Origin of the sequence: Deinococcus betulae (assembly GCF_020166395.1) — a bacterium.
Classification (GTDB): domain Bacteria; phylum Deinococcota; class Deinococci; order Deinococcales; family Deinococcaceae; genus Deinococcus; species Deinococcus betulae.
This window is the reverse complement of the sequence record NZ_JAIQXU010000034.1, coordinates 1-46,548: the sequence shown is the minus strand read 5'-3', so window position 1 is coordinate 46,548 and position 46,548 is coordinate 1. Positions and strand designations below refer to the sequence as shown.

Sequence of the window (46,548 nt, the reverse complement as noted above, 5' to 3'; positions counted from 1 at the left end):
TAAACCGTCGCCGCGCTTTACAGGCCGCCTCAATCCGTGTATAGATTGACCGCCGCTGCATACCGTGCTATAATTCTTGACATCACCGCCTAGAGAGGCGGCTTTTTTATTGCCTGACCAGCTAACAGGACCAACGGGGAGATTGAATGTCTCCCCGCCGGTTCTCCCCAACCTCTTAGACGGATTCCGTTTGTTTCGTTGACAAATCGGGAAAACGCCGATTTGCCAACTCCATGTCCGGAACCTGTTGTTCTCCTTCTCGCTCTCCTGAGGAGCTTTTCAAGTCTGCTGCGCCGCTTTGCAAGTCCGCTCGGATGTCATCGTTGTTGCAAACGATTCAACTGGATTCCGTCTTAGTTCTTCTCGTTCACTCGCCAGTATCCGGTTACCCGCACATCGGCGTCCGGGTACTCGGTGCGCAGATGCTTGCGCAGGGCTTTGGCGGCGCTGACTTCCATGGCGCCCCACACCGCTGCGGGTGGGGTTTCCAGTGCGTCCAGCACTTCACGCAAGGCGGTGCCACTCCCGCCCATGCGGGGCAGCCAGCTCACATGCGCGCCAGACGGCAGGTGCACGTCGTCCAGGTAGCGCTGGTCGGCAGCGTCGCCGACCTCCAGCAGCACGCGCACAGGGTGTTCATCGGCCCAGCCTTCCAGCAGCGCGGCGATGGTTGGCAGCGCCGTCTCGTCGCCCAGCAGCAGCGCGGGACCGGCACTGAAGTCAGGAGTAACCTCCTGATAATCGCCGCGTGCCGTGACGGTCTCGCCGGGCTGGAGGCCCTCGGCCCACTGGCTGCCCAGGGTGTTGTCGTGGCAGTACACGTCGACTTCAGCGGTAGTGCCACTGACGCGGCGCAGTGTGTAGGGGCGGCCATGTTCATGCCCCGGCACGTCAAAGCGGCAGGCATAGCCGGGGCGCCAATCGGCGCGCTCGTCCTCACCCAGATTCACAGTCAGGCGGCGAAAATGCGCCGTCAGGGCGCGGTTCTCGGTCAGGCGCCAGTGGGCCACACGGCTGTCTGGCTTGACCCCCAGCTTCTTCATCGCCTCGCTCACCGTGCCGCGAATGGCTTCGTGGGCCGGGCCCGGCACGGCGTAGGCCACGAAATGACGGCTCAGGCCGGCAGGAGCAGTGACTTCCAGCTCCATCCCGTCCTCGTAGACGGCGGTCATCTGGACGTGGGTGGCGTCCTGAACAGGAGTGTAGGCCTTGACGCAGTGCAGCAGTTCGGGCACGTGGCCCTCGTTGACGTGCGTGATGATGTCGTGCATGTCGTCATTGACGATGGGCTGGCGGGCAGCAGTGGTCATGCGGGCTCTCCTTGCGGCCGGGTGTCACTGTTCAGAAACACTTCGTGGATTTCCAGTTCGCTGGGGCCGTCAAAGGCTTCCTTGGGCAGGCTGCCGCTGCGGGCGTGGCCCTGCTTGAAAGCGTCGGACGTGGTCCAGGCTTCAAAGGCCTCGCGGCTCTCCCAGTACGTCAGCACGATGTAGGGTTTGCCCGGCTGGGCGGGGCGCAGCACCTCGTTGCGAATAAAGCCGGGCATGGTGTCCACCAGCCCCGCGCGGGTGCGGAACCGCTCCTCGAAAGCGTCGGCGTAGTCGGGGTGCACCCGGATTCGGTTCATCACAGTCAGCATGGGGGCTCCTGGGTCTAATTTAATGTGTGTAAAAGGTCGGCTGGGCGCGCTGTTAGCCCCACCTTGGGCAGTTTGTTCACGGCGTCGGGAGAGTACGAGGAGGAATCGGCGGCAATCACCCGGCTGCCGGCCCCCAGCGCGTACACGATTTCGGTGACGGGGCCACCCAGGGTCAGGACGCGGGCGGTGTCGGCTGGAGTCAGGGCGACGGTGCGGCCCTCGGCGTCCGTGACATTCACGTTCTGGGCCGAGGCCACCGAGGCGGCTAGCAGGGCAGAAAGCAGGAAGCGGGTCATGGGCAGAGCACTCCTTGGGACAGAGGCGGGTAACGAACTAATCCGACAGAATTACTCAAGTTTAACGCGAAAAAAGGAGGTCGGGCCTCCTTCTACTGGGCGCTGACAATCAGGGGGCAGTCCAGGCAGGGGTGACGGGTGACCAGCACCTCGTGGCCGTAAGCGGCGTGAATATGGTCACGGGTAAGGGCGGCACTGGGGGTATCGCAGGTCAGCACGGCGCCGTCCGAGAGCAGCAGCACCCGGTCGGCGTACTGCGCGGCCAGATTTAGGTCGTGCAGCACGGCCAGCACCCCCACGCCCTGCGCGCAGAGGTCGCGTGCCAGGCGCAGGGTGGCGTGCTGGTGCGCGAGATCGAGGCTGGCGGTGGGTTCGTCCAGCAGCAGCACCCGGTCGCCCGGCGTGCCCTCCAGCTGCGCCAGCGTGCGCGCCAGATGGACCCGCTGCTGCTCGCCGCCCGAGAGAGTCTGAATATTGCGGCCCTCGTAGCCGGCCAGGCCCACCCGCGCCAGGCAGGCGGCGGCAATGGCGCGGTCAGCCGGAGTTTCATTTCGTCCGTGGGGAATGCGGCCCAGCAGCACCACGTCCAGCACTTCATAGGCAAAAGACACGGGCGTCTGCTGCGGCAGCACGGCGCGGCGCCTGGCCAGCTCGGCGCCGCGCCATTCGGGCAGCGCCTGGCCAAACAGCTCCACCCCGCGCCGGCCCAGTTCGCCGGTCAGGTGCTTCAGGAGTGTGCTTTTGCCAGCGCCGTTGCGCCCCAGCACCACCAGCAGTTCGCCAGCCTGAAGCGACAGCGACACCTGCCGCAGCAGCGTGCGGCCCGCCACCTCATATTCCAGTTCGGTGACGCGAACCAGGGTGGCCGCCGGAGTCTGGACAGGAACCGGCGTGGTCTGGGGATCCAGCACAGCGGCCTCCCTCATAGGCCCGTCTCCCGCCGGCCCTGGCGCAGCAGGTACAGGAAGAACGGCGCGCCCAGCAGGGCCGTCACGATGCCGATGGGCACCTCAGCCGGCACGGCCACGGTGCGTGACACCAGATCGGCCAAGACCAGCAGCGTGGCCCCCAGCAGCGCCGAGGCTGGCAGCAGCGTGCGGTGGTTGGGGCCGGTGACCAGCCGCAGCAGGTGCGGCACGACCAGGCCCACAAAGCCGATGGTGCCCGCCACCGCCACACCCGCGCCCACGCTGAGGGCCACCAGGGTCACAATCAGCCACTTGACGCCCTGCACCGGAATCCCCAGGTGCGCCGCGCCGCTCTCGCCCAGCATGAAGGCGTTGAGGGCGCGGGCCGTCAGGGGCAGCACCAAGACGCCCAGCATAATCAGAGGTAGGGCGCTGAGCACGGTGGGCCAGGTGGCCCCGCCCAGCGACCCCAGGTTCCAGAAGGTGATGGTGCGCAGCTGTTCGTCGGTGGCCAGAAAGGTCATCAGGCCGGTGCCGGCGCCGCACAGCGCGTTGATCGCAATACCGGCCAGCAGCATGGTGGTCACGTTGACCCGGCCCCGGTCCTGCGACAGCAGGTAGATCAGGGCTGTGGACAGCAGGGACCCCACAAAGGCCGCAGCGGGCAGCGAATACATGCCAAAGGCGTGAAAGCCCAGCACCACGCTCATGGCAGCCGCCAGGCTGGCCCCACTGGAGATGCCCAGCAGGCCAGGGTCGGCCAGAGGGTTGCGGAACAGGCCCTGCATGGCGGCCCCCGCTATCGCCAGGCCCGCGCCCACCAGAATGCCCAGGGCCACGCGCGGCAGGCGAATGGCCCACAGCACGGCGGCCTGCTGCTCATCGTAGCCTTGCAGGGGGGATACGCCCAGCGGCGCCAGCAGGATGCTGAGCACCTGCCCTGGCGTAATCGGCACCGCGCCCGTGCCCACCGCCAGCACCACCGCGCCGACCAGCAGCAGCGGCAGCGCCAGCAGCACCAGGGCCGCCCGCGTGCGCTGACGGCTCAGGACCGGGGCGGCGGCAGCGGTCAACGGAAGTCGGCCTTCCACTCGCGGGCGAGCTTCAGCGCGAACTCGGGCAGACGCGGCCCAATCCAGCGAACCGAGTCGTCCACGGTGTAGACGCGGCGGTTGCGCCCCGCGTTGGTCTGGGCCACGCCGGGCATCTTCAGCACGGCGTCCAGGTTGCCCACCGCTTCCATGCCGCGGGTCAGCATGATGATGGCGTCGGGGTTCATGGCCACCAGAGCTTCGGCGGTCAGCTCCTTGGTGTCTTTGAAGGTCGCGGCGTTCTTGCCGCCGGCCAGGGTAATCAGCTCGTTGGCGCCGCCGTCGGTGCCGTACAGCATGCCGCTGGCGGGGCCGTGGGCGTACAGAAAGACCACCTTGGGCGCCGTCTTGGGCTGGTTGGCCTTCACGGCCTGCATGGTAGTGTCAAAGCTCTTGCTCAGGCTGGTGGCCGCGCTCTGCACGTTATAGACCTGGCCCAGCATGTTCAGGCGGGCCTTGACGCCGTCCAGGCCGCCACGGTCGCTGGCGGGCAGCACCAGCACCTTGACGCCGGCCGCGCGCAGCTGCTCAACCGTCTTGACGTTGCTGGGCATGGCGAAGTTATCGGCGGTGCCAATCACCACGTCCGGCTTCAGGGCAATGATGCCTTCGGCGGGCAGCTGCGCCCAGTGGCCCACGCTGGGAATCTTGTTGGGCGGGTAGGTGCCGGTGATGTCGGTGCCGACAATCGTGGCCTGCTTGCCGAGGCGGTAAATCAGTTCCACGGTGGTGGCGTTCAGCGCGACCACGCGCTTGGGGTTGGTCACTTCCACCGTCACGCCGTCGGCGCCCTTAATGGACGCCGCAGAAGCGGCAGAGAGCAGAGCGAGAGCCGTCAGAGCCAGAAGTTTCCCTTTCACGGCCCCAACGTATGTAAACCGAGTGGTTTAGTCAAGTATAAGTGTGGTTTGACCCACGAAGAGGTTGGACGGGCGTTCAGTTGGCTGCGTAACTCTGTCTAAAAAAGTAGGCCGAAGTATTCTGTCTCTGGCAAAAGGATGGTTTGGACTGTCCACAGCAGCTCATGACTTCGCCTTCAGGTTGATTGTCTCAAAAAAAAGCCTATGGATCGCAGAATTAAGCCGATAGATTTTCCGCATACCTGGTCTTCAGCTGCGCCTAAAGATTATGTTTTAAGCAGAAAATGTGGTATACTCTTTCTATGAAGAACGCTCCGCTGACCCTCGATTTTGGCACCGTCCGGTTGCCCGTCAGTGCGGACGGCCTCCTACACGCCGCCTCGGCCCTGAATCAACTGGGAGTAACTGAAGACCGCCATACCGCCACCTGCGCCGCGCTGGAACTGGACCTTGAAACGCGCGATTACGGTGCAGGGGCCGAAGCGGCCCTGAGCATTCCCGACTTCACCCGCCTGGCCTTTACGCTGGAGACCCCGCAGGCGCGGCGCTGGCGCAAGCGGGCGCAGGATCTGCTGACGCGCGCCTTGCAAGGCGACGTGCGCCTGTCGGCCCAGATTGCCGAGCGCAACCCTGACCCCGAAGCGCGGCGCTGGCTGGCCTCCCGCCTGGAAAGCACCCACGCCCGCCGCGAACTGATAAGCACCGTGGCTCGCCACGGCGGCGCCGGACCGGTGTACGGCCAGCTGGGCAGCATCAGCAACCGCAGCGTGCTGGGCACCAACAGCGCCGCCATTCGCCGCGAGCGGGGCGTCAAACAGACCCGCGACGGCCTGAGCAGCACCGAACTGCTGCGCCTGGCTTATCTGGACACGGCCACCACCCGCGCCATTCAGGAGCGAGGCGCCCACGGCAACGCGGCCATCTTGAAGCTGCACGAATATGTCGCCCGCCGGGAGCGGCTGGGCTGGGAAACCCCACTGCCCACGCAAGCGAGCTAAAGCAGAGGAGGGAAGACGGGCAGGCCACATTTCCAGTGGCCTGCCCGTCCCCTTTGACGCCAGTTGCCGCTCTGTTCCTCATGCAGGCCCGCTAGAATCCGGCTCGTGCCGCCCATCCTCATTCGCCTCGTTCTGGCCGAGGTCACCCGCTGGTATGCGGCCGGCGTGGCGCTGTTTCTGTCGCTGCAACTGGTAGACGCGCTGAGCAGCACCGTCGCCAAGCTGCTGATGTACCGCCCGCCTATCGAAAAAGCCGCCGCCGCCTTTTTCAGCATTGCCCCCAGCATCCTCAACAAAAGTCTGGTGCTGGCCGTTCCCTTCGCCATCCTGCTGGCGTTTTCGCGGATGCAGCGCGACAGCGAGCTCAAGGCCATCAGTGCCGGGGGCGTGCCGCCGCTGCGGCTGGTGTGGCCGCTGGCCCTGCCCTTTTTATTAGTGGCGGCGCTGGCGTACGTGAACGGGGACCGGCTGGTGCCGGCTGGACTGGCGCGCTGGGACACCGCCTGGTTCAACATCTACAGCATTCCGGTGCCGCCCACCACGCAGAAACGCTACACCTACGCGCCGCCCGGCGCCCTGTACTACGCGGGCAGCGTGGTCAGCGACGGCAATGGGCAAACGGCCCAGCTGCAAGGGGTCATGGTGCAGATTGGCCAGAAAACGCTGACGGCCAGCATCGGGACCTGGGACAGCGGCAAGCGCACCTGGACCCTCCTGAGCCCCTGGATCAGCCTGCCGGGCCAGAATCCCCGGCAGGCCACCGCGCCGGTGACGGTGCCGCAGGCCGACACCCTGCGCCGCCCCCCCGCCGCCGCCGAGCAGACGCCCACGGCCGAACTGCGGGCCCGCACCACTGACGCGCGCCTATTGCCCGCTGACCGGCGTGACGCGGCCTTTCAGCTGACCCGCCGCGTGGCCGACCCCCTGACGGCTGTGGTCTTTGCCCTGGCTGCGGGCGCCCTGGGCCTGCTGCTGCGCAACCGCGCCGCCGCCTTTGCCGCCGTGCTGGTGTTTCTGGTAGGGTTTTACGCCCTGTGGGCCACCGTGCCGGGTCTGGCGCGGGCCGGCGCTCTGGACCCGGCGCTGGCCGCGTGGCTGCCCAATCTGGCCTTTTTGCTGCTGGCCGCTGCACTGACCTGGAGGCTGCGGTGAAGACCTTTGAACGCTACGTGCTGGGTGAGATTCTGCCGTTTCTGGCGGGTGGTGTGGCGGCGGTGATTACGCTGCTGCTGCTGGTTGGGCTGGAAAAAATCATTGCGCCGCTGCTGGCCAAAGGGGCCGACCCCCTGCTGGTGGCCCGCGTGCTGGCCCTTAGCGTGCCGGAGGCTACCGCGACCGCCCTGCCTATCGCCCTGATGTTCGCGGTGCTGCTGGGGCTGTCGCGCCTGGCGGCTGACAGCGAAATTAAAAGCGCGGTGGCGGCGGGCATTCCGGCGGCCCGGCTGTTCCGGCCCGTGCTGCTGCTGGGCGGCGTGGTGGCGCTGCTGGCCTTTGGGCTGGGCGAAGGCTTCGTGCCGCGCGCCCGTACAGAAGCGCGGGCCGTGCAGCGTCAGATTGTGCTGGACAACCCGCGTGTGCTGGGCTTGGGCGAACAGAACGTGGTGCTGCGCGACACCCTGGGCCGCGCCATCAGCGTGGGCGAGGTGCGCCCCGGCGGCGAACTGCGTGACCTGCGGATTGTGACCATGCAGGACAGCCTCCCCCCCCGCGAGGTGATTACGGCCCAGTCCGGGCGCCTGGACCCCGGCAGCAACGTCCTTGAATTGCGTGACGGCCAGCGCGTCACCTATCAGGACGCCCGCCCGGTGACGGTGCTGAGTTTCGAGCGCGGCCAGTTGCCCCTGCAAGACACCGGCACTGACCTGAGCGGCGAGGGCGGCAACGTGGCCCAGCCCCTATATGACCCGCTGCCGGACCTGTGGCGCCGCACCCAGACCTACCGCCAGCAGCACATCAGTGCACCGGCCGATTTCACGGCGCTGCACCAGAAGTTTGCTGGCCCGCTGGCCGCCCTGGCCCTGGCTTTTTTTGCAGTCAGCCTGGCTGTCTACGCCTTTCGCAGTGGCCGCGACCTGGGGTTGGTGTGGGCCCTGCTGCTGACCTTTGCGTACTACGCGACGTTCAGCGTCTTCCGCGTGATGGGCGAGAACGGCGCCCTGCCCGGCGCCCTAGCCGCCTACGGTCCCAATCTGATTGCGCTGGCGGCGGGCGCGGCGCTGCTGTGGCTCACGGCGCGGCGCTGAAAGGGCCGTCTACGACTGGTGTCTGAAGCGGCCCTGTGTTCTGTTCAGGTGGAAGCTCAAATCAGAACAGCACAGGACCGCTGGCTTTCAGCGCGTAATGGACCCGCCGCAGCGCGACAGCCTGGGCGCGTGACAGCGCTTCGCTGCGGGCCAACCGGTCCAGTGCACGGGCGTGCAGCGCCATTCGGTGCGGCGCATCAGTGTCCAGTGTCGGCACATAGGCAAAGGTCACGGCTGGCCCCAGACTGTCGACCAGGGCGTCCAGCCGCTCCAGCGACGGCGATTGCCGCCGGCCCCGGTGAATCAGCCTCTCGTCATAGCGGCGCACATGAAACTTGTGGTCACTCTGAACGTGGTAAGCCGCGTAGCCCAGCAGGCGCGCGTGAGTCAGGCCTAGATAGATGGCTGCTCGCTCGGCCAGCCCTTCGTGACCCTGGGCGCCCCGCAGGAGGGTGCCGTAAGGGCGGTTATTCAGCAGGTAGCCCAGGCTAAGCGAGCCGTCTCCCTTGTCTGCGCTGCCATCGGTGCGGAGACACGCAGCAGAGGTGGTGAGAGGGTGGTCCTGCTTTAAGGTTTGCAGGGTCTGCGCGTCTGGGGGCTGGCCGTCCACCAGCCAGGTCAGGGCGCCTGCTAGTGCGGCGGCCTGTCGTGCCTGCGCCTCTCCGCTTGGATCAGGGGTCAGCTGCTGAACCTCTATGGCTGCGGCGTGCCGTTCGGCCACGGCAGCGGCGGTTACGCCAGCCAACGGGAGCAGGCCGTAGGAAACGCCGTCCAGCACATAGCCCAGACCTTCGGGCGCAGTCACCGCCCAGAATGTGGCCTGCTGGTGGCGGGGAATAACTACCATGGCTGAACCCGGTAGTCTTTGAGAAAGACCCCTGCCAGGGGCCGGCCCGGCTCATTCAGCCCGGCAAAGATGGGGTCGCACAGCCGCGCCGCCGCGTCGTCTAGGTCCAGTGGCAGGCGAAAGCCCTGCGCGGCCATGCGTTCCTGCTGGGGGTGCGGCTCCTGCTGCGACACCCAGCCGGGGTCCACGCTGGTCATGTAAATGCTTTCTCGGGCCAGGCGCGGGCCGCTGGTGCGCGTCAGCATGTTCAGGGCGGCCTTGGCCATGTTCGTGTGCGGGTGGCGGTCGTTCTTGGCAGCGCGCGCAAACTGCCCTTCCACGGCGCTCACATTCACGATGAAGCGCCGCTGAAACGGCGAGCGCCGCAGCAGGGGCAGCAGGCCACTGCACAGCAGATAGGGCGCCGTGGTGTTCACCAGCTGCACTTCCAGCAGTTCGCGCGCCTCCACGTCGTCCAGTCGGGCGGTCCAGCTGTTGTGGGGGCGCTGGTCCAGGGCGTGCCCGTGCCGGTCCAGTTGCTCTGGTGGGAAGAAGGGTGACGGCTCCTCCCCGTTCAGCAGGGCAGCGGGGGCGGGCTGCGCCACATTCAGGTCCAGCGCCGTGCCGGGCAGAGCCTGCCGCTCGCCGTCCAGGAGCGGAGCGTAGTAGGCGGCGGGCCGCGCGATGGTCTGCGCGGCGTTGTTGATCAGGATGTCCAGGTGGGGCAGGGTGCGGCCCAGTTCATCGGTGAACGCCTGCACGGCGCGAATGTCACGGAGGTCCAGGCCGTAGAGGGTCAGGCGGCTGCGCCACTCGTGGGCGTCGGGTTCGCTGGCGTAGCGCCGCGCGGCGTCCATAGGAAAGCGGGTGGTCACAGTCACCTGCGCGCCACTCCGCAGCAGTCGCAGGGCCGTGGCATACCCTATGTTCACCCGGCCTCCGGTGAGCAGGGCTGCGCGGCCCGTCAGATCGGCGCGGGCGCGGCGCTTGTGGCGGTTGAGCTGACCACAGGCCGCGCAGCAGGCGGGATTGCCCGCATCAGCCAGACCAAAGGGTTGCCGGCACATGTAGCAGCGCCGCTGCGTCTGAGGGTCCGGGGCCGGACGCTGCGCAGTCTGCGCCTGCCGGGCATGCTTGCGCCCCAGGCGGTTGACGCCGGCCACCAGCGTGCGGAATTCAGGCTGGTCATCGGCCAGGGCCGGGTTGCGTAACACCGCCTTCATCACGCGCTGCGCGGCTTGCCAGTCCAGGGGGGTCAGGTCAGGGTCCATAGAGAACAAAAGGTGGAGGGAGCGTCGTCGGTGAAGTGACGGACCCCCTCCGGTATCCGGGACGGACTCGAACCGCCGGCCTCCCGATCTGAAGTCGGGCGCTCTTCCGCTGAGCTACCGAACAGCTCCAGTGTAATAGGCCCCAATCTCTTTTGCCGCGCATATGCCCAAAAGGTAGGGGCCGCGTCACCTTGGCAAGGTGGGCGACCCCCGGTGTCTGGGGCGGAACTGAACCGCCGACCTCTCGCTTGTAAGGCGAGCGCTCTTCCACTGAGCTACCAGACTCCCTCAGTCTAGCTCTGGCTCTCTGCCTGCGCTGCCTGAATGGCCGTCAGGGCAATCGTGTACACGATGTCGTCCACCAGCGCGCCGCGCGACAGGTCGTTGACTGGCTTGCGCAGGCCCTGAAGCATCGGCCCCACCGCCACCACACCCGCCGCGCGCTGCACCGCCTTGTAGGTGGTGTTGCCCGTGTTTAGGTCGGGAAAGATGAACACTGTGGCGCGGCCAGCCACCAGGCTGCCCGGCGCCTTTTGCTGCCCCACGGACAGCACGCTGGCGGCGTCGTACTGGAGGGGCCCGTCTACCACAAGGTCGGGTCGGCGCTCCCGGACAAGCGCCGTGGCGGCCTTCACCTTTTCCACGTCCTCGCCGCTGCCCGATTCGCCAGTGGAATACGACAGCATCGCCACGCGCGGCGTGATGCCAAAGGCGCGGGCGCTGTCCGCACTCTGAATGGCGATGTCGGCCAGTTCCTTGGCGCCGGGGTTGGGGTTGATGGCCGCGTCGCCGTAGACCAGCACCTGCTCGGGCATCAGCATGAAAAACACCGAACTGACCAGGCCCGCGCCCGGCGCCGTTTTAATCAGTTGCAGGGCCGGCCGCACCGTGTTGGCCGTGGTATGAATGGCGCCCGACACCAGGCCGTCGACCTCGCCCAGCGCCAGCATCATGGTGCCCAGCACCACCGTGTCTTCCAGCTGTGCCTCGGCCTGGGGGGCGGTCAGGCCCTTGCTTTTTCGCAACTCGACCATCGGGGCGACATAGTGCTGGCGCACCGAATCGGGGTCCAATACCTCCAGCCCATCCGGCAGGGTGAGGCCCTGCCCCTCGGCCACCTGACGCACCCGTTCGGGCCGGGCCAGCAGCACGGGCCGGGCAATGCCCTTTTCCACGCAGCGGATGGCGGCCTTGACGGTGCGCGGCTCGTCGCCCTCGGGCAGCACGATGCGCTTGCCCGCGGCGCGGGCCTTCTGAATCAGCTCGTAGCGGAAGGCGCTGGGGGGCAGGCGGCGCTCGCCCGCCGGGGCGGGGGCCCGCAGGCGTGTGCCCAGGGGCACAGTGTCCAGCCGGTCAGCAATGAAGTCCAGCAGCCGGTCCATGCGCCCCAGGTCGTCGTGCGGCACCCGCGCGTCAATGCGCGAGAGGCGGGAGGCCGTTTCAAACGAGTTGGTGTCGACCCGCAAGACAGGCAAGGTGCTGTTCAGCGCGGCGCGGCACAGCCGCTCAATGCTGTCTTCAGGGCCGCTGCCCGAGGTGAACATCAGCCCCGCCAGCGGCACCCCGCTGAGGTGAGACAGCGCCGCCGCCATCACCACGTCCTCGCGGTCACCAGGGGTCACCACCAGGGCGCCCGGCACGAACAGGTGCGCCATGCGGGGCACGGTGCGGGCCGTAATCACGGTGCTGGTGACCCGGCGCGCGGCGGCCTCGCCTTCATTGACCACCTCGGCCCCCAGGTGCCGGGCGATGTCCAGGGTGCGCGGCGCGTTCAGTGCGGCCGAACTGGACACCACCCCCAGCAGCGGCAGGTTACCGCTGGCCAGCACCCGGCTGCGCGAGCGCAGTTCGGCCATCAGGGTGCCGTAGTCCAGGCTCGGCGGCGCAAAGTTCAGGACGTAGCCGCTCAGGCCGCTGCCGTCGCTGCGGCGGTAGGCCTGGGCGGCGATCTCCAGCTCATCGGCCAGCTCGGCGGGGCTGACCCCGGCCAGGCTGGAAACCAGCACGGTATCGGCTTCCAAGTTTCGGCTCATGCTGGCGTTCAGGGCCCCGGCGTAGGCATTGCGCTCATTCAGGGCCAGCCCTTCGGCGACCAGCACGTCGGCGCCGCCAGCGCTGGCCTCGCGCGCCAGGGCCACCACGCTTTCCATCAGGTCTTCCTCGCCGCCGTGGCTCAGCCCTTCCTCGGCCAGCGCCAGGGCGATGGGCTCAGGCACCGTCAGCCGGACCAGTTCGCGCGCAAAATGCACGCTGTCATCGGTCTTCAGTTCGTGCGTCTGGGCGATGGGTTTCACGAACGCGACCTTGAGGCCCTGGCGTTCCAGGGCGCGCGTGAGCCCCAGCGCGGTACTGCTAAGCCCCACCCCGTTGCGGGTGGGCGCCAGAAACAGCGTTTTCATGCCTGACCTCCGGCCAGCAGGGCCTGCGTCTGCCGCGCGATACTCAGTTCCTCGTTGGTCCCCACCACCAGGGCAGGCAGTGCGCCGGCCGGACTGATGAGGCCGTTCTGGCCGCGCACTGCAGCGCCGTTGGCCACTGCATCTACCCCTGCGCCCAGCACGGCCAGCCGCTGCAGGGTGGCCGCGCGCACCAGCGCACTGTTTTCCCCAATGCCCCCGGTGAAGACCAGTGCGTCCACCCGGCCCAGCGCGGCCGCCAGGGCGGCGATTTGCCCTGCCAGCCGGTATACGAAGGCGTCTATGGCCAGCCGCGCGCCTGCATGGCCGCGCCCGGCGGCTTTTTCCAATTCCCGCATGTCGTTGCTGAGGCCAGAGAGCCCCAGGAGGCCACTGTCCCGGTTAAGGGCCGCCGTCACTTCCGACAAGCTCAGGCCCGCCTGACGCGCGATGTAATCGTGCAGGCCGGGGTCCACGTCGCCGCTGCGGGTGCCCATCACCAGGCCTTCCAGGGGCGTCAGGCCCATGCTGGTGTCGATGCTGCGCCCACCCTGCACTGCGCAGAGGCTGCACCCGTTGCCCAGGTGGGCCGTGACCAGATTCAGCTCGGTCAGGGGGCGGCCCAGCCGCTCGGCTGCCTGGGCCGCCACAAAGGCGTGGCTGGTGCCGTGAAAGCCGTAGCGCCGCACGCCGTGCTGACGGTACCAGCCCTCCGGGACAGCGTAGCGGTAAGCGACCTCGGGCATGGTCTGGTGAAAGGCCGTGTCGAACACCGCCACATGGGCCGCGCCGGGAAAGGCCGCCTGCGCCGCCTCAATGCCCGCAATGTTGGCTGGGTTGTGCAGAGGGGCCAGCGGCATGCAGGCCCGCACACCGTCCAGCACCTTGGGGGTCACCAGGGCAGGCGCGCTGAAGCGGTCGCCGCCGTGAACCACGCGGTGCCCCACGGCCGTCACTTCCTCCCGCAGCCCCAGTGCTTCCAGTGCCGCAGCGATCTGGGCAAAGGCGTCGGCGTAACTGCCGCCGTCCAGTGAGAGGGTCTGGCGTTCTCCGTCCATGTCGAGCCGCAGCGACGCACCAGCCGACCCGAGCCGCTCGGCCAGCCCGGAGAGCCGCGTCTGTTCATCCTCTTGGCTGAGGAGCGCAAATTTAAGGCTGCTTGACCCGCAGTTGAGCACCAGCGTCCACATACGCCGCATTCTGACAGTGCGCGCCTGGACCGCCGGATTCTCAAGAAAAGACGAAGGCGGGGGCCAGGGCGCCACGCACCGTGGAAAAAGTGCCTACGCGCCGGCGTCTGCTTCGCCTCGCAGGTGGGCCACGATGCCTTCCAGATCGGCAGGCGTCAGGTTCTCCATGAGCCAGTCCGTGGTGACCATCTCGCCCTGGGCGCGGGTGTTCAGCAGTTCGGTCAGCACATTGAGCAGCGCGTCCATCACGGCGTCGTCGGTCTCGGCGTCCTGGCCAGCGCTCGCCAGCTGCCGCTCTTCGGCCAGCGAGAGCGGCACAGAGGAGAAGGTCAGGCCATTAATGTCAAAGGGCGGGCGCTGAACAGCCTGGCGGCCAAATTGAATGGTGGTCATGGATGCTCCTTGGCCAGCTCTGGCATCCCTCTGGGTGCAGATTGCCGGGTATAGCCCTTCTGGGGTGTCTTGACGCTGTGGTCAAACCAGGGTGCGGTCTGGGGGTTGAAGTCGAAGTTGAACCACTCGGTCAGTTCGGTGACCTGCTCGTAAAACTCTCGGAACATGCGGTCAAAGATAGGCGCAGCGTCGGTGCCGCTGGAGACCATGATGGACAGGCTGGTTTCGTTGCCGCCGTCGTTGGCCGGATTGCCCGTCATCAGCACGAAGTTCCGCAGGCGAGGAAACCAGCGCTGCAAGCCGAGATGCATCTTATAGAGCATGAGGCGGCGTTCATCGCTTGCTTGCATATAACTCTGATAGTCGCCACTCGTGTAAGCGATGCGGCCGTAGTAAAGCCACTGCTCAGCCATCACTGAGCACACGGCAGAACCCGTTTCAAACCAGTGCTCACTGTATGTACTTTTGAAGACTCTCGTCCCTTCTGGTGCCAATGGACTATCAAACCAACGCCAGAGGCACAGGGCGACACTTGGTTCCCTGCGACTTTCCACAAAAAAGTCATTTGACCTGTCAAGGGCAATCTGATTACTCTCTTGCAAGAAGAGTTTCGCGCTGTTAAAAGCCAGGCGAATGCATTCAATCTGGTTGTATTGCTCGTGAAAGAGAATAGAGACGTCGCCGTAATAGTCCTGCGCTGCCTCATCAATGTCCCAGCGGAAGAGTGTGTGCTGCGCGCAGAGGACGGACCAGCCTTCGTACTTTGCCAGTTCGCTGGCCCGCTGGGCCTCGGTTATGGGCTGCCGGAAGCGCAGCTGCAGCCAGTCGCCGTCAGGGTCGTCCAGCCATTCGCCCACCACGCCGTCATATCGGAACCGAATCCAGTTGTCCTGCTGCGCCAGAGACTCTGCACGCCACTGCGGATCGTTTAGAAACGCCAGAACAGCGGCGCGGGGAGAGGCGTACGCCACCCGTGGCGTTTCGCGGGCGCGCGTCGGCCGTGTCAGGAGAAGTTTGACTGCTCGCAGGAAACTCACGGCGCCTGAACCTGAGCGGGTTGCTCGGCTTCTGGGGTTTCGTAACTCAGCTCTTTGGTTTCTGTAATTGAGGTCGTTCCCGTGTAAGTGGCATTTGTTTTGACGAGGCGGTCAAACGGCGTGCCCACCATCAGGCGGCCCCCCTGCGCCTCGGGCGTCAGCCCCGTCATCCCGGTCACGACATTCTTCAGGAAATCCTGCTGGACCTTCTCGCTCCCGGCGTTCAGATGCTGCCGGCCAGGGAAGAGGCTCTGCTCGTCTTTCTTGTAAGAGTCGGTTGTTCCTGCCGTGAACGTTTTAAACACCTCTTCACTCAGCCAGCCGCCGGCCAGTGCCCCGGCCCCTGCACTGCTTCCGGCCAGGCGCAGCTCGTTCGACTTGCCCCGGGCCTGTTCCCACATCTGCCGGGCCCCAGTGCGGTACATCTGAGGCAGCTGTCCCAGCAGGCCCTTGGTGGGATCAATGCCAGTCACGGCCATTCGAGACTGGGCGCGGTAAGCCTGGGTCGCCTGGGCCAGGAAAGGCCCACGCACAGACTGGGTGGCCTGACGGTACACGTCGTCCGGCGTAATCAGCGCCCGCGCCTGCCGTTTGGCCGCATTGTTGGACAGGGTTCGGCCTGCCGCCTGGGCCTCTAGGCGTAGGGCCTGCGCTCTGGCGCCAATCAGGATGCCTCTGGCGCGGCCCAATTCGGTCTTCCAGCCGGCAGCCAGCGCTGGATGACTGGCGACCAGGTTGTCCATCTCACGGCCTGTTCGCAAGACGCCCCCCGAGCCAGCCGAGCCGTACCACTGGTTACGAACCTCCGCGCCAATAACTTTCGCCTCGGCCGAAGCGTAATTACGCATGGCCGCGAGGTTGCGCTCGGCGGCGGCAAAGACTTGGCCTGAGAAAGAGCGGGTTGGATTGACAGGGAGGCCCAAGCTGCTCAGGTTTGCTCTCATCTGGGTTTCGACCCCTCTGATAGAGGTGGTGCCCTGCCGCCAGCCACGGGTTGCGGTGTCGCGCACCTTGTAGCCGGCCAGTTTCACCTTGTCACCGACCTGCCCCAGACCACGGCCGGGTGCCCGCAGTGCATTGGCCAGGCCTGGCCGGCCGGCCAACTGGCTTTTTGCCCAGTCGCTCGCACGTTTAACGCCGCGCCCACCCAGAGCCGTGGCGCCCCGACCGGCTTTGGCCAGTCCCCGCACCCCAGCGCTGAACACCGTGTCCAGGCCGCGAAACGCGCCGCCCACCATCCGGCCCGGCAAGCTGCTCCCCACGGCCGTCAGGGCTGGGCTGACGGCGCCTTTCAGGGTGGTCCACCGCCCGGCGACCCCTGTGGCCGCGTTCTGAGCGGCGCGGCCCACATGGCCTGCCCCAGTGCGGGCGTAGCCCGCCAAGGCACGCGCGCCGCTGGCGAAGGTCGGCGTGTAGCGGGTGGCCGCCCGGCCCAGGCCGGTCAGCACTGGCCGCGCGGCGCCGCGCACCACACCGCCGACCAGTTTGGCGGCTGGTCCCAGAACCACGCCCAGGGCGCCATCTGTGATGATGCTCTTGGCGCTGATGCCGTCGTCCCAGGCGACTGGGTTGCCGTTCTTGTCCTTACGGCCTTCCAGCAGGTTACCCACCACGGTGCTGGCCGCGCCGCCCAGAGCCCCAGAAGCAAAGAGGGCCGCCACCAGTGCCGGGCCCGCCAGGCCACCTGTCGCGGCGGTCAGGGCAGCGGCGCCCGCAATCACGGCGCCCCCCACCACGATGGCCGTGCCGACCTTGAGCACCTGAATGCCCGCCGACTTCAGGAAGCTGACAGTCGCCTTGAACCGGGGACTGTTCTTGATGGTATTGATTTTGCCTGCCACGTTCTGCTGAAGGGCTTTGGCGCCGTCTACAGACGCGTTCCAGCCCTCGGCCGCCTTCGTCTTGGCGGTGCTCCAGGCCTGCTTGAGCGTTCCCTTGGCCTTCTGCTTGGCCTTGGCTGTGGCCTTGAGGAGTTGCGTGCCCGTTGCCCTGGCCCGCTCATACAGTTGGGTGGCTTTGGCCTTGGCCGTGTTGACCAGGGAAGTGGTAGCGGTCTTCAGGGCACGTTTGGCCTGCTGCGCCTTCTGGCTCAGGGTGGTGACAGCGTTCTGCGCCGCGCGGCCCAGGGTGGTCACTGCGCTCCGCGTGGCCTGGCTGACCTGCGCCTGGACTTTGCGGGCCGTCTGGCCGGCGCGCTGGGCGAACTGCCGGGCCCCGTGTGCCAGCTGCTGGGCTTTGGCTCTGGTGTGGGCCACGGCCTGCCGCGCCCGCTGCTGCGCGGCCCTGAGGGCGCCGCCCGCATGTTCGCGTACGGTTTTCCCGGCCTTCTGAAGCTTCTGGCTGACTGTGTTGGTCAGGCGCGTGGCCTGCTGCTGGGCCTTGTGAACCGCCTGGCGTGCGGCCTTGATGGCGGGGGCCGCCGCTTTCTGCACGCTCTTGACCGTCTTCTGAATTCGCTGCTGCGCGGCGTTCTGTACGGTCTTGACTGCGCCAGCCAGTTTGGTTTTGGCCGAGCCCGCCAGCTTTTTCAGGTCGCTCAGGCCCCAGCGCTGAACGGCGGTGGTCTGCGGCGCCGTGGTGAGCGAGGGAGCCGGCCGCTTGACCGCGCGGGCCTTCCGTGGCAGGGGAGCGGCGGCCAGTCTGGCGCCCATGGTGCGGGCTTCTGTCTCCAGCCCAGCGTCGGGGTCAATGCCTGGCCCGACCCGCCCCTGGCGCTGCTGCACCGTATGCGTGACCTCGTGTGCCAGCAGTTCCAGTCCCGATTGCGTGTTCGGATTGAATTGCCCGCTCTGGAAGAAAATATCGCTGCCAGTTGTAAATGCCAGCGCTTTGACGCCAGTGGCCAGGGTGTGCGCCTCAGCATCATCGTGAATGCGGACCCCACTCAGGTCGTGGTTGAGGCCCTGTTCCAGATGCCGCTGAACCGCTTCGGGCAGGGGATTTCCGCTGCCCCGCCGGGCCTGAATCCGCTGCAAGACCGGCTGGGTCGCTTCGGCGTCCAGCTCCGCCAGTTGCCGCTGCAACGCCTGAGCATGCAGAGCCTGCGCCGCCTGAGCTTCCTGGGCCGCAAAGCGCTGGGCCGCGTGGTCGGCCGCGCGTTGCAGGGCCAGGCGTTCTCCACCAGGCACCAGGCCCAGCACTGCGCGGGCCACCTGAGCACTCGCCGGATGCCGCTGCAACGAGGCCAGGTGGTCGCCGTAGGTGGCGTGGCGTTCAGCCGCCGGCCCCCGGTCGGTGCGGAAGCCCTGGGCAAGGGTCTGGGCGACCTGACGCTGTAGGGCGCTGAACTGGGCGGCGGCGCGGGTGTCCAGCGGCACGCCCTCGACCTGCTCGGCGCGGTGACGCATGACTGTGACCCACTGGCCTGGCGTGACTGGCTGAGTGGGCACGGGCTCAGGGACACGCGGGGTCGGCGCCAAACCAGCGGGGAGGGCCGCCAATTGCCCGGCCACCGCAGCGCGCTGCACGCCCACACGGGCCACCTCGGCTTGCTGCAAACTGGCGGCCCTGAGCACCGGCCCCGCCACCTGACGCTGCACCCGCACCGGGCGGTGAAGATGTGCCTGCGCCACCCGCACCGCCCGCTCCACGGTGGGGGCGACTGACGGCGAGGTGGGCTGCGCCTCCTGGCGGGGCGTGGTTCTGGCGCGGCGGGACGCCCCCTGCTGTTCAAACATGCCTTGACCTCCGAAACTGACCTTGACAATAGGTCATTTCGGGCAGCGAGTCACACGGTCTTTAGCGGCGCCGCGTCACCTGGCGGGTTTCGGGACTCTTCATGTGTTCCAGGTGCAGCACCGGCGCTTCTGGGTAGTCGGCATACAGCCTCTCGCCCCACTCGATGACACTCAGGCGGCTGCCTTCAATCAGCGCTTCCAGGTCCATCTCGTACAGTTCGGCGGGGTCGCGCACGCGGTAGGCGTCCACATGCAGCAGGGTGCCTGCCGGGGTGGGGTAGAGGTTCATCAGGGCGTAGGTGGGGCTGGTGACGGGCTCTGTAAAGCCCAGCGCCTGGGCTAGGCCCTGCGTCAGGCTGGTTTTGCCGGCCCCTAGCTCGCCTTCCAGAAACAGCACGCTGCCGGGAGGCAGGGCGGCCCAGGCGGCGCCGAACGCCTGCTGCTCGGGGAGGCCGCGCAGCGTGCTGGTCTCGCCGGGCGCCAGTGGCCAGGCGCCCAGTGTCACGGCATCCCGGTGTCCAGCCAGGCGCCGACCTGCTCGTCTAGGTCAGTCCAGTTCTGGGCGCGGCCCACCCGCCACTCGCCGGGCACAGTGCTGCGCGCCGACCAGACGTGCGTGGCGTCACCCATGTCCAGGCGGTGCAGCCCCAGCGCGGTGGCCTGGGTCAGCAGCGTGGCCAGGCCCTGCGCCGCCAGGGTGTGGGCGCCCTGGCGAATCTGGCTGCCCTCGAAGGTCCAGGTTTCCGCACTCTCGGTGGGTGCGGTGGGCGCTGGCATCTCGCTGGGCGGCGGGGTGACGGGGGCCGACAGCAGCGTGTCGAACAGGGACGCTGGCGTGACGGCGGGGGTGGTCGGAGCCACAGGCGTCGGAGGGGTCAGTGGGAAGGAAGACGGCTCGGGGCTGGCGGCCAGCAGGCTGTTTTCCTCGAAATCGAACACGTCCAGCAGGCCGCTCAGGGCGTCCTGGCCAAAGGTCGAGGTGACCTCCTGGGCCGCGCGGTATTCGGCGTGGGCCTCAGTCAGCAGGGCCTCGGCGTCGGTCAGGGTCTGGGCGTAACGCTCGCGGGCCTGGGCGCTCAGCTGGCCTAGGCGGCGCTGGGCGCGCAGGGTGTCGGCCAGGCGGCCCAGGCGCTGGGTGGTCTCGCCGGCCAGGTGGCGCACCGTGTCGTATTCCTGCACTACGCGGTCGGCGCGGGCGTCAAAGTCCTCGCGTTCCTGGGCGGCAGCGCCCATGCGGCGTTCCAGCACGCTCCAGAGCAGGCCGGCGTCGACGGCCTCGCCGCGCGCCAGGGCGGCGCGGGCGTCGGCCAGCAGGGGGGCCAGGTCAGCGCTGGCGCCGGGCACGTCGCGCGCCGAGCGCTCGATGTCCAGCAGCTCGCGCTGCGTTTCGATCTGGGCGCGGGCGTTGACGCCGGCACTCAGGGCGGTCTGCATGGCCTGGAGTTCCTGCAGTTCGTCGGTCGCCAGGCTGCCGCTGTCGAGCAGGTGCCGGGCCGAATCCAGGGCGATGCGGGTATCGGCGCCGGCCTGTCCCTGGCTCAGCTCGGTTTCCAGGCGGGCCAGTTGGGCGCGCTGCTCGGCCAGCAGGCGGTCGCGCTCGGCTTTCAGGTCCTCGCGCCAGCCGGTGACCACGTCTTCGGTCAGCTGGGCGGCCTGGTGCAGGGCGCGCAGGCCCTCGTGGCGTTCACGCAGCTCGGGGCGGGCCTGCAAGAGGGCCGCAAACTCGCGCTCGACGCTGGCCAGCTGCTGCGCGGCGTGTTCCTGTTCCAGCGCCAGCACGCGCGCCTGGGCGTCGGGGTCCAGAATGGTCGCCGAGGTCGGCAGCGCCGGGTTCTCGACGGTCTGCACCACCGAGGATTCCAGGGCCTTACGCAGGTTAAAGGTGAGGTTGCGGGCACGCTCGACCTCACCGGGCAGCAGGGTCGCCTGCTTCTGAGCCTCGTCAATCTGCCCGATTAGGGTTTCCAGGCGGCGCACGTCCTTGCCGCCCATGCCCTGCACCCGCGCAAAGGTGGCGCGCAGTTCGGCCAGATCCTGACCCTGCTCCACCAGCCCTTCTTGCAGGCGGCGGTCCATCGTGTCAATCAGGTTCTGGCCTTCTTGCACCAGCGCGCTGATGTCGCGGCCTTCTTTTTCCTCCTGCCGGGCCACGCTCAGTACGCCGCGCAGGCGCTGGGTCTCGGGCCAGTCGAAGTACAGCGAGAAGCGCCGCGCGCCTTCTTCCAGGCCCAGCAGCGAGCTGAGCTGGTTGGGCAGCAGCCGCTCCTGGGTGGATTTCAGCAGCTCGTTCAGGACTTCAGAGACGCGCTTTTTGGCCAGGGGTGCGGGCACGCTGAGTTGCAGGCGCTTGAAGACCTCCTTTTTCAGGATGTCTTCAAGCATGCCGGGGTCAATGGTGTCCAGCTGGCCGCCGCGCGCCTGGGCCGCGTCTTGCAGGATACGTTCCAGGGCGCGGGGCGAGACGAGGTCGCCCAGCATCTTGACGGGCAGTCGGCCCAGGGTCGCCATCAGAGTTCCTCATCCCAGTCCACCGTGGTGGCGGTTTCGACGGTGTTGTTCTTGGAGGACGACCCAGCCCCCAGGAGACCGAACTGCTCGCACAGGCCCCGGAAGCCGAAGGTCATCAGGCCGATGGCCGCCGCGCCCAGCAGCGCCCACAGCGGCAGGGCGTAGGCCCCCTGGCTCAGCGTGAGGTTGGTCAGGCTGCGCAGGGCGCCCGCGCCAAAAGCGTCACCCAGGGCGCCCAGCAGGCCAAAAACGCCTTCGAGCATCAGGGGCAGCATCAGCAGGGTCAGGCCTGCCATGATGGCGCGCCAGTAGGTGTTGCGCCCGCCGAAGGCCAGGTTTAGCAGGTACAGCGGCGCGGCGGTGGCCAGCGCCAGCAGCAGGAACACCAGCACCCGCAGCCAGCCTGAAAACCAGCGGCTGGTGCCCAGCGAGGCGGCGTCCAGGGCGCTGCTGGCCTGCCCGGCGGCCTGACGCTCGGCGCCTGCCAGACCCGCAATCAGGGCCTGCACGTCGCTGACCCGCAGGGCGCTGCGGCCCTGGGCGGCCTCGGCGGCGCCCACCACGCCAGTAAAGGCGGCCGTGTCGCGCAGCGGCGAGGGCACGCGGGCCAGCGCCTGCGTGGCGGCGGCCAGGGCGTCCCGCGCCCCGGCGGCGTCGCCGTGCCCGGCAGCCGCCTGCGCGCGGCCCAGCGCGGCGTACGCCTGCGCCAGCTGCCCGGCGGTGGGGGTGGTGGGCGCCGGCGTGGAGGCCGGGTCAGGGCTGGTGCCAGGGTCCGGCTGTGTGGGCACCGTGGTGTCGGGGGCCGTGCCGGGGCCCGGGGTCGGGTCGGGGGTGCCGGCCGGGTCGGCAGGGGCCGGGGTGGCCGACGGGGGGGTGGCCAGACTGCGGCTGAGGGCCGCTGTGCCCTGACGCAGGGTGGTCAGCGAGGTCGCCAGCGCGGCAGTGTCGCCGGCGGTCAGCTGCCGCAGCGCGTCCCCAAACTGCGAAACCCGCAGCGTGCCCACGCCCGACGCGTCCTGCACCGTGGTAAACCAGCTGGTGGCGCGCGCCAGATTGACATAGGAGGCGGTGGTTTGCTCGGCGCGGGTGGCCGCCAGGGCCGCCGTGACCCTGGCGGCGGCGGCGCGCTGAAGCTGCCAGGCGGTGCGCTCCAGCCGTCCGCCCTGGGCGCTCTGGGTCAGGGTCTGGGCCGCCTGGCCCGTGACACCAAACTCGCGCGCCAGCACGCGCAGTTGGGCGCTGCTGTTCTCGGGGGCGGCGGCCAGGGCCGCCAGCGTCTGGTCATACAGCGCCTTGCGCATCAGGCCGCGCGCCAGCAGCACCTGGGCTTCCAGTTCGGCGGGCGTACGGGCCAGCGAGGCGCGCGCGCCCTGCACGGCGTCATTCAGGCCGCGCACAATCTGCTGGTTGCGCAGGGTGGGGGCCAGGGTGCCCAGGGCCGTTTGCGCCGCGTCCAGCCGGGTCAGGGCGGCCTGGGCCGACTGGGCGCGGGCCTGCACGGCGCCGTCCAGATTGGTGGCCAGGGCGTTGTAGGCGCTGAGGTCCTGGGCGCTGGCCGCACCAATACTTAGGGCCAAGCTCAGGGCGGCCAGGGTGGAGAGGCGGGTCATGCCGCCACCCGCAGCTGCTGCAACTCCACGAGCAGCCGGCCCACGTTGGCCTGCGAGGTGGCGACCACCGCCACGCAGTACCCACCCAGCGGGCAGACGCACACGGTCTGCCCGCCCAGATCGGCCGACATCAATTTGAGGGACCGCTTCTGAAACAGCATGGCGCTGGCGGCCACCACGCCGCCCAGGCCCGCCGGGTCCCGCACCGCCTTGACGCGCAGCACCTCGCCGGTGGCGCGGCAGACCATCACGCCCTGCACGCCGCTCAGGCGCCCCAGGTTCTGAATCAGGGCGTCCTGGTCGCCCGGCTGGGTCAGGTCATAGGTGCGGGTGATGGGCGCCGCGCCGTAGTCGGGGTCATCGAACTCGAAGTCGTCGGCACCCAGGCCCAGGTCGTCGAACGTGGTTTCGTTCTGCGGCTCGTCCCAGGTGGCCACCGGGCCGCTCTGGGTAAACAGCGTGGGCGCTTTGGGATACTGCGACTCCAGTTGTTTGGAGAGCACAGCCAGTTCCTTGCGGGCGCGCGCGGGAGGCAGCACCGTGCTCAGGCGGGACAGCAGCGGGCCAGACAGCACCTTTTGCATGTCCTGCGCCGAGACCGATTCGGCCGAGAGGCCCTGCTCGCGCAGCACCGCCCGCAATATGGTTTCAGCCGCACGGTCAGAGACGACGCCCGATAAGGCGCGGACTACGAGGGTGTACACAGCGTTCGTCATTGAGGAACCTCAAGGGAGTATAGGAAAGCCCCGCTTACATTTTTGTCTCATCTGGATTGTGCCCCAAGTTGATGCCGGGCGTGCAGGGGTGGCCTGCCCCCCTGCTATACTTTGCGCGCCCAGTGTGGCATTCCCACGCCCCTTGCACTCGTAGCTCAGTTGGATAGAGCGGCCCCCTCCTAAGGGGCAGGCCACTGGTTCGAATCCAGTCGAGTGCGCCAGGAAGAACAAGACCCCGCTTCGGTGCGGGGTTGTCTTTTTCCACCTGAGCTGTCGGTTCTAGAACTGAGCTATGAACGTCTCTGGGCTTGCTCACCGCTTCGGCAGGTACGGGTCAGCGCAGCATCGTGGTGTGGAAAGGCCTCTGCTCAATCGTCCTGCCGGAATGACCTTGAGCCCCTCTGCAAATCGTCGGCCCACTGCTTCAGCTTCTGCGCCACCTCGTCCGGTGCCTCTAGGGGCAGGAGGTGGCCCACGCCCGCGAGGAGCTGGACCCTCGGCGCCTGGTACAGCGGCACCACCGCTTCCTCAACTGTGGCCAGGGAAATTGCTGGGTCATCGCGTGAAGCCAGAATCAGGGTGGGGACCGTCACGGCCGCCGCGCGGTCACGCAGGTTCTCGCGGCTGCCCTGCTCGGGCCAGGCAGCCCAGGCGTGCGGGCTCGCCTGCTGGCCCCCGCGCAGCAGGTCAGCCAGGGCGCTGGCCTCAAGGGGACGGCGGGTGATGCGGGCGTATAGAGCGCGCAGCTGCGCTGGGTCGTTCCAGGCGTTTTTCAGGCGGGTGCGGTCCTCATCGGTCATGGGTTCGCCGCCCGGCGGTGAGGGCGCCACCAGCGCCAGGCCGCGTAGCCCAGGGGGACGGCGCGCGGCCAGTTCGGTGGCCACCTTGGCGCCCATCGAGTGTCCTGCCAGTAAAAAGGGGCGTTGTCCCAGGGCAGCCTGCACATGGTCAGCCATCTCCGCCACTGAAAAGCCTGGAGTGGCTGCCGCTGTCCCAAAGCCGGGGAGGTCTGGGCAGAAGGTTGGGGCCGCCAGCCGGGCCGCCACCTCGTTCCACAGCGTGCCCGAGGTCCCAAAGCCGTGCAGCAGCACCCAGCGCACAGCGCTCATGCTTAGATCTCCACCCGCAGGCGGGCGGGTTCCCTGGTCATCTCGAACATCTCGCCGTGGGGGACGGCCGGAATCTGGCCGTAGCGTGACAGCAGGTCGCGGTAGGCGCCGGCCACAGGGCGCGGCTGGCGGCTGAGGTCGTACAGGCCGCAGCGGTTGACTGTGCCGCGCTGTTCGGCCAGCTGAATGTCCCAGTCAATCTGGTCGGTCAGGCTGTACCAGGTAAAGCCCAGCACGGGCATGTCGTCTTTGCGGGCCGTCAGCACGTTCACCCACTGTTTCCAGAGCCAGGTCGGGGCCACGTCCGGGTCAAAATGATTGGTCTCGGTGTGAAAAATCGGCTTGCGGTAGCGCTCGTGGTAGGTCCTGGTGATTTCGCGCCAGCCCAGCACGTCCTCGGCCTGGGTTCTGGACCCGTCTGGATGCACGATGTGCTCATTCTTGCCGTAGTAATCGCTGCCCATAATCTGGTGGCCGGCCGGTTCACCCGCCATAAACCACTGGTATTCCTCGCGGGTCAGGCCGTTGTCCAGCAGGTACAGCATGACTTCGGCGTCGGGGCACACCCCGTACAGCAGGTCCAGCGACAGCAGGCGCAGCCGGTTCATCAAGGCCAGGTCGGGGCGGGGCGTCGGTGAGGCGTCATGCAGGTACTCGGCGCTTTCGCTCTGCACGATGATCGCGTCGCTGCGCACGCGGGTAATGCCCTGACACGCCAGGATGCTGGCCGCACACAGGTGCTTCATGGCGGTTACGAACCCCTGGTCGGTTTTCAGTTCCTCGTTCCATAGACCGTCTTTGGCGCTGTTGCGCGCCGTGACATAAATCTCGTTGATGGGCGTGTAAAAGCGCACCCAGGGGTAACGCCGCGCGACCGCCTCGGCATACGCCTCAAAGTGCAGCGGCAGTTCCGGGTTCTGAAAGTTGCCCAGCCAGTCGGGCACGCCGAAGTGCATCAGGTCCAGAATGGGCGTCAGCCCCAGACGCCGGATCTCGTTCATGGCGGCGTCGGCAAATTCCCAGTCGTAGCGCCCTGGTCCTACGAAAGTCCGGTGCAGCGGCAGGTGGTAGCGCAGGTACTTGAGGCCCAGATCCTGCACCAGCGCGAGGTCCTGCTGCCAGTGGTCGTAGTGCCCGCATTCGGCCAGCAGGTCACGCCGCACCCGCCCGCCCTGAATGGTCGGATTTGAGCATTCGATGCCTGTGGCAAACATGAAGTTCTGCGCCGTCCCGGTCGGGGCCCCCGAGCCGTCGGCCCCCGCCGCGCCTCCGTACTGGTCGCCGGGGTACTGGCCGTCCGGCGCCGCCTTCTGAATCAGGTCCAGAAATCCGCCGGCCATCGTTAGTGGGCGCTCCCGACAAGAGAAGGGTGTGTCATGGGTGAACCTCCGTGGCCAGGCGGGCCAGAAAGCGGTCGGCGGCGCGCAGCGACAGCGCCATGATGGTCAGCGCCGGGTTGACACTCAGGGCGCTGGGAAAGATGGAGTTGTCCAGAATGTGCAGGCCCTCCAGGTCCCAGCTGCGGCCATCGGGGTCCACGACACTGGTGGCGGGGTCGAGGCCCATCCTGGCGGTGCCGATAATGTGGGCGCCGCGCGGATAGCTCCAGACCTTGCGCGCCCCGGCGGCCTCCCAGACGGCGCGCATCACCCGTTCGGCGTGGGCGGTCATGCGCCGCTCGTTCTCGCCCCAGGTGAAGTGAATCCGGGGCTTGGGCAGACCCCGCCTGTCAAGTTCGTCCGAGAGGTCAAGGAAGTTGTGGGCGTGCGGCAGGCAGTCCCCCAGCACGTTGATGCCGGCCACGTGGCCATAGCCGCGCAGCCGCTCCAGCAGCGCCGGGCCCCAGGTGCCCGTGGCGCGCGCCAGCTGTGAGGCGTAGGTCACGGGCATCACGCCGATGGACTGAAGCAGGTAGCCGCCAGCAAAGTCGGCGGGGCCAAAGCTGTCCAGGCGGGCGGGGCGGTGGGTGTCCTCGGAAATTAGGGCGCCGGGAATGCCCTTGTGTGGGCGGGTGTCCTCCTCAAACTCGCCCCACAGTTGCAGCCCCACATGCGCCATGAAGTTGCGCCCCACCTGCCCGCTGCTGTTGGCCAGGCCGTGCTGTAGCAGCAGACGCGGCGTCTCGATGCCGCCGGCACACAGAAAGACGTGCCGCGCCCCCAGCCAGTGCAGCTGGCCGCCGCGCAGGTATTCCACGCCTGTGACACGGTCCCCCACACGTGTGATGTCCACCACGAAGCTCTCAGGCCGAATCTGGGCGCCGCGCGCCTCGGCCAGGGGCAGGTAGGTCACGTCCATACTGCCTTTGGCCCCCACCGAGCACCCGGCCTGGCAAAAGCCCCGGTGGGTGCAGGCCGGGCGGAGGCCGTAGCCTTCCTGGGTCTGGGGGCGGGACAGCGCCGCGTTGGCGGCGGGCGAGGTCCGCAGGCCGACAGCCTCGCAGCCGCGTGCCATCAGCTGGGCGGCGCTGTTCAGGGGGAGCGGCGGGTGGGGATAGCCCTGGTCCCGCGCGGGGCCCCAGGGGTAGGGTGTGGGGCCAGACACCCCTAGAAAACCTTCGACCTCTGCGTAGTAAGGCGCCAGATCGGCGTAGCTCAGCGGCCAGTCTTCACCCACGCCAAACTCGGTGCGCAGGCGGAAATCATCCGGCTGGGCGCGGGGGGTGTAGGCGGTGTAGTGCAGCGTGGAGCCGCCCACCCCACAGCCCGAATTGTTGTTGCCAAACCCCAGAGGGTCGGCGCCCGCCGAGAGCCGCTCATCGGTCCAGAAGAGCCCTGCCTGCGCCTTCTCGTCGGTGGCCACGGCGGGCAGGGGGTGACGGCGGCCTGCTTCCAGCGCGACCACCCGCAGGCCCGCCCCGGCTAGGCGCGACAGCAGCGGCGCGCCGCCCGCTCCGGTGCCCACCACCACCGCGTCTACCATCTCGCGCCCGCTCACTGCGGCCTTCCTGGCCTGGGTGGGTGTGCGGTGACGCGCAGAGTGCGGAACCTTGCGCTCACTCCGGCTCCGGCAGCGGGGGTTCCCAGGCTTCGCGGGCATTCAGACCAGGGCTGGCCCAGCCCGGCACATCGGCGTAGGGCACCACGCCCCAGCGCCACTGGGTCAGGGGATGGCTGGCATACGCCTCAACCAGCTCGGCCAGCAGGTCCTCGAAGGCGCGGGGCTGCGCGCGCTGGGCCGCAGACAGCGCCGCGTCTTGCTCCGCAGCTGAGAGTTCCTCAAATGCGGGGCCCAGGCTCCCCAGCAGGGCGCGGTAAGCCTCGGCACCAGGCGGCAGCTCGGCGTACCGCCAGCCCTTCCCTTCCTGACGCGCCAGTCGCCCTTCGACCGCGCCGACCAGGTCGTGTTCGGCGGGATCGTGGGGCACCAGCCGGGCCGCCACCGCCCGCAGCCGCGTCAGCTCGGCGGGGGTGAATACCTGGCCCGCTGGCTCAGGGGGCATGAGTCGGTGCTCCAGCACAGCGCGGGTGGCCGGCGTCACATGACCGGAGACCAGCAACTGTCTTACGGCGGCTCGGTCAGAAGGAAGAGGCGGCTTGGTCATCAGGCTCCTGGGCCCACCTGCGGGCGGGACTGGACGCTATGGTCAAACCTGCGGCCCCGCCCAGAGGGTACGAAGACTGACGGTTTCTCAACCCTCAAGGGGGTCTAAAGAGAGGCATACGGATTGCGTCCGGTTCCTGAGGATGCAGGAAAGCACTGCATCCTCATCCATCTCCCGCAACCCGTTTCCTTTGCTGCTCGCTCTGTTCGGGTTGACCCGTGAGGGTCAACCGCAATTTGTATCAGATGGAGGTTCACCCCTGAATTGCCTTCAGACCGCCTTGGGCTGGCCCTCACCGGGGCGGGCGCCGCGCCATGCCACGATTGCGGACGTGAACTGGCAGCGCTCCCAGCCCTGTGTCTGCCGCTGCGGCGCGGCCAGGCTTCTGTGCTGTCTTCTCCCTGCTTGCAGAGGGCTGCCAGGGCTGTCTCTGGACCAGTCGTGAGTGCCCCTACGGCGCGGCCAGCACCGCCGCCGCTTCCGGAACTGGCCGCGCCCTCGCCGTTTGCCACCTTCTGGCTGGGGGGCTTCGAGTGCTCCACGCAGCGGCGGCCATCAGGGCGGCGCATTGACGTGATTGACGCCACGGGTCATGACCGCTGGGCCGCGCAGGACTACGCCCGGCTGGCCGCCTGGGGCCTGGGCGGCGCGCGCGACGGCCTGCGCTGGCACCTGATCGAGCGCCGCCCCGGCGAGTTCGATTTCTCCAGTGTCGAGGCGCAGGTGGTGGGCGCGGCCTCCGCCGGGGTGCCGGTGATCTGGGACCTGCTGCACTACGGCTTGCCGGATTTCGTGGACGTGTTCTCGCCAGAGTTTCCGGCGCAGTTTGCCCGCTATGTGCAGGCGGCGGCGGCCTGGTTGAGGGCCCGCACCCACGGCGAGCTGTGGCTGTGTCCCATCAACGAAATCTCGTTTTTCGCCTGGGGCGGGGGCGAGGTGGGTTACCTCAACCCGTTTGCACGGGGCCGGGGCGCCGGCCTGAAGGCGCAGTTGGTGCGGGCCGCCATTGCGGGCATGGACGCGGCGCGGCGCGTGGACCCTGGCGTCCGCTTCTTGCATGCCGAGCCGCTGATTGCCGTTCATGCCCACCCCGACCGCCCCCACGAGGCCGGGGCCGCCGGGCGCGAGCATGAAGGCCAGTTTGAAGCCCTGGACCTACTGCTGGGCCGCGTCCACCCGGAACTGGGCGGCGGCCCCGAGTACGTGGATGTCATCGGCCTGAACTACTACCCCTATAACCAGTGGCACCACCATCCCCAGCCGGAAGCCCGTGAGCGCGTGACCCCTGACCAGCCGGCCTACCAGCCTCTGGACCTGCTGCTGGCCGCCGTGCATGACCGTTACGGCCGGCCGCTGCTAATCGCCGAAACCGGCGCCGAGGGCGACGCCCGCGCGCCCTGGCTGGAGCAGGTGGCGCGCGGCGCGCTGGCGGCGCGGGCGCGCGGCGTGCCCGTGCTGGGGGTGTGCCTGTACCCGGTGGTCAACCACCCCGGCTGGGACGATGACCGCCACTGCCCCAACGGGCTGTGGGACTATCCCGACGCCCTGGGTCACCGCGCAGCTGACCCGGCGCTGGGCGCCGCCCTGGCCCGCGTGCAGGCGGTGACCCCGGCCGAGCCGCTCCCTCCCCCGGCGGTAACGCTGGCCACCTTCTGCCACCACCTGACCCAGACGGCCCAGAGCAGTACCCACGAAGTCGAGGAGGACCGCACAGGAGCCGCCTTGCACCTGTTGCGGGCAACCCACGCCCTCCGCGCGCCGCTGCCGCTTCAGGCTGGGGGGCTGGGGCTGGACGACCGGGGTGCCCTGACGGTGCTGCGGCTGCTAAGCCGTCTTCATTCTGAGGCTGCGCAACTGTACGAGTCTCACCTGGGCGCCCTGGACCTGATGAACAGGCTGGGCACCCCCCTGCAGCGTGAGCAGGTGGCGCAGGCCGTCCGGGCCGGAGACCTGTTTGGGCTGTATCTCCCAGAGGAGGCCGAAGAGTCGCTGCTGGCCCCCGACCGGGCCTTTAGCAGGTGGCCGCGCGGCTGGCCTGAGGAGGCTGATCTGGTCGACCATCTGGTCGCGCCCGTTCAGAGGCCTGGCGGGGGCTGGGCCCTGGCGCTCTGGAGGCCGCAGCTGGCTGGGTTTGCGCCTCCTGAGATCACCCTCCTGGGATTGCCCGATGGAACTTGGCCACCTGCTACGGTGGGCGGCCAGACGCTGCGCCGGCTGGCGCTCAGGCTGGGCGCGGCTGACCGCCTGTTCGAGGCCGGGCGGCAGGCGCTGCGGCTCACCAGTCGCCAGCAGGACGACCAGCAGGGCCGCCGCTTTGTCAGAGTTGCTGCTGGGCTGGAGGGGGCCTGGCACCTGACCCGCCACGCCACTCGGCTGCTGGACGGCCCAGACCAGGCGGCGGCCCTGACGGCAGTGGCCCTGGCCTATGAAGCGGTTGAGGCGGCCTGTGAGCAGACCCTTCAGGATTTAGAGCCGCTAATTAGAGGAGCGCTTACGGCGCAATACCTGCGCGGGCTGCCCCCTCTCCCCAGCCTGAACGTCGCCCGCCTGGCTCTGGAGACTGCGCTGCTGGATGCCCCGGCCTGGCCCCCACCCACCTGGACAGCGCTGGACGAGGACCGCTGGCCGCCCTGACCACCAGCGTTCTGCGGCCAGGTGGCATTTCCTGCGCCAGGCCACATTCTTAAGACACATTCCAGAACTTTTTGGTTCACACCTTGGTCAGGGCAAGAAACGTTCAAGTCTTGTTCAAGGCGTCCTGAACAGTGTAAAGAGGCGTCCGCACTTATAGTTGCCTTTAGTTGTTTTTGAGCTGACCGCCCTTCCCCCTCACCGCACTTTCAGCGTCCTCAGGTTCTTCTTGGCCTGAGAGGAGGTCTCTGCTCATGACCCGCTTCATTTCTGCTGTCTCCGTTTCGGCCGAACCAGCCCTTCTCGTGCTGGCCCATCTGCGCTGGGCTTTTGTCTTCCAGCGGCCACAGCACCTGATGACCCGCGCCGCCCGTTCGCGCCCGGTGTACTACATCGAGGAGCCGGTCTTTGGGGAGTGGGCCGACCACTGGGTCTTTGCCCAGGACCCCTCGGGCGTGCAGGTGTGCACGCCGCATATTCAGACGGGTCACTCGCCAGACGAGTCCCAGGCCCGGACTGCTCGCCTGCTGGAAGGCTTAGTCGCCAGTGAAGACCTGCTGCACTACGACCTGTGGGTATATGCCCCGATGGAATGGCCCGTAACGGTCGGCTTGACGCCCCGTCTGACCGTGTACGACTGCATGGATGAGCTGGCCAACTTCAAGGGGGCCCCGCCGGCCCTGCGCGGGCGTGAACGGCAACTGATGGCCCGCGCCGACGTGGTGTTCACGGGAGGCCACCGCCTGTACGAGGCCAAGGTCAGCCAGCACTCTAATGTGCATCCCTTTCCCTCGTCGGTGGACACGGCGCATTTTGCCCAGGCCAGGGGGCCGCAGCCTGACCCACAAGACCAGCGCGACCTGCCCCGGCCACGCCTGGGATTTGCCGGCGTGATTGACGAGCGGTTGGACACGGCCCTGCTGGGCGACCTGGCCCGACGCCGCCCGGAGTGGCAGCTGGTGCTGCTGGGGCCAGTTGTCAAGATTGACCCCGCCGAGCTGCCGCGCGCCCCCAACCTGCACTACCTGGGTATGAAACCCTACGCCCAACTGCCCGCTTACTTTGCCCACTGGGACGCCGCACTGCTGCCCTTCGCCCACAACGCGGCCACCGAGTACATCAGCCCCACCAAGACGCCGGAATACCTGGCCGCCGGCCTGAGTGTGGTGTCCACCTCTATCCGCGATGTGGTACGCCCGTACGGCGAAGGCGACATGGTGCGCATTGCTGACGGCATAGACGCCTTTGAGGCCGCCTGCGTGGCGGCCCTGGCCGAGGCCGGCAGCGCCCTGGCCCATGAGCGCCGGGCCCGCGCCGACACCTATCTGACCGGCCTGTCCTGGGACCGCACCTGGCGGGACATGGCCGCCGAACTGACCCGCGCGGCGCCCGCCCTGGAGCCGCTGGCCGCCGATGACTGAGGTTGCTGCCCAGCCGGGCTTTGATTACCTGATCGTGGGGGCGGGGTTTGCGGGCGCTGTCCTGGCCGAGCGCCTGGCCACGGAAACCGGGGCGCGGGTGCTGATCGTGGACCGCCGCCCCCATATCGGCGGGAACGCCTATGACCGCTACGACGACGCGGGCATCCTGATTCACCCCTACGGGCCGCATATCTTCCACACCAACTCCGCCGATGTCTTTGCCTACCTGTCGCGCTTTACCGATTGGCGGCCCTACCAGCACCGGGTCCTGGCCAGCGTGGACGGCCAGCAGCTGCCCATTCCCATCAACCTCGACACCGTCAACCGCCTGTATGGCCTGAACCTCACGGCGTTTGAACTTGAGGCCTTTTTCGCCTCGGTGGCCGAGCCGGCCGCGCAGATCCGCACGAGTGAGGACGTGGTGGTCTCCAAGGTGGGGCGCGACCTGTACAACAAGTTTTTCCGGGGGTACACCCGCAAGCAGTGGGGGCTGGACCCCAGCGAGTTGGACGCCTCGGTTACAGCCCGCGTGCCCACGCGCACCAACCGCGACGACCGCTATTTTGCCGACACCTACCAGGCCATGCCGCTGCACGGCTACACCCGAATGTTCGAGGCCATGCTGGCGCACCCCAACATCAAGGTAATGCTGAACACCGACTACCGTGAGCTTCAGGGCCTGTTGCCCTGGCGGCACATGATCTACACCGGCCCGGTGGACGCCTTCTTTAACCACTGTTACGGGCGCCTGCCGTACCGCAGCCTGGAGTTCGTTCACGAGACGCACGCCACGCCTCAGTTTCAGCCAGTGGGGACGGTCAATTACCCCAACGACTACGGCTACACCCGCATCAGCGAGTTCAAGCACATCACCGGGCAGGCGCATCCCCAGACCAGCGTGGTCTACGAGTACCCGCAGGCCGAAGGCGACCCCTACTACCCGGTGCCACGCCCCGAAAATGCCGAGCTGTACAAGCGCTACGAAGCGCTGACCCACACCCGCCCGGACGTGACCTTTGTGGGCCGCCTGGCCACCTACCGGTACTACAACATGGACCAGGTGGTGGCGCAGGCACTGGCGACCTTCCGCCGCCTGACCGCTGGTCCGGAAGCGTCAGAACTGGCTGTGCAGCCGGGCTAAAGACGAAAGCGAGAGGTGGTGGGGCGGGTTGATGACGCCCCCACCATGAACGCTGTTGACGTGGGCGGCCCGCAGGGAAACCTGTCGGGCCGCTTTCTGGCAGTCAGCCCGCACCGACTGCGGGAATGGCCGGCTGGTCGTCCCTTGGGCAGGGCTTGACCGAGCGTTTACTGTGTCAGCCAGGCAACAGCCCCGCCCCCGCCCCGCGCGTCACGATGCCCGCATGAAACGCCGCCCCACGTCCGACGACCTGAAAGACGCCCAGAAGCTGCCCTACCCGGCCCGGCAGTCGGACATGCAGCCCCCGCCCCAGACTGACCTGCGGGATTACCGCCCGGCAGGCAAACTGGAGGGGAAGGTGGCCCTGATTACCGGGGGCGACAGCGGCATTGGGCGGGCGGTGGCGCTGGCGTTTGCACTGGAGGGGGCGCGGGTGGCCATCGTGTACAACGAGAACGACGGCGACGCCCAGGACACCCGCCAATTGGTGGAGGACCGGGGCGGCGCCTGCCTGGTGGTCAGGGCCGACGTGCGCCACAAAGCCGAATGTCAGGCGGCGGTGACGCAGACGGTAGAGGTCTACGGCGGCCTGAACGTGCTGGTGAACAACGCGGCGTACCAGATGGCCCAGCCGGACATTCTGGCGCTCACTGAGGAACAGCTGCGGCGCACCACCGAGACCAACCTGTACGGCTATATCTTCATGATTCAGGCGGCGCTGCCGCACCTGAAGGCGGGGGACGCCATCATCAACACCGGCTCGATTGTGGGCGAGGTCGGCAACGAACTGCTGGTGGACTACACCGCCACCAAAGGCGGCATCCACGCCCTGACCAAGTCGCTGGCGCTGCAACTGGGCAAGGGCAAAAAGGGCATTCGGGTGAACGCCGTGTTGCCCGGCCCGGTCTGGACCCCCAACATCCCCGGCACCATGCCCCTGGAGGAAGTGCAGCGCTTTGGGTACGAGGTCGCGCTGGGCCGCCCCGGGCAGCCCGAAGAACTGGCCCCGGCCTATGTCTTTCTGGCCAGCGACGACAGCTCGTTCGTCATGGGCAGCCTGCTGCACGTCACCGGCGGCAAATTGTCCAGCGATTCCTGAGAGCGAGCGTGAGTGCTGTTGCCCTCAACCGCGTTCAGGTGAGGGGCGCCGCTTAGAAGAACGGACGATTGTGAAAGCCCGCCGTGCTGTGCTATTGACCTCCGTGTGCCGTGAGGTAGCACTTCAGAGGTACAACAAGACTGGAAGGCACTGGGCATTCATTCACCGGAACAGAGCTGAGCCCTTCACGTCGGAGAAGGCATTTTCTCTTTCGGCCTGTCCTACCACCAGCCGCGCCGTTTGAAAAACAGGGCCAGCGCGCCGCCGATCACCACAAAACTGGTCCAGGCCAGCAGGTAGCCGTAGGGGCTTTTCAGTTCGGGCATGAATTCAAAGTTCATGCCCCACACGCCGGCCAGAAAGGTTAGGGGCAAAAACACCACGCTGACCGCCGTCAGGGTGCGCATCACCTCGTTCATGCGCTGGCCTTGCAGGCTCAGGTGCAAGTCCAGCAGACTGCTTAGTACGTCGCGCAGGCTGTCCAGTCGCCCGGCGGCGCGCGTCAGAGAGTCCTGCACGTCGCGGTAGCGCACCAAATCGGCGGGACTACAGGTACTGTGGCGGCCCAGCAGCGCGGTGGCCTCGCGCGCTTCGGTGGCCAGGCGCCGGGCGTGGGCAATCACATGCTTGATGGCAAAGACCTCGGCAACCGGGTTCTGCCGCTGGCGCTGAAACACCTGTTCTTCCAGGGTATCGGCGCGGTCTTCCAGTGCGTCGGCCACCTCGAAAAAGGTGTCGGCGGTGTGATCCAGCAGTTCGTAGGTCACTTCCTGGGGGCTGTTGACGCTCTCGCGGCCCACCAAAGCCCACACGCTGCCGAGGGCGCGCGTGCCCGCCGTGCTCAGGGTCAGCACCGCCGACTCGAAAGTTAGGATGCTCAGGCGTTCGGTAAATTCGTCCATCTGGGCCGGGCGGGCGTACGAACGGACCGTGATAAAGGCGTGTTCCGGGTACACCTCGGCGCGGCTCCAGTGCCCGTGTTCCTGCACGTCTTCTAGGGCCAGGCGGTTGATGACAAAGGCCGCGCGCAGCGCCGTCAGGTCGTCGGGGGTGAGGTCCTGCACGTCCACCCACACGTCCTGCGTCTGCCCGGCCCACTCAAGAGGCTGTCCAGTGCTCAGTTGCCGCGCCCGAATCATGGGTGCAGGATGGCAGACCTGGGCGCGGCGCAGGCCAGGCAGCGCTGGGGAGTCGCCCTGCTGAAAGGGCGCAGCGGCAGGGAAGCGGTGGTCCCTTCCGCCGCTGCTTCCTGCCCCTATTGCCGCTGTGCTTCGCCTCTGTGCCCGCCCAGCTGAGCACCGCACAGCCGGCGGCGGGGCTGGCCCCCGCGCCACCTTTCTTTTCGGCGGCTGGCCTTCTGGCATCCTGTCCCCCATGAGCGCGTGGATATGGGTGATGCTGGGCGGCGCGCTAGGCGCCGGCGCGCGGTACGGGGCGGGACTGGGGCTGGCGGCACTGGACGCCCGCAGCGCCATTCCGGTCAGCATTCTGCTGATCAATGTGCTGGGGTCATTTCTGCTGGGCCTGACCCTGAGTCTGGTGGGCCGGGGCCTGTGGCCCGAAGTGGCCCGGCTGGCGTTTGGCACAGGTGTCCTGGGCGGGTTCACCACCTTTTCGACCTTCAGCGCCAACCTGGATGAGCTGCTGGGCCGGGGTCAGGGCAGCGCCGCCGCGTTCTACGCCGCCCTGAGCGTGGGCCTGGGATTGCTGGCGGCGGCCCTGGGGCGCCAGCTCGGGGCGCGGCTGTGACCCGGCGCAAGAAGGGCGACACGCGCCCGCCCGACCAGTTTCTGGAACTGTCCGAGCTGCTGCTGTATGTGGGCCAGGTCATCACGCGGGGCCTGCCTGGCGCCGTGTGGGTCCGCGCCGAGATTGCGGCTGTCACCGACCGGCGCCACCTCTACCTCGACCTGGTGCAGGCTGGGGCCGAGGGCGAGGTGGCCAAGTGCCGCGCGACGGTGTGGGCGCGCGAACGCACCCTGCTGGAAGGCAAGTTTCGCCGCGCGACCGGCGGCGCCCTGACCGCTGGCCTGAAGGTGCTGCTGTTTGCCGAGGCTACCTTCCACGAGCAGTACGGCTTTGCCCTGAATGTGCTGGATATCGCCCCCGAATTTACGCTGGGCGACGCGGCCCTGCGCCTGACCGAGGGCCGCGAGACGCTGGTGCGCGAGGGCGTCTATGGCCTGAACCGCCTCCTGCCGGCCCCGGCTGATTACTGGCGCTTTGCCGTCATCTCGCCGCAGGAGGCGGCTGGGCTGGGCGACTTTCGGCGCGAGATAGACCCGCTGGAACGCGCGGGGGTGCTGCGCCCGGTGTATCTGGAAGCCACCTTTCAGGGGCCGGGCGCGGCCGCCAGCCTGCGCCGCGCCGCCGAAGCCGCGCGGGCACTGCACGGCGCAGACCCCCTGGACGCCCTGGTGGTCATCCGGGGCGGTGGGGCGGCCACCGACCTGGCCTGGCTGAACGATCTGGCTTTTGCTCGCCTGCTGGCGACCTTTCCCGCGCCGGTGCTGACCGGCCTGGGCCACGCCCGCGACGACACCCTGCCCGACGAGGTGGCCCACACCCGCCTGGACACGCCCAGCAAGGTGGCGGCCCTGGTGGTGGGAACGGTGGCCGAGGCCGCTGCCCAGGCACAGGAAGACGCCCGCACCATCCGTGCCCACGCCGCGCAGGCTCTGGTGAATGCCGACGCCGGCACACAGTGGGCGCTGGACCGGGCGCGCGGGGCAGCGGCCCGCCACACCGAGGCCCAGGCCGCGCAGGTGGACGCCCTGATGCGGCAGGCACTGGGCCTGACGCCTGCCCGGACCCTGGCGCGCGGCTACGCCCTGGTGCGCGGCGCAGGCGGTCAGCCGCTCACGCGCGCCGCCCAGGTGAAGGCCAGTGAATGGCTCACTCTGGAATTCGCTGACGGCACGGTCACGGTGGAAGCGCTGGGGGAGAGGGAGGAAATGGTGAGAGGCTGAACCCCAGGCGGTCTGCCGGCCCTGTCCTCTCTAGGCGCCCTCCTCACCTGTGGCCACAGGCCGCGCCGGGTCGCTGATCCAGTCGCTCCACGACCCTGCATAGAGGCGGTTCTCTGGGCCCAGCGGCACGCCGGCCAGTTCGCGGGCCAGCAGGTTCGGCGCAGCGCTCACGCCGCTGCCGCAGTAGGTAACGGTGGGGGCCCCGCCGACATTGAGCCGCTCGGCCTGGGCGTCTGCACCGTGCCAGTGGCCCCCCTCGTCCAGGGCGCCGCTCCACTCGCGGTTGACGGCGCCTGGAATATGGCCGGCCTCCCTGTCTATCGGCTCCACCTCGCCCCGGTAGCGGGCCGGCGCTCGGGCGTCCAGCAGCAGGGTCTGGGCAGGTAACGCCTGCACGTCGGCGGCAGTGACCACAAAGCCGCTCTGCACGTCCGGCGTAAAGGTGGTGGGCTCATGGGTAGGCTCGGCGGTATTGACGGCACCGCTGGCCGCCACCCAGGCTGGCCAGCCGCCGTCCAGCACCGCCACCTGCGTGTGCCCCAGCCAGCGCAGCAGCCACCAGGCCCGCGCGGCGTAAAAGCCCTGGCCGCCTCTGGGGTCGTCGTAGCACACGACCAGCATGTCATTGCCCACGCCGGCCTGCCCCAGCCACGCGGCCAGCGCACCGGGGTCAGGCAGTGGGTGGCGGCCCCCGGCGCCGTCGGGCTGCACAGGTCCACTCAGGTCTGTTTCCAGGTCGGCGTAGATGGCGTCAGGGACGTGCCCTTCCAGGTATGCTAGGCGCCCCAGCAGCGGGTCCGACAGGGCATACCGGCAATCCAGCACGCGCACCCTGGGGTCGTGGACATGGGCCAGCAGCCAATCGGCGGGCACCAGCGGCGTGGGCAGGGGGGTCATACGGCAGCCTACCGTGCGGCGGCATGAAAAGAAAAAACCCGCCTTCCTGGGCGGTGATGGAAAAAGCATAGCGCGGTATGCAGGCACTGTCAATGCTGCCCAGCAGCAGCCAAAAAGGCCCGCCCAGACGCTAATGGTCAAGCACGTCGGATCACCGGTTATGCAGCCCCTCTGCTCTGGTCACGGCCCGGTCACGGCGCCCTGACTACGCTGCTCCCAGAAGCCGGAAGCCTGCTGCGCCCGTCTTCCCTGGAGGACCTTATGAACAGCATTCACCGCGCCGCCCTCACCCTGACCTTCGCCCTGTGCGCCGCTGCCCTGGCGGGCCAGGCCCACGCCAGCTGCGCCGCCCCCAAAGATATGAACGGCGTGTGGCGTAGCAATGACGGCGGCACCTATTACGTGCGCCAGATTGGCAATCAGGTCTGGTGGATGGGCCAGAGCAGCGATAGCGGCAAGAACTGGACCAACGTGTTTTCGGGCATCCGAACCGGCAACACGGTCAAGGGCACCTGGGCCGACGTGCCGCGCGGGCAGGTGCGCAGCGGCGGCACCCTGACCCTGACGATTTCGGGCACAACCGGCGTGTTGGGCTTTGCTCGCGCCTCGGCGACGGGGGGCTTCAGCGGCTCAAAGTGGTTCATGAACTGCGACGACGTGGTGCTCAATCCGGTGCCATAAGGGGGCGCCGGGGTCAGGAAGGGGCGTCTCATACGGATTCCGTCCATTTCCGTAACATCCGGGAAAGAGCCGGATGTTCCTCCAATTCCCGGAAATCCGTCCTTTTTCCTTCTCCCTCCGGTCGAAAAAATTTCGTAACGTTTTCCGGAATTTTTCGGAATCCGTCTCACTTTCCTGGTCCACTCCTCTGCTGCGCGCCTTTCCCCTTTGTGCGCCCATGCTAGACTCTCCTTTCGCCGGCACGTTCCTCACGGTGAGGAACACCGCCAGATTCGGCGGTGCGCCCCTGACGCCGGGGCCGCACCGACACCGTAAGGAGCGTCATTCATGCATAAAGTTGCCATTGTGGGCCGACCCAACGTCGGCAAGTCCAGCCTGTTTAACCGCCTGATTGGCCGCCGCGACGCTGTGGTGGCCGACTTTCCTGGCGTCACCCGCGACGCCAAGGAAGGGTTGATGCTCTACCACAACCACCGCATCACCCTGATCGACACGGGCGGCCTCTGGAGCGGCGACGAGTGGGAAGCGGCCATCCGGGAAAAAGCCGAGTGGGCCATGGAAGGCGCGCAGGCGGTGGTGTTCGTGCTGGACCCGCGCGAAGGCCTGTCGGCGGCCGACTACGAGGTGGCCGAGTGGCTGCGCCGCCTGGGCCGGCCGGTCGTGCTGGTGGCCAACAAGATCGACAGCCCCAAGCACGAGGTCTATATGGCCGAGCTGTGGGGCCTGGGCTTTGGCGAGCCGGTGCCCATCAGCGCCGAACACGCGCGCGGTCTGGACGACCTGATGGACCGCGTGATGACCCACATGCCCGCCGATGACGAGGACGTGCCGGAAATCGCGCCCATCCGCATCTCGCTGATTGGCCGCCCGAATGTGGGGAAAAGCAGCCTCCTGAACGCCATCACCCAGACGGACCGCGCCATCGTGGCCGACATGCCCGGCACCACCCGCGACAGTCTGGACGTGGAATGGGACTACGGCGGGCAGCGCTTTGTGCTGGTGGACACGGCGGGCATTCGCAAGAAGCCCGACACCGCCATTGAGGACTACGCCATTCAGCGCTCGCAGGCGGCGATTGCCCGCAGCGACCTGATCTGGTTGGTGGTGAATGCCACGGACCTGGGGGACCACGAGCTGAAGCTGGCGAACCTCGCTTACGACAGCGGCAAGCCCGTGATCGTGGTCGTGAACAAGTGGGACCTCGTGCCCGACGCCGACCTCAAGGCCACTGAAAAAGAGCTGAACCAGAAGCTGCACCATATTTCCTACGCGCCGCGCGTGTACACCAGCGCCATCAACGAATACGGCATTCACGACATGCTGGCCGAGGCCATGAAGCTGCACGAGAAGTGGCAAAGCCGCATTCCCACCAGCGAACTCAACCGCTGGCTGGAGGTCTGGCAGATGCGCCAGGCGGTGCCCAACTTCCACGGCAAGAAGCTGAAGATGTATTTCATGACGCAGGTGGAAACGGCGCCGCCCACCTTTGCCATCTTTTCCAACCGCGCCGACTTTGTGACGCGCGCCTACGAGGGCTTTCTGCACAACCGCATCCGTGAGGACCTGGGCCTGGCCGGGATTCCGGTGCGCCTGAAGTGGAAAGAGAAGGGCCCTTACAAGAAAGGCAAGAAGGGCGAAGAGGGCGAGGACTGAGCAGGGGAGAGGGCGCGGCCATTGTTGGCCGCGCCTCTTTTTTATGCTGTTCCAGTGACGGACCCTCACTTTCTCCCAGCAGACCTGCCTGTCCCGGTGGATGACGGTGCCTGCGCGCATCTCCTAGGCGTGCGGCTGCCTGCCCTGGCCTTGCCGGGCACCGATGGGCGCCTCCATGACCTGTCTGCGCGGCCGGGCCGAACGGTGCTGTACCTCTATCCCAAAACGGCCCAACCAGGGACGGCCATGCCTGCGGACTGGGACGTGATTCCCGGGGCGCGGGGCTGCACGCCGCAGAGCTGCGCCTTCCGCGACCACCACGCCGAGTTGCAGGCAGCAGGCGCCCGTGTGTTTGGCCTGAGCGTGCAGCCCACGGCCTACCAGCAGGAAGCTGCCGAACGGCTGCACCTGCCCTTTCCCCTGCTGTCGGATGCGGGGCTGCAGTTCATCCGTGTCCTTCGGCTGCCTACGTTTGAGGCTGATGGTGAGACCTTGGTGCGGCGCCTGACCCTGATCGTGCGGGACGGCATCACCGAGCATGTTGTCTATCCGGTCTTTCCGCCAGACCAGAATGCGGCGCAGGTGTTGGCCTGGCTGCGGGCTAATCCCTGAGGGCTCCGGTCAGAGCGTCAGGTCCTCGGGCGGCACCGGGCGACCCAGCAAAAAGCCTTGGGTGCGCTCGCAGCCCAGTTCCCGCACTTGCATCAGCTGGGCAGGGGTCTCGACCCCTTCGGCCACCACGTCCATGCCCAGGCCGTGCCCCAGCGCCACGATGGCCTGCACCACGCGGTAGGCCCCCGGCGTCTGGTCCAGCGCCTGAATAAACACGCGGTCCACCTTCAGGGTCGTGACCGGCAGGGTCAGCAGGTAGTTCAGGGCCGAGTTGCCGGTGCCAAAGTCGTCCAGGCTGATGCGCACGCCCAGCGCCCGCAACTCGGACATCTTGCGCGCCACCTCCTCGACCCGGCGCAGAACCATGCGTTCGGTCAGTTCGAGTTCCAGGTCGCGGCCACTCAGGCGGTGGGCCTGCAGCGTGCGCTGCACCAGCGCCACAAAGTCGTCGCGGCCAAACTGCGCGGGCGAGATGTTGACACTGACGCAGGTCACCGCCTTGCCCGCCTGCCGCCAGGCAGCCAGCTGGCGGCAGGCCTCGCGCAGCACGAATTCTCCAATCGAGATGATGAGGCCGGTGTCCTCGGCCACCGGGATAAAGGCGGCGGGCGGCACGTCCCCCAGGAGGGGGCTGCGCCAGCGCAGCAGGGCCTCAGCGCCCTGCACCTCGCCGGCAGCGCCGTGCAGCGGCTGGTATACCACATGCAGTTCGCCGCGCTCCAGGGCCCCGCGCAGCTGCGTCTCGACAGAGGCGCGCGCCGCGTCCACGGCGTTCATCTCGGGCGAGAAGAAGGTGATGTTGTCCTTGCCGCCCTGCTTGGCGCGGTACATGGCCAGGTCGGCGTGGCGCTGCAACTCGGCAGCGTCGGCGCCGTCCTGCGGGTAGAGGCTGACCCCAATAGACCCGGTGACGTGGGCCTCACCCTGCGCCAGGGCGATGGGCTGACGCAGGGCCCGCAGCACCTTGTTGGCCACCAGCGCGGCGTCGCGGGTCGCCTGAATGCCCAGCAGCATCACCGTGAACTCGTCGCCGCCCAGCCGGGCCACGGTGTCGTTGTGGCGCACGCTGCTCTGCAGGCGCGCGGCCACCTCACGCAGCAGCTCGTCGCCCGCCGCGTGGCCCCAGGTGTCGTTGACGGCCTTGAACCCGTCCAGGTCAATAAACATGACCGCCAGCTGCTTGCCCTCGCGCGCTGCGCTGGCCACCCCCCGCTCCACGCGGTCCTGAAACAGCGCGCGGTTGGGTAGCCCCGTCAGCACGTCGTGCTGGGCCTGGTGCGCCAGCCGCGCCTGACTGGCCTCCAGTTCAGCGGTGCGCTCTCGCACCTTGAGTTCCAGGTCCTCGGTCAGGCCGCGCAGCTGGGCGTTGGCCTGGTCGAGTTCCTGGGTGCGCCGCTGCACGCGGCCTTCCAGTTCGTCTGACAGCTGGCGCAGCTGGGCGGTCAGGCGGGCGTTCTCAGCGAAGGCCAGCACCTGACGCAGCACCACCAGGGCCGTCACCAGCGCCGTTCCCCACAACACCCCCGTCTCTTGTGGCCCCTGGCGGCCGCGCCCCAGCATCAGCAGGGCAAACGAGGCCGCCAGGGCCGCGTAGGGCAGGAACAGCGCCGCCCTGGGCAACCACGCGGCGCTGGGCCACACGCGGCCCGGCTCCGGCGCTCTGCCGCCGCCGGTCAGCGAGGCCGCCGCAAAGAGGGTGGCGCCCAGCGCCCAGAAGAGGTCCACCCACGAGCCTTCCTGGTAGGTGCCGGCCGCGCCCAGCACGATAAACGCCTGGTCGGCCACAATCAGGGCCAGCAGGCCAGCAGCCAGCATCGCCTCGCGCCGCCCCAGCCGCGCGCCGCCGCGCAGCGCCACCAGCAGCAGCACACTCAGCAGCACCAGGTCGCCAAAGGGGTAGGTCAGGCCGATGACAGCCGCCAGGGGCTGCCCGGCATAGGACGTAATGACCTCGTACAGCACATAGTTCCAGGCAAAGACGCCCACGGCGGCCATGATGATGCCCACGTCCACGAACAGCCGCAGGCGGTCCCAGGGTGTGAGAGGTGGGTGCCGGAAGCGGGTCAGCCCCAGGGCGTACAGGACTAGCGCCAGCAGAAAGCCGGCGTCGGCCACTGAAGGAAAGGGCGGATTCTGAAGCACCAGCAGCAGATAGGCGTAGCAGGCCTGACCGAACCCAAAGGTCAGCAGGCCGGCGCCTAGCAGCCGCCACGCCACCCGGTCATTCGCGTGGCGCGGGGCACTCAGCAGGCAGGTTAGGCCCGCCAGCACAAAGGTGGGAATGTAAATGAGTAGGCTCACCGTCAGGTGGGTCTGCTCATTGCCCAGGGCCAGCGCGACCCACAGTACATGCGCCGCCAGCAGCAGTGCCGTGGCCCCAAAAGCGAAGCGCGCGGCGGGCGCCGGAAGCGTGGGCGTCATGCTCCACTATAAGAACAGGCCGGGCCGCCCCTGTCGGCTGTTTTTGCCGTATGGGCGGCCCAATCTCAAGATGGACTCCTGGCCACACCCCCGGCTTAAGAAAGCGCTGGGGCTTTTGCCATGTTAAGGCTGGTAGGTCTTGATGATGCCGCCGTCTCCGCTCAGGCCGCGCGTGCGGTAGAAGACTAGGCTGATGGGCAGATTCGAGCCGCTGCTGGGCACGAAGTCAATCTTCAGGCGGTCGCTCTGGGCGCGCCACAGCATCACGGGTTCATCGGGCTTGAGGGCGTTGCCGGTGCGCGGCAGCTTGATGGTCTGGGTAATCGGGCCGTCCTGAATGTTCATGGCGCCCCGGTACAGCCCGCCGCGTGGGCTCAGGGCCACCGCCGTTCCGGCCGCTCCGTTCACCTCAAGGTCGTACAGCACGCCGTAATTGCCCGCCAGGCGCACGCTCTGGCCGGTCAGGGCGTCGGTGCCGGTCAGGGCGGGGTCCACCTGGCCGTCGCCAATCACGATGCGGGTTGGCAGCGCGCCCAGATTGACCCGTAGGGTGCGCACCGCCCCCGGAAAGGTGCCGCGCACATGGCGGCCGTCGGGCTTCAGGTACGGCAGCTGCTGGGCCACCTGCGCGGTGGGCGGCAGGCTGTCTTCCAGAATCAGGAAGGTCAGTTCGACCCGCCCCGAGGTCGTCAGGTCTTGGAGGACGTTCACGCCGCTGCCAGGGTTCAGGGTTGGGCTGGCGTACACGGCGGCCGCCTGCCCTGGGGCCAGCGTCAGGGTGGTGCCGCTGCCCGAGGCAAAGTATTCCAGCAGGGTCACCTGCCCCAGAATGCTTTCCAGGCGGGTGGGGGCCGTCTCACCCAGGCGCTCGGTGCGGACCTCTATGGGGCGCACCTCCAGGTTGCGGGCCATCACGTATAGCCGCGCGGGCCGGCCCAGGCCGTTGAGGTGATACCCCAGCAGCCGCGCCCGGCCCGCCACGCTGTCCTGATACAGAACGCCGCTCTGCTCGGGGACCTCGGGGCTGTCACTGAACAGCAGCGGGTAGCTGGGGCCTTCCACAGGCGTCGCCAGCGCCGACGGGTAATTCAGAATCTGCGGGTCGGGAAAGGCGTCGCCGGGCTGGGCGTACCGGAGGGCGTAGGTCAGCGGCGTGTCCACCGGGGTGCCTTCCACCCGGATGGTACGGGTAAACGCCTGGCTTTGCAGGCCCCGGCTGTTGGTCACAGTCAGGCCCACCGTGTAGGTGCCCGGCTGAAAGTACACCTCCTGCCGCCCGGTCCACTTGCGCGCCGTGATGTCGGCGCCGTCGGGGTCAAAGGGGTATTCGGTGTACACCACCCGCTCGCCGGGGGCGTAGACGTTCTTGTCCGTGGAAAAGCGGGCCTGAGGCGACAGTGGATTGCCCCCGTCGCGCAGGGCCGTCAGGGTAAAGGTGCGGCCGTCGTCGGTGGTCAGGTTGGCGTTCAGGGCGTCGGCCAGGGTACGGGCACTGACGTACACCACGCCCCCCACGGTGGCCACCGTGCCAGCAGGCTGCGCCGCGCCCGCCAGCGCGGCCGTATTCGTGCGGGTGTCAATGCTCAGGCGCGAGAACTGCACCTGGGTGCCGCTGCCGGGCAGGGACTGACCCAGCAGAGCCGCCGTTTCGCGCAGCGCCAGCATCGTGCGCCCGCCCAGCAGGCGCGGCGGGGCCAGCCACTGGGTGGGGGTGCCGTTCAGGTACGTGGTGCGTTCGTCGGGGGTAAAGGTCAGCTGCACTGACCCCAGCAGGGGCTGCGCGGCCTGGGCAGAAGGCGCCAGCAGCGCTCCCAGCAGGGCGCCGCCCGTGGTGGGCGGCGCGAGCAGGGCCAGCAGCGTCAAGGCTCGCGTTCGGAACCGCTGGGCAGTCAAGGGGGACAGGGGAAGACGGGCAAGCCGCATCCGCCGAGTATGCCCGCCCAAGCTGACGCCTGTCTGCCGAACGTCCCACAAGAGGGGGGAGGTGACCGAACCCTTAAGGGAACAGGAGGTCTGGCGGGTTGCCGCCTGTTGCGGGGGTCACCTCTTCTGTCAGGCAGATAGAGGCGGAACCCCTGCCCCTTTCCCCTGGCGAGTTGCCTTGCAGTTGCGGCCCCGGCTCTGGGCCTACACTGCGGCATGAAGCCTGCGCGGCCAGTTCATTCTGCTGTCTGTTCTGGGCCGTGCCGCCCCAGCGTGGCCCGGAGACCCACTTGAAACGGGCCGGGTGGTGGTGGGCCCTGGGCCTCTTGACGGCGGTGGTGGTGCTGACCCTCCTGCTGCCCCGTGGCCGCAGCGCCGAACTGCCCCTCAGCGATTTCGAGGCGGCGCTGGCACGCGGTCAGGTGCAAACCGCCGTGATCTCGTACCAGAGTGGCACCGCAGTGGTGACCGGGCAGCTCAACGCCGAGCCGTACCGCACCCGCACCCTGGCCGCCGACCCGCTGCTGACGCTGGACGCCTTGCAGGCGCGCGGCGTCAACGTGTCGTACGCCGCGCCGCCGCGCTTTAGCGCGCTGGGCGTGGTCAGCGTGCTGCTGACGCTGGCGCTGATTGCCGGGCTGGTCGTGGTGCTGCTGCGGGGTCGGCAAGGCGGCGGCAACGACGCGGCCGGATCGTTTGGGCGGTCGAAGGCGGCGGTGATCGGGGAGGGGCAGATCAAGCTGAGTTTCAGCGACGTCGCCGGCTGCGACGAGGCCAAAGCCGACCTC

38 protein-coding genes and 2 tRNA genes are annotated in these 46,548 nt (G+C 68.0%); 14 read left to right on the top strand and 26 right to left on the bottom strand.

The features are described from left to right. Positions 1 to 353: 353 nt before the first annotated feature. The 6 genes from K7W42_RS19630 to K7W42_RS19605 all read right to left on the bottom strand — a co-directional run bounded on the left by K7W42_RS19630 (position 354) and on the right by K7W42_RS19605 (position 4,794). On the bottom strand, positions 354 to 1,310 hold the full coding sequence (locus K7W42_RS19630; protein ID WP_224576842.1) for a siderophore-interacting protein: 957 nt from the start codon (positions 1,308 to 1,310) through the stop codon (positions 354 to 356). Continuing rightward, a complete protein-coding gene (locus K7W42_RS19625; protein WP_157460591.1) occupies positions 1,307 to 1,639 on the bottom strand; it encodes an antibiotic biosynthesis monooxygenase family protein in 333 nt (110 codons plus the stop codon). Before K7W42_RS19625 ends, K7W42_RS19630 begins: the two co-directional genes overlap by 4 nt. Before the next feature lie 14 nt (positions 1,640 to 1,653). Continuing rightward, positions 1,654 to 1,935, bottom strand: coding sequence for a hypothetical protein (locus K7W42_RS19620; RefSeq protein ID WP_224576841.1), 282 nt, complete (start codon positions 1,933 to 1,935; stop codon positions 1,654 to 1,656). 92 nt (positions 1,936 to 2,027) lie between these two features. Continuing rightward, the gene (locus K7W42_RS19615) at positions 2,028 to 2,861 is read right to left on the bottom strand and encodes a heme ABC transporter ATP-binding protein (RefSeq protein ID WP_224576840.1); all 834 of its coding nucleotides are present in this window, start codon (positions 2,859 to 2,861) and stop codon (positions 2,028 to 2,030) included. Beyond that, positions 2,858 to 3,916: a FecCD family ABC transporter permease gene (locus K7W42_RS19610; protein WP_224576838.1), complete on the bottom strand. Its 1,059-nt coding sequence runs from the start codon at positions 3,914 to 3,916 to the stop codon at positions 2,858 to 2,860. Before K7W42_RS19610 ends, K7W42_RS19615 begins: the two co-directional genes overlap by 4 nt. Then, entirely contained in the window at positions 3,913 to 4,794 is an 882-nt protein-coding gene (locus tag K7W42_RS19605; RefSeq protein ID WP_224576836.1) for a heme/hemin ABC transporter substrate-binding protein, read from the bottom strand. Before K7W42_RS19605 ends, K7W42_RS19610 begins: the two co-directional genes overlap by 4 nt. Positions 4,795 to 5,096: 302 nt before the next feature. On the opposite strand from K7W42_RS19605, the gene ddrC reads away from it, so the two are divergent. The 3 genes from ddrC (at position 5,097) to K7W42_RS19590 (ending at position 8,035) form a co-directional block, all read left to right on the top strand. Continuing rightward, positions 5,097 to 5,792, top strand: a complete 696-nt coding sequence (gene ddrC / locus K7W42_RS19600) for a DNA damage response protein DdrC (RefSeq protein ID WP_224576834.1) — start codon at positions 5,097 to 5,099, stop codon at positions 5,790 to 5,792. Positions 5,793 to 5,897: 105 nt separating this feature from the next. Then, complete coding sequence (locus tag K7W42_RS19595; protein ID WP_224576832.1) at positions 5,898 to 6,944, top strand: LptF/LptG family permease; 1,047 nt, start codon at positions 5,898 to 5,900, stop codon at positions 6,942 to 6,944. Next, positions 6,941 to 8,035: an LptF/LptG family permease gene (locus K7W42_RS19590; RefSeq protein ID WP_224576830.1), complete on the top strand. Its 1,095-nt coding sequence runs from the start codon at positions 6,941 to 6,943 to the stop codon at positions 8,033 to 8,035. The genes K7W42_RS19595 and K7W42_RS19590 overlap by 4 nt, the downstream gene beginning before the upstream one ends. Before the next feature lie 61 nt (positions 8,036 to 8,096). Here K7W42_RS19590 and K7W42_RS19585 read toward each other — a convergent pair whose 3' ends face one another. The 12 genes from K7W42_RS19585 to K7W42_RS19530 all read right to left on the bottom strand — a co-directional run bounded on the left by K7W42_RS19585 (position 8,097) and on the right by K7W42_RS19530 (position 23,659). After that, positions 8,097 to 8,840, bottom strand: a complete 744-nt coding sequence (locus tag K7W42_RS19585) for a hypothetical protein (RefSeq protein WP_224576828.1) — start codon at positions 8,838 to 8,840, stop codon at positions 8,097 to 8,099. Positions 8,841 to 8,875: 35 nt separating this feature from the next. Further along, on the bottom strand, positions 8,876 to 10,132 hold the full coding sequence (locus K7W42_RS19580; protein ID WP_224576826.1) for an SDR family NAD(P)-dependent oxidoreductase: 1,257 nt from the start codon (positions 10,130 to 10,132) through the stop codon (positions 8,876 to 8,878). A gap of 213 nt (positions 10,133 to 10,345) precedes the next feature. Continuing rightward, positions 10,346 to 10,417, bottom strand: a tRNA-Val gene (locus K7W42_RS19575). A gap of 8 nt (positions 10,418 to 10,425) precedes the next feature. After that, the gene (gene pta / locus K7W42_RS19570) at positions 10,426 to 12,531 is read right to left on the bottom strand and encodes a phosphate acetyltransferase (protein WP_224576824.1); all 2,106 of its coding nucleotides are present in this window, start codon (positions 12,529 to 12,531) and stop codon (positions 10,426 to 10,428) included. After that, positions 12,528 to 13,718, bottom strand: coding sequence for an acetate kinase (locus K7W42_RS19565; RefSeq protein WP_224576844.1), 1,191 nt, complete (start codon positions 13,716 to 13,718; stop codon positions 12,528 to 12,530). The genes pta and K7W42_RS19565 overlap by 4 nt, the downstream gene beginning before the upstream one ends. A 93-nt stretch (positions 13,719 to 13,811) precedes the next feature. Continuing rightward, entirely contained in the window at positions 13,812 to 14,111 is a 300-nt protein-coding gene (locus K7W42_RS19560) for a hypothetical protein (protein ID WP_224576822.1), read from the bottom strand. Next, entirely contained in the window at positions 14,108 to 15,148 is a 1,041-nt protein-coding gene (locus tag K7W42_RS19555; protein ID WP_224576820.1) for a hypothetical protein, read from the bottom strand. Before K7W42_RS19555 ends, K7W42_RS19560 begins: the two co-directional genes overlap by 4 nt. Next, a complete protein-coding gene (locus tag K7W42_RS19550) occupies positions 15,145 to 18,825 on the bottom strand; it encodes an eCIS core domain-containing protein (RefSeq protein ID WP_224576817.1) in 3,681 nt (1,226 codons plus the stop codon). Before K7W42_RS19550 ends, K7W42_RS19555 begins: the two co-directional genes overlap by 4 nt. 61 nt (positions 18,826 to 18,886) lie before the next feature. Further along, a complete protein-coding gene (tsaE, locus tag K7W42_RS19545; protein ID WP_439648873.1) occupies positions 18,887 to 19,330 on the bottom strand; it encodes a tRNA (adenosine(37)-N6)-threonylcarbamoyltransferase complex ATPase subunit type 1 TsaE in 444 nt (147 codons plus the stop codon). After that, positions 19,327 to 21,333 carry a coiled-coil domain-containing protein gene (locus K7W42_RS19540; protein WP_224576815.1) on the bottom strand — a complete coding sequence of 669 codons (2,007 nt, stop codon included), beginning with the start codon at positions 21,331 to 21,333 and terminating at the stop codon, positions 19,327 to 19,329. Before K7W42_RS19540 ends, tsaE begins: the two co-directional genes overlap by 4 nt. Next, positions 21,333 to 22,943: a hypothetical protein gene (locus K7W42_RS19535; protein ID WP_224576813.1), complete on the bottom strand. Its 1,611-nt coding sequence runs from the start codon at positions 22,941 to 22,943 to the stop codon at positions 21,333 to 21,335. The genes K7W42_RS19540 and K7W42_RS19535 overlap by 1 nt, the downstream gene beginning before the upstream one ends. Further along, the gene (locus K7W42_RS19530; RefSeq protein WP_224576811.1) at positions 22,940 to 23,659 is read right to left on the bottom strand and encodes a roadblock/LC7 domain-containing protein; all 720 of its coding nucleotides are present in this window, start codon (positions 23,657 to 23,659) and stop codon (positions 22,940 to 22,942) included. Before K7W42_RS19530 ends, K7W42_RS19535 begins: the two co-directional genes overlap by 4 nt. A gap of 144 nt (positions 23,660 to 23,803) precedes the next feature. Here K7W42_RS19530 and K7W42_RS19525 point away from each other — a divergent pair. After that, positions 23,804 to 23,880: transfer RNA gene (locus tag K7W42_RS19525), tRNA-Arg, on the top strand. A gap of 147 nt (positions 23,881 to 24,027) precedes the next feature. On the opposite strand, the gene K7W42_RS19520 is transcribed toward K7W42_RS19525, so the two are convergent. From K7W42_RS19520 to K7W42_RS19505, 4 genes are read right to left on the bottom strand one after another with little or no spacing between them, the layout of a single operon-like run. Further along, a complete protein-coding gene (locus K7W42_RS19520) occupies positions 24,028 to 24,768 on the bottom strand; it encodes an alpha/beta fold hydrolase (RefSeq protein ID WP_224576809.1) in 741 nt (246 codons plus the stop codon). Positions 24,769 to 24,770: 2 nt separating this feature from the next. After that, complete coding sequence (locus tag K7W42_RS19515) at positions 24,771 to 26,108, bottom strand: family 1 glycosylhydrolase (protein ID WP_224576807.1); 1,338 nt, start codon at positions 26,106 to 26,108, stop codon at positions 24,771 to 24,773. A 34-nt stretch (positions 26,109 to 26,142) separates the two neighbouring features. Next, entirely contained in the window at positions 26,143 to 27,705 is a 1,563-nt protein-coding gene (locus K7W42_RS19510) for a GMC family oxidoreductase (RefSeq protein ID WP_224576805.1), read from the bottom strand. 58 nt (positions 27,706 to 27,763) lie between these two features. Continuing rightward, positions 27,764 to 28,312 (bottom strand): gluconate 2-dehydrogenase subunit 3 family protein, encoded by a 549-nt coding sequence (locus K7W42_RS19505; protein ID WP_224576803.1) that lies wholly within the window; start codon positions 28,310 to 28,312, stop codon positions 27,764 to 27,766. Between the two features lie 441 nt (positions 28,313 to 28,753). On the opposite strand from K7W42_RS19505, the gene K7W42_RS19500 reads away from it, so the two are divergent. From K7W42_RS19500 to K7W42_RS19485, 4 genes are all read left to right on the top strand, one after another. After that, positions 28,754 to 30,946, top strand: coding sequence for a glycosyl transferase family 1 (locus K7W42_RS19500; RefSeq protein WP_224576801.1), 2,193 nt, complete (start codon positions 28,754 to 28,756; stop codon positions 30,944 to 30,946). A gap of 251 nt (positions 30,947 to 31,197) precedes the next feature. Further along, positions 31,198 to 32,364, top strand: coding sequence for a glycosyltransferase family 1 protein (locus tag K7W42_RS19495; protein WP_224576799.1), 1,167 nt, complete (start codon positions 31,198 to 31,200; stop codon positions 32,362 to 32,364). Further along, a complete protein-coding gene (gene glf, locus K7W42_RS19490) occupies positions 32,357 to 33,505 on the top strand; it encodes a UDP-galactopyranose mutase (RefSeq protein WP_224576797.1) in 1,149 nt (382 codons plus the stop codon). Before K7W42_RS19495 ends, glf begins: the two co-directional genes overlap by 8 nt. 223 nt (positions 33,506 to 33,728) lie before the next feature. Further along, on the top strand, positions 33,729 to 34,604 hold the full coding sequence (locus tag K7W42_RS19485; protein WP_224576795.1) for an SDR family oxidoreductase: 876 nt from the start codon (positions 33,729 to 33,731) through the stop codon (positions 34,602 to 34,604). Positions 34,605 to 34,825: 221 nt separating this feature from the next. Here K7W42_RS19485 and K7W42_RS19480 read toward each other — a convergent pair whose 3' ends face one another. Next, complete coding sequence (locus K7W42_RS19480) at positions 34,826 to 35,743, bottom strand: magnesium transporter CorA family protein (protein WP_224576793.1); 918 nt, start codon at positions 35,741 to 35,743, stop codon at positions 34,826 to 34,828. Between the two features lie 235 nt (positions 35,744 to 35,978). On the opposite strand from K7W42_RS19480, the gene K7W42_RS19475 reads away from it, so the two are divergent. Together K7W42_RS19475 and xseA are read left to right on the top strand one after the other, a co-directional pair. Further along, complete coding sequence (locus K7W42_RS19475; protein WP_224576791.1) at positions 35,979 to 36,353, top strand: fluoride efflux transporter FluC; 375 nt, start codon at positions 35,979 to 35,981, stop codon at positions 36,351 to 36,353. Then, positions 36,350 to 37,573 carry an exodeoxyribonuclease VII large subunit gene (gene xseA / locus K7W42_RS19470; protein WP_224576790.1) on the top strand — a complete coding sequence of 408 codons (1,224 nt, stop codon included), beginning with the start codon at positions 36,350 to 36,352 and terminating at the stop codon, positions 37,571 to 37,573. The genes K7W42_RS19475 and xseA overlap by 4 nt, the downstream gene beginning before the upstream one ends. Positions 37,574 to 37,603: 30 nt before the next feature. On the opposite strand, the gene K7W42_RS19465 is transcribed toward xseA, so the two are convergent. Further along, a complete protein-coding gene (locus K7W42_RS19465; RefSeq protein ID WP_224576789.1) occupies positions 37,604 to 38,470 on the bottom strand; it encodes a sulfurtransferase in 867 nt (288 codons plus the stop codon). 261 nt (positions 38,471 to 38,731) lie between these two features. On the opposite strand from K7W42_RS19465, the gene K7W42_RS19460 reads away from it, so the two are divergent. From K7W42_RS19460 to K7W42_RS19450, 3 genes are all read left to right on the top strand, one after another. Further along, positions 38,732 to 39,151: a hypothetical protein gene (locus K7W42_RS19460; RefSeq protein ID WP_224576788.1), complete on the top strand. Its 420-nt coding sequence runs from the start codon at positions 38,732 to 38,734 to the stop codon at positions 39,149 to 39,151. A 327-nt stretch (positions 39,152 to 39,478) separates the two neighbouring features. After that, on the top strand, positions 39,479 to 40,804 hold the full coding sequence (der, locus tag K7W42_RS19455; RefSeq protein ID WP_157460617.1) for a ribosome biogenesis GTPase Der: 1,326 nt from the start codon (positions 39,479 to 39,481) through the stop codon (positions 40,802 to 40,804). Between the two features lie 54 nt (positions 40,805 to 40,858). Then, entirely contained in the window at positions 40,859 to 41,416 is a 558-nt protein-coding gene (locus K7W42_RS19450) for a peroxiredoxin (protein ID WP_224576787.1), read from the top strand. 9 nt (positions 41,417 to 41,425) lie between these two features. Here the strand turns inward: K7W42_RS19450 and K7W42_RS19445 are convergent, their stop codons facing one another. Continuing rightward, on the bottom strand, positions 41,426 to 43,837 hold the full coding sequence (locus K7W42_RS19445) for a putative bifunctional diguanylate cyclase/phosphodiesterase (protein ID WP_224576786.1): 2,412 nt from the start codon (positions 43,835 to 43,837) through the stop codon (positions 41,426 to 41,428). A 123-nt stretch (positions 43,838 to 43,960) separates the two neighbouring features. Beyond that, positions 43,961 to 45,760 (bottom strand): copper amine oxidase N-terminal domain-containing protein, encoded by a 1,800-nt coding sequence (locus K7W42_RS19440; RefSeq protein ID WP_224576785.1) that lies wholly within the window; start codon positions 45,758 to 45,760, stop codon positions 43,961 to 43,963. A 290-nt stretch (positions 45,761 to 46,050) separates the two neighbouring features. Here K7W42_RS19440 and K7W42_RS19435 point away from each other — a divergent pair. After that, positions 46,051 to 46,548, top strand: a 498-nt coding sequence (locus K7W42_RS19435) for an ATP-dependent metallopeptidase FtsH/Yme1/Tma family protein (protein ID WP_369411398.1), incomplete at its 3' end; no start/stop codon positions are given.

Excerpts from the sequence above, each read along its gene's own strand:
- K7W42_RS19630 (WP_224576842.1), bottom strand. The coding sequence starts at position 1,310 with ATGACCACTGCTGCCCGCCAGCCCATCGTCAATGACGACATGCACGAC.
- K7W42_RS19625 (WP_157460591.1), bottom strand. The coding sequence starts at position 1,639 with ATGCTGACTGTGATGAACCGAATCCGGGTGCACCCCGACTACGCCGAC.
- K7W42_RS19620 (WP_224576841.1), bottom strand. The coding sequence starts at position 1,935 with ATGACCCGCTTCCTGCTTTCTGCCCTGCTAGCCGCCTCGGTGGCCTCG.
- K7W42_RS19615 (WP_224576840.1), bottom strand. The coding sequence starts at position 2,861 with ATGAGGGAGGCCGCTGTGCTGGATCCCCAGACCACGCCGGTTCCTGTC.
- ddrC (WP_224576834.1), top strand. The coding sequence starts at position 5,097 with ATGAAGAACGCTCCGCTGACCCTCGATTTTGGCACCGTCCGGTTGCCC.
- K7W42_RS19580 (WP_224576826.1), bottom strand. The coding sequence starts at position 10,132 with ATGGACCCTGACCTGACCCCCCTGGACTGGCAAGCCGCGCAGCGCGTG.
- pta (WP_224576824.1), bottom strand. The coding sequence starts at position 12,531 with ATGAAAACGCTGTTTCTGGCGCCCACCCGCAACGGGGTGGGGCTTAGC.
- K7W42_RS19565 (WP_224576844.1), bottom strand. The coding sequence starts at position 13,718 with ATGTGGACGCTGGTGCTCAACTGCGGGTCAAGCAGCCTTAAATTTGCG.
- K7W42_RS19560 (WP_224576822.1), bottom strand. The coding sequence starts at position 14,111 with ATGACCACCATTCAATTTGGCCGCCAGGCTGTTCAGCGCCCGCCCTTT.
- K7W42_RS19550 (WP_224576817.1), bottom strand. The coding sequence starts at position 18,825 with ATGTTTGAACAGCAGGGGGCGTCCCGCCGCGCCAGAACCACGCCCCGC.
- K7W42_RS19540 (WP_224576815.1), bottom strand. The coding sequence starts at position 21,333 with ATGGCGACCCTGGGCCGACTGCCCGTCAAGATGCTGGGCGACCTCGTC.
- K7W42_RS19535 (WP_224576813.1), bottom strand. The coding sequence starts at position 22,943 with ATGACCCGCCTCTCCACCCTGGCCGCCCTGAGCTTGGCCCTAAGTATT.
- K7W42_RS19530 (WP_224576811.1), bottom strand. The coding sequence starts at position 23,659 with ATGACGAACGCTGTGTACACCCTCGTAGTCCGCGCCTTATCGGGCGTC.
- K7W42_RS19520 (WP_224576809.1), bottom strand. The coding sequence starts at position 24,768 with ATGAGCGCTGTGCGCTGGGTGCTGCTGCACGGCTTTGGGACCTCGGGC.
- K7W42_RS19515 (WP_224576807.1), bottom strand. The coding sequence starts at position 26,108 with ATGGCCGGCGGATTTCTGGACCTGATTCAGAAGGCGGCGCCGGACGGC.
- K7W42_RS19505 (WP_224576803.1), bottom strand. The coding sequence starts at position 28,312 with ATGACCAAGCCGCCTCTTCCTTCTGACCGAGCCGCCGTAAGACAGTTG.
- K7W42_RS19495 (WP_224576799.1), top strand. The coding sequence starts at position 31,198 with ATGACCCGCTTCATTTCTGCTGTCTCCGTTTCGGCCGAACCAGCCCTT.
- glf (WP_224576797.1), top strand. The coding sequence starts at position 32,357 with ATGACTGAGGTTGCTGCCCAGCCGGGCTTTGATTACCTGATCGTGGGG.
- K7W42_RS19485 (WP_224576795.1), top strand. The coding sequence starts at position 33,729 with ATGAAACGCCGCCCCACGTCCGACGACCTGAAAGACGCCCAGAAGCTG.
- K7W42_RS19480 (WP_224576793.1), bottom strand. The coding sequence starts at position 35,743 with ATGATTCGGGCGCGGCAACTGAGCACTGGACAGCCTCTTGAGTGGGCC.
- K7W42_RS19475 (WP_224576791.1), top strand. The coding sequence starts at position 35,979 with ATGAGCGCGTGGATATGGGTGATGCTGGGCGGCGCGCTAGGCGCCGGC.
- K7W42_RS19465 (WP_224576789.1), bottom strand. The coding sequence starts at position 38,470 with ATGACCCCCCTGCCCACGCCGCTGGTGCCCGCCGATTGGCTGCTGGCC.
- K7W42_RS19460 (WP_224576788.1), top strand. The coding sequence starts at position 38,732 with ATGAACAGCATTCACCGCGCCGCCCTCACCCTGACCTTCGCCCTGTGC.
- der (WP_157460617.1), top strand. The coding sequence starts at position 39,479 with ATGCATAAAGTTGCCATTGTGGGCCGACCCAACGTCGGCAAGTCCAGC.
- K7W42_RS19445 (WP_224576786.1), bottom strand. The coding sequence starts at position 43,837 with ATGACGCCCACGCTTCCGGCGCCCGCCGCGCGCTTCGCTTTTGGGGCC.
- K7W42_RS19440 (WP_224576785.1), bottom strand. The coding sequence starts at position 45,760 with ATGCGGCTTGCCCGTCTTCCCCTGTCCCCCTTGACTGCCCAGCGGTTC.